52 protein-coding genes and 5 pseudogenes are annotated in these 57,250 nt (G+C 57.6%); 36 read left to right on the top strand and 21 right to left on the bottom strand.

The window, feature by feature from the left end:
* Positions 1-5: 5 nt before the first annotated feature.
* On the top strand, positions 6-776 hold the full coding sequence (locus HJB83_RS31300; protein ID WP_221159761.1) for an enoyl-CoA hydratase: 771 nt from the start codon (positions 6-8) through the stop codon (positions 774-776).
* Between the two features lie 20 nt (positions 777-796).
* On the opposite strand, the pseudogene HJB83_RS31295 reads toward HJB83_RS31300, so the two are convergent.
* The 13 genes and pseudogenes from HJB83_RS31295 to HJB83_RS31235 form a co-directional block, all read right to left on the bottom strand.
* A pseudogene (locus tag HJB83_RS31295) lies at positions 797-1,293 on the bottom strand (ACT domain-containing protein); the annotation flags it as partial.
* Between the two features lie 65 nt (positions 1,294-1,358).
* Positions 1,359-2,582: an NAD(P)/FAD-dependent oxidoreductase gene (locus HJB83_RS31290; protein WP_221159760.1), complete on the bottom strand. Its 1,224-nt coding sequence runs from the start codon at positions 2,580-2,582 to the stop codon at positions 1,359-1,361.
* A gap of 52 nt (positions 2,583-2,634) precedes the next feature.
* Entirely contained in the window at positions 2,635-2,952 is a 318-nt protein-coding gene (locus tag HJB83_RS31285; protein WP_221159759.1) for a MocE family 2Fe-2S type ferredoxin, read from the bottom strand.
* A gap of 10 nt (positions 2,953-2,962) precedes the next feature.
* The gene (locus tag HJB83_RS31280; protein ID WP_221159758.1) at positions 2,963-3,976 is read right to left on the bottom strand and encodes a sterol desaturase family protein; all 1,014 of its coding nucleotides are present in this window, start codon (positions 3,974-3,976) and stop codon (positions 2,963-2,965) included.
* An 11-nt stretch (positions 3,977-3,987) separates the two neighbouring features.
* A complete protein-coding gene (locus HJB83_RS31275; RefSeq protein ID WP_221159757.1) occupies positions 3,988-4,779 on the bottom strand; it encodes a 3-methyl-2-oxobutanoate hydroxymethyltransferase in 792 nt (263 codons plus the stop codon).
* 91 nt (positions 4,780-4,870) lie between these two features.
* Positions 4,871-5,873: pseudogene (locus tag HJB83_RS31270) on the bottom strand (LacI family DNA-binding transcriptional regulator).
* 512 nt (positions 5,874-6,385) lie between these two features.
* Complete coding sequence (locus tag HJB83_RS31265; RefSeq protein WP_221159756.1) at positions 6,386-6,742, bottom strand: MmcQ/YjbR family DNA-binding protein; 357 nt, start codon at positions 6,740-6,742, stop codon at positions 6,386-6,388.
* Positions 6,743-6,899: 157 nt separating this feature from the next.
* A pseudogene (locus tag HJB83_RS31260) lies at positions 6,900-7,575 on the bottom strand (LLM class flavin-dependent oxidoreductase).
* Between the two features lie 208 nt (positions 7,576-7,783).
* A complete protein-coding gene (locus HJB83_RS31255) occupies positions 7,784-8,155 on the bottom strand; it encodes a glutathione S-transferase N-terminal domain-containing protein (RefSeq protein WP_221159755.1) in 372 nt (123 codons plus the stop codon).
* A gap of 258 nt (positions 8,156-8,413) precedes the next feature.
* A complete protein-coding gene (locus HJB83_RS31250; RefSeq protein WP_259671457.1) occupies positions 8,414-8,689 on the bottom strand; it encodes a zinc-binding dehydrogenase in 276 nt (91 codons plus the stop codon).
* Positions 8,690-8,700: 11 nt separating this feature from the next.
* On the bottom strand, positions 8,701-9,390 hold the full coding sequence (locus HJB83_RS31245) for an NADP-dependent oxidoreductase (RefSeq protein WP_221159753.1): 690 nt from the start codon (positions 9,388-9,390) through the stop codon (positions 8,701-8,703).
* Between the two features lie 105 nt (positions 9,391-9,495).
* Entirely contained in the window at positions 9,496-10,383 is an 888-nt protein-coding gene (locus HJB83_RS31240) for an SDR family oxidoreductase (protein ID WP_259671456.1), read from the bottom strand.
* Between the two features lie 73 nt (positions 10,384-10,456).
* A complete protein-coding gene (locus HJB83_RS31235) occupies positions 10,457-11,548 on the bottom strand; it encodes an alkene reductase (protein ID WP_221159751.1) in 1,092 nt (363 codons plus the stop codon).
* A gap of 96 nt (positions 11,549-11,644) precedes the next feature.
* Here HJB83_RS31235 and HJB83_RS31230 point away from each other — a divergent pair, with 96 nt between their 5' ends.
* Positions 11,645-12,514, top strand: a complete 870-nt coding sequence (locus HJB83_RS31230) for a LysR family transcriptional regulator (protein WP_221159750.1) — start codon at positions 11,645-11,647, stop codon at positions 12,512-12,514.
* An 83-nt stretch (positions 12,515-12,597) separates the two neighbouring features.
* Here the strand turns inward: HJB83_RS31230 and HJB83_RS31225 are convergent, their stop codons facing one another.
* Positions 12,598-13,119, bottom strand: a complete 522-nt coding sequence (locus tag HJB83_RS31225; protein WP_221159770.1) for a gamma carbonic anhydrase family protein — start codon at positions 13,117-13,119, stop codon at positions 12,598-12,600.
* A gap of 203 nt (positions 13,120-13,322) precedes the next feature.
* Between HJB83_RS31225 and HJB83_RS31220 the strand changes: the two genes are divergently transcribed.
* The 14 genes from HJB83_RS31220 to HJB83_RS31155 all read left to right on the top strand — a co-directional run bounded on the left by HJB83_RS31220 (position 13,323) and on the right by HJB83_RS31155 (position 27,741).
* Positions 13,323-14,702, top strand: coding sequence for an aminotransferase class III-fold pyridoxal phosphate-dependent enzyme (locus tag HJB83_RS31220; RefSeq protein WP_221159749.1), 1,380 nt, complete (start codon positions 13,323-13,325; stop codon positions 14,700-14,702).
* Positions 14,699-16,207 (top strand): NAD-dependent succinate-semialdehyde dehydrogenase, encoded by a 1,509-nt coding sequence (locus HJB83_RS31215; RefSeq protein ID WP_221159748.1) that lies wholly within the window; start codon positions 14,699-14,701, stop codon positions 16,205-16,207. Before HJB83_RS31220 ends, HJB83_RS31215 begins: the two co-directional genes overlap by 4 nt.
* Positions 16,208-16,290: 83 nt before the next feature.
* Positions 16,291-17,790, top strand: a complete 1,500-nt coding sequence (locus tag HJB83_RS31210; protein ID WP_221159747.1) for an amidase — start codon at positions 16,291-16,293, stop codon at positions 17,788-17,790.
* A 36-nt stretch (positions 17,791-17,826) separates the two neighbouring features.
* Positions 17,827-18,651, top strand: a complete 825-nt coding sequence (locus tag HJB83_RS31205; RefSeq protein WP_311044502.1) for an amino acid ABC transporter ATP-binding protein — start codon at positions 17,827-17,829, stop codon at positions 18,649-18,651.
* The gene (locus HJB83_RS31200) at positions 18,648-19,301 is read left to right on the top strand and encodes an amino acid ABC transporter permease (protein WP_221159746.1); all 654 of its coding nucleotides are present in this window, start codon (positions 18,648-18,650) and stop codon (positions 19,299-19,301) included. Before HJB83_RS31205 ends, HJB83_RS31200 begins: the two co-directional genes overlap by 4 nt.
* Entirely contained in the window at positions 19,301-19,954 is a 654-nt protein-coding gene (locus tag HJB83_RS31195) for an amino acid ABC transporter permease (RefSeq protein ID WP_221159745.1), read from the top strand. Before HJB83_RS31200 ends, HJB83_RS31195 begins: the two co-directional genes overlap by 1 nt.
* Positions 19,955-20,016: 62 nt before the next feature.
* Positions 20,017-20,865, top strand: coding sequence for an ABC transporter substrate-binding protein (locus tag HJB83_RS31190; RefSeq protein WP_259671454.1), 849 nt, complete (start codon positions 20,017-20,019; stop codon positions 20,863-20,865).
* Positions 20,866-20,960: 95 nt separating this feature from the next.
* Positions 20,961-21,317, top strand: a complete 357-nt coding sequence (locus HJB83_RS31185; RefSeq protein WP_221159744.1) for a Rieske (2Fe-2S) protein — start codon at positions 20,961-20,963, stop codon at positions 21,315-21,317.
* Between the two features lie 27 nt (positions 21,318-21,344).
* Positions 21,345-22,526, top strand: coding sequence for an amidohydrolase family protein (locus HJB83_RS31180; protein WP_221159743.1), 1,182 nt, complete (start codon positions 21,345-21,347; stop codon positions 22,524-22,526).
* Between the two features lie 23 nt (positions 22,527-22,549).
* A complete protein-coding gene (locus HJB83_RS31175) occupies positions 22,550-23,497 on the top strand; it encodes a PDR/VanB family oxidoreductase (protein WP_221159742.1) in 948 nt (315 codons plus the stop codon).
* Positions 23,498-23,516: 19 nt separating this feature from the next.
* Complete coding sequence (locus HJB83_RS31170) at positions 23,517-24,356, top strand: polysaccharide deacetylase (RefSeq protein ID WP_221159741.1); 840 nt, start codon at positions 23,517-23,519, stop codon at positions 24,354-24,356.
* A gap of 24 nt (positions 24,357-24,380) precedes the next feature.
* A complete protein-coding gene (locus tag HJB83_RS31165) occupies positions 24,381-25,190 on the top strand; it encodes an enoyl-CoA hydratase/isomerase family protein (protein ID WP_259671453.1) in 810 nt (269 codons plus the stop codon).
* Positions 25,191-25,267: 77 nt separating this feature from the next.
* Positions 25,268-26,866: a class I adenylate-forming enzyme family protein gene (locus HJB83_RS31160; RefSeq protein ID WP_221159740.1), complete on the top strand. Its 1,599-nt coding sequence runs from the start codon at positions 25,268-25,270 to the stop codon at positions 26,864-26,866.
* A 134-nt stretch (positions 26,867-27,000) separates the two neighbouring features.
* Positions 27,001-27,741 carry a GntR family transcriptional regulator gene (locus HJB83_RS31155; protein ID WP_221159739.1) on the top strand — a complete coding sequence of 247 codons (741 nt, stop codon included), beginning with the start codon at positions 27,001-27,003 and terminating at the stop codon, positions 27,739-27,741.
* A gap of 71 nt (positions 27,742-27,812) precedes the next feature.
* Here HJB83_RS31155 and HJB83_RS31150 read toward each other — a convergent pair whose 3' ends face one another.
* A complete protein-coding gene (locus HJB83_RS31150; protein ID WP_221159738.1) occupies positions 27,813-28,241 on the bottom strand; it encodes a DUF4440 domain-containing protein in 429 nt (142 codons plus the stop codon).
* 414 nt (positions 28,242-28,655) lie between these two features.
* Positions 28,656-30,011, bottom strand: coding sequence for an ABC transporter substrate-binding protein (locus tag HJB83_RS31145; RefSeq protein WP_259671452.1), 1,356 nt, complete (start codon positions 30,009-30,011; stop codon positions 28,656-28,658).
* Positions 30,012-30,356: 345 nt separating this feature from the next.
* Between HJB83_RS31145 and HJB83_RS31140 the strand changes: the two genes are divergently transcribed.
* From HJB83_RS31140 to HJB83_RS31115, 6 genes are all read left to right on the top strand, one after another.
* Entirely contained in the window at positions 30,357-31,487 is a 1,131-nt protein-coding gene (locus HJB83_RS31140) for an ABC transporter permease (protein WP_259671459.1), read from the top strand.
* Positions 31,484-32,377, top strand: a complete 894-nt coding sequence (locus HJB83_RS31135; RefSeq protein ID WP_221159736.1) for an ABC transporter permease — start codon at positions 31,484-31,486, stop codon at positions 32,375-32,377. The genes HJB83_RS31140 and HJB83_RS31135 overlap by 4 nt, the downstream gene beginning before the upstream one ends.
* Positions 32,367-34,031, top strand: coding sequence for an ABC transporter ATP-binding protein (locus tag HJB83_RS31130; RefSeq protein WP_221159735.1), 1,665 nt, complete (start codon positions 32,367-32,369; stop codon positions 34,029-34,031). Before HJB83_RS31135 ends, HJB83_RS31130 begins: the two co-directional genes overlap by 11 nt.
* A gap of 169 nt (positions 34,032-34,200) precedes the next feature.
* Entirely contained in the window at positions 34,201-35,865 is a 1,665-nt protein-coding gene (locus tag HJB83_RS31125; RefSeq protein ID WP_221159734.1) for a choline dehydrogenase, read from the top strand.
* A 61-nt stretch (positions 35,866-35,926) separates the two neighbouring features.
* Positions 35,927-37,057, top strand: coding sequence for an alcohol dehydrogenase family protein (locus HJB83_RS31120; RefSeq protein ID WP_221159733.1), 1,131 nt, complete (start codon positions 35,927-35,929; stop codon positions 37,055-37,057).
* A 51-nt stretch (positions 37,058-37,108) separates the two neighbouring features.
* A complete protein-coding gene (locus HJB83_RS31115) occupies positions 37,109-38,518 on the top strand; it encodes an FAD-binding oxidoreductase (RefSeq protein ID WP_221159732.1) in 1,410 nt (469 codons plus the stop codon).
* Positions 38,519-38,571: 53 nt separating this feature from the next.
* On the opposite strand, the gene HJB83_RS31110 is transcribed toward HJB83_RS31115, so the two are convergent.
* Entirely contained in the window at positions 38,572-39,357 is a 786-nt protein-coding gene (locus HJB83_RS31110; RefSeq protein ID WP_221159731.1) for an enoyl-CoA hydratase/isomerase family protein, read from the bottom strand.
* 158 nt (positions 39,358-39,515) lie between these two features.
* On the opposite strand from HJB83_RS31110, the gene HJB83_RS31105 reads away from it, so the two are divergent.
* From HJB83_RS31105 to HJB83_RS31090, 4 genes are all read left to right on the top strand, one after another.
* Entirely contained in the window at positions 39,516-40,682 is a 1,167-nt protein-coding gene (locus HJB83_RS31105; protein WP_221159730.1) for an ABC transporter ATP-binding protein, read from the top strand.
* 96 nt (positions 40,683-40,778) lie between these two features.
* Positions 40,779-41,849: an ABC transporter substrate-binding protein gene (locus HJB83_RS31100; RefSeq protein ID WP_221159729.1), complete on the top strand. Its 1,071-nt coding sequence runs from the start codon at positions 40,779-40,781 to the stop codon at positions 41,847-41,849.
* A 61-nt stretch (positions 41,850-41,910) separates the two neighbouring features.
* Positions 41,911-43,155, top strand: coding sequence for an ABC transporter permease (locus tag HJB83_RS31095; RefSeq protein ID WP_221159728.1), 1,245 nt, complete (start codon positions 41,911-41,913; stop codon positions 43,153-43,155).
* A 36-nt stretch (positions 43,156-43,191) separates the two neighbouring features.
* Positions 43,192-44,127, top strand: a complete 936-nt coding sequence (locus tag HJB83_RS31090; protein WP_221159727.1) for an ABC transporter permease — start codon at positions 43,192-43,194, stop codon at positions 44,125-44,127.
* Between the two features lie 62 nt (positions 44,128-44,189).
* Here the strand turns inward: HJB83_RS31090 and HJB83_RS31085 are convergent, their stop codons facing one another.
* Together HJB83_RS31085 and HJB83_RS31080 are read right to left on the bottom strand one after the other, a co-directional pair.
* Complete coding sequence (locus HJB83_RS31085) at positions 44,190-45,293, bottom strand: mandelate racemase/muconate lactonizing enzyme family protein (RefSeq protein ID WP_221159726.1); 1,104 nt, start codon at positions 45,291-45,293, stop codon at positions 44,190-44,192.
* Between the two features lie 478 nt (positions 45,294-45,771).
* On the bottom strand, positions 45,772-46,377 hold the full coding sequence (locus tag HJB83_RS31080) for a TetR/AcrR family transcriptional regulator (protein WP_221159725.1): 606 nt from the start codon (positions 46,375-46,377) through the stop codon (positions 45,772-45,774).
* Between the two features lie 572 nt (positions 46,378-46,949).
* Here HJB83_RS31080 and HJB83_RS31075 point away from each other — a divergent pair.
* Both HJB83_RS31075 and HJB83_RS31070 read left to right on the top strand, forming a co-directional pair.
* Positions 46,950-49,244 carry a molybdopterin-dependent oxidoreductase gene (locus HJB83_RS31075; protein ID WP_259671450.1) on the top strand — a complete coding sequence of 765 codons (2,295 nt, stop codon included), beginning with the start codon at positions 46,950-46,952 and terminating at the stop codon, positions 49,242-49,244.
* A gap of 103 nt (positions 49,245-49,347) precedes the next feature.
* On the top strand, positions 49,348-50,772 hold the full coding sequence (locus HJB83_RS31070) for an aldehyde dehydrogenase family protein (RefSeq protein WP_221159723.1): 1,425 nt from the start codon (positions 49,348-49,350) through the stop codon (positions 50,770-50,772).
* Between the two features lie 257 nt (positions 50,773-51,029).
* Here the strand turns inward: HJB83_RS31070 and HJB83_RS34815 are convergent.
* Together HJB83_RS34815 and HJB83_RS31060 are read right to left on the bottom strand one after the other, a co-directional pair.
* A pseudogene (locus tag HJB83_RS34815) lies at positions 51,030-51,170 on the bottom strand (MmcQ/YjbR family DNA-binding protein); the annotation flags it as partial.
* 341 nt (positions 51,171-51,511) lie between these two features.
* Positions 51,512-52,273, bottom strand: coding sequence for an enoyl-CoA hydratase/isomerase family protein (locus HJB83_RS31060; RefSeq protein ID WP_221159722.1), 762 nt, complete (start codon positions 52,271-52,273; stop codon positions 51,512-51,514).
* Positions 52,274-52,613: 340 nt separating this feature from the next.
* On the opposite strand from HJB83_RS31060, the gene HJB83_RS34640 reads away from it, so the two are divergent.
* The 8 genes and pseudogenes from HJB83_RS34640 (at position 52,614) to HJB83_RS31035 (ending at position 57,070) form a co-directional block, all read left to right on the top strand.
* A complete protein-coding gene (locus tag HJB83_RS34640; protein ID WP_311044501.1) occupies positions 52,614-53,003 on the top strand; it encodes an ABC transporter permease in 390 nt (129 codons plus the stop codon).
* Complete coding sequence (locus tag HJB83_RS34635) at positions 53,000-53,290, top strand: ABC transporter permease subunit (RefSeq protein ID WP_311044500.1); 291 nt, start codon at positions 53,000-53,002, stop codon at positions 53,288-53,290. Before HJB83_RS34640 ends, HJB83_RS34635 begins: the two co-directional genes overlap by 4 nt.
* Before the next feature lie 45 nt (positions 53,291-53,335).
* A complete protein-coding gene (locus HJB83_RS34425; protein ID WP_259671449.1) occupies positions 53,336-53,644 on the top strand; it encodes an ABC transporter permease in 309 nt (102 codons plus the stop codon).
* A gap of 2 nt (positions 53,645-53,646) precedes the next feature.
* On the top strand, positions 53,647-54,063 hold the full coding sequence (locus tag HJB83_RS34420; protein WP_259671458.1) for an ABC transporter permease: 417 nt from the start codon (positions 53,647-53,649) through the stop codon (positions 54,061-54,063).
* A 35-nt stretch (positions 54,064-54,098) separates the two neighbouring features.
* Positions 54,099-54,491, top strand: a pseudogene (locus HJB83_RS34415) (ABC transporter ATP-binding protein); the annotation flags it as partial.
* Between the two features lie 172 nt (positions 54,492-54,663).
* Positions 54,664-55,122 carry a TOBE domain-containing protein gene (locus HJB83_RS34410; protein ID WP_259671448.1) on the top strand — a complete coding sequence of 153 codons (459 nt, stop codon included), beginning with the start codon at positions 54,664-54,666 and terminating at the stop codon, positions 55,120-55,122.
* Positions 55,123-55,364: 242 nt separating this feature from the next.
* Positions 55,365-56,114, top strand: coding sequence for an electron transfer flavoprotein subunit beta/FixA family protein (locus tag HJB83_RS31040; RefSeq protein WP_221159721.1), 750 nt, complete (start codon positions 55,365-55,367; stop codon positions 56,112-56,114).
* Between the two features lie 23 nt (positions 56,115-56,137).
* Positions 56,138-57,070 carry an electron transfer flavoprotein subunit alpha/FixB family protein gene (locus HJB83_RS31035; protein WP_221159720.1) on the top strand — a complete coding sequence of 311 codons (933 nt, stop codon included), beginning with the start codon at positions 56,138-56,140 and terminating at the stop codon, positions 57,068-57,070.
* Positions 57,071-57,250: the final 180 nt, after the last annotated feature.

Raw genomic sequence — 57,250 nt, 5'->3', positions numbered from 1 at the left:
TAAACATGAACGAACCGCTGAACGTCACCCGTGAGGGTAGGGTGGTCCTCATACGGATGAACCGGTCGGAGATACTCAATGCGCTGGACTCGCAAATGATGGAGAAGCTAACCGAGACTCTTATCCCTCTCGACCGTGATCCCGACGTGGGCTGCATTGTATTGACTGGAACGGATAGGGCATTCGCTGCTGGCGCTGATATCAAGGAAATGGCCAGCAAGTCCTATATAGATATGTTCCATGAGGACTTCTTCGCCGGCTGGGAAAAGCTCTCGAGCATCCGCACGCCGAAAATTGCGGCCGTGTCCGGTTTTGCGTTGGGTGGTGGCTGCGAGCTAGCGATGATGTGCGACATAATCTATGCCAGCAGATCCGCCAAGTTCGGCCAGCCCGAAGTGAAACTGGGTGTGATCCCCGGCATGGGTGGCTCGCAACGGCTCACGCGGCTGATCGGGCGGGCCAAGGCCATGGATATAATCCTCACTGGGCGGATAATAGATGCGGAGGAGGCCGAGCGTAGCGGGCTCGTGGCAAGGGTATTCGACAATGATCGGCTTATTGACGAGGCGATGAACGCAGCCAAGACCATCGCCTCTTATGGCAGGGCAACAACCCTCGCAGCGCGCGAAGTTGTGGATCGGGCAGACGAAGTATCGCTTCGAGAAGGGTTACTATTCGAACGTCGCGTCTTCCACGCGCTCTTCGGGACTGAAGACCAAAAGGAAGGCATGGCCGCGTTCCTTGAGAAGCGCCCGCCGAATTTCCGAGGTAGGTGAGCCCGCAACGGCGACGCTCACACCAATAGCTCGGTGTCGGTCTGCTCGACGATATCAAGCAGCTGCGCTTCGGCCTGCGGCTTGTTGTCCTTCGTCACCTTGATGTGGTGGAAGGGAATGTCGTGGTTGACCACCACTTTCTGGTAATCGAAATGGTTGGAGACGACGCCGACGATGTCGATCGGCAGCGCGCCGATCTTCCAGCGATAGAGCAGGTCGTTGAGGCAATGGCCGAAGCGCGAGACCATCAACAGCACCTTCATGCGCTTCTCGGCATCGTGGATCTCGGCGTCCATGGCAAACTTCTCGGCGATCGGCTTGAAGCCTTCGGCGAGCGCCGGCCCGCCCACACCTTCCTCCGAGATGAAGGAGACGCGCATGAAGAACTTGCCGGTATCGAGATCGTCGAACTGGCTGGAATCGACGATGTTGCAGCCCTGCTCGGCGAGATAGCTTGAAATCGCCGCAACGATCCCCGCGTCGATTGGCAGGATACTGTGAGCACGTGGGTGGTCATGACAACCCTCAGTCGAACCGCCATCGAGCGGTCTATTCAAGTTGATATTGATAAGGTGAGGGAGATCAGGCGGCGAGCAGTTGTTTCAGCTTGATCGCCGGTGCGGCGAGCGCTGCCGGATCGGGATGACGTCCGGCGGCAATCAGCATCTCGGCGAGCCGGATATCGCGAGCAATCGCGTTGCCCGGTCCGATGCCGCTCGCGGCAAGCAGGCCATCGGCGCCAAGATGGAAGAGGATGAACGCCTCGGTCGACAGATCACGTCGAACCGTCGTTACAGCCTCCTCGGCAAGCCCCGCGATCTGCAGCGTCAGGTCGTACTGATCCGACCAGAACCACGGCACAGCGGCGCTGGTTTCTTGTGCGCCCATCATGTTGGCGCCGGCAAGCGCGCCCTGCTCATGCGCATTGCGCCAGGACTCTAGCCGGATGCGCCGACCACCGTAGTGACCGATTGGAAAGGAGCAACAGTCCCCGGCCGCGAAGATATCGGGATCGCTTGTTTGCAGATGCTGATCGACCGCGATGCCGTTGTCGATGACAAGGCCGGCCGCATCGGCGAGCGCCACATTCGGCACCGAGCCGATACCGAGGACCAGAAGGTTGGCCGCAATCACCCGGCCGTCTTCCAGCGAGATGCGCACGTCACTCGGCCGTTCATCGATCGCGGCTATTTTGATACCGAAGAGAAGATCCACGCCGGCGCCTCGATGGCGATTGCAGACCATCTCGGCGATTTCGGCCGGGACGCCGCGAGTAAGAACGCGCGGCAGGCCTTCGAGAAGCGTGACGCTTGCGCCGAGTTTTCGGGCGCTGGCGGCAAGCTCCAGGCCGATGAAGCCGCCGCCGATGATCGCGATATGGTTGCCTTCGGCCATGTGCGGGCGGATGGCCGAGGCATCGCCATGGGTGCGCAGGACGCGGACGCGGCCGTCCGAACACGGCGCCGTCGGCAGTTCTCGTGCACTGGCACCAGTTGCCAGAAGAAGCTTGTCATACGGAAGCCGAGAGCCGTTCGACAGCGCTACGTTTCTTCCGTTCCGGTCGATTGCGGTCACCGACACGCCGATGACTATCCGGATGCGCTCTGCCTCGAAGCGGGCGGCATCGGCAACGAAAGTTGGCCGGGCGCCCGCGACGATGGCATCCTTGGAGAGTGGTGGCCGCTCATAGGGCAAGAGGGGTTCCGTACCGATGAGAGTGACAGCGCCGTCGAAACCCCGTTCACGCAACGCAAAGGCTGCGCGTGCGCCGCACTCCCCAGCGCCTACGATGACAAAAGAGGACATGACCAAGCCTCGCGTGTGAGAGAGAAAGTAAAACGCGGTCCGACCGGATACTTCAGCCCGGCAGTTCGACCAGCACCGCCCCATCCTCGACGCGCGCCGCGTAGACGTTGAGGTTCTTGCAGGCCGGCAAGCGCTTGGCCTCGCCGGTGCGGTAATCGAAGATGCCGGAATGCTTGGGGCATTCGATCTCGTAGTCCATGACGAGTCCATCGGCGAGGTGAATCGCCTCATGCGTGCACAGCCCGTCGGTGCAGAAGACCTCGTCGTCCGGGGAACGATAGAGCGCATAGGTTCGGCCGGAGTGGTCGAAGCGGCGCGCTCCTTCCTGTTCGATATCGTCGAGGCGGCAGGCGGGAATCCAGTCGGTCATGGTGTCCTCGTTACTTTGCGGCGGTCGCCGCATTGGCGCGGGCCTTACGCTTTTCATATCGTGCCTGCATCCGCGCATCGCTTTCCTTGGTCCCGTCGTGCCAGGTACCAAACCACTTGTCGAAAGGCACAAGGCCGTCGCCGTAGTTCACCTCGAAAAACTTGTGATGCAGGTAATGGGTATAGGCATGGCTGTCGATCGCTGCCTCCACGCCCAGTTCGATCTTGTCGAAACCAAGATGGCCGACGACCGCCCCAAAGCCGGAATAGTGCAACTGATAGATCGCAAGAATGGGATTCGACGGGATGATAAGGTGGATCAGCGCGGAGGAAAAATAGAGCAGTTGCTCCACCGGATGCATCGACAGCGATGACCAGGGCGACGGATTGACCGAGTTGTGGTGGACGGAATGGATCCAGCGATAAAGCGGGGCCCAGTGAATCAGCCGATGAATCGCGAAGAAATGGGCCTCATGGAAAATCGGCATGACAAGCGCGATTCCGAACAGGTACCAGGGGTTCGCGGCGAAGGACACCCACGGCACGAGCCCATCGGCATAGGCATAGAGGATACCGACCTCCAATGCCGTCCAGATCGGAAGAGCCATTCCGAAGGTCCGGATGATGCCATCGGCATTCTGGCTGTTGAAGAGGAAGGCCGGGTTCTTGTTGTCGCCGGGAAACTTGCCATTGTACTTGAAGCGGTTTTCCTGGGCGCGAAGGATATACAGGCGCAGTTCGAAGGCACCGTAAAACAGGAAAACGGCAACGCATTTGACGAGGAAGAGTCGCAGGATCCACGTAAAGTGGAAGGTTTTAAGGACCTCCGCTTCCGGCACGATGAAATGCCAGTAGGCGACAGCAGAGGCGGCGAAGAGCACGTTCCACGGCAGGAAATAGTGTGGCAGCCATTTCAGGAAAGCAAGCGGCTTCGGAGGTAGTGTGAAGACGGGTGCGGTCTCGATCCGTCCGTCGGGAGCCCAATCGCCCCGCTTGTTGCGTTTGCCAAAGGTCAGGTCATCCATCGGGATCTCCGTCAGATCGATTGGGCGAGAGTGGAGAAGCGTTCGAAGGCGGCGTCATCCATGTCCACCTGATGCTTCGTTTCGGGGTAGGCGCCGCTGGCGACATCGGCAGCAAATGCGCGGAAGGCTTCAACGCGTTTCGTCTGCAGCTCGGCCATGAGGGCGACGAAATCGGAGTATCGTTTGGCATGGCGGGGATAGTGGTCAGCATGCGTGCCAAGCACGTCCGACGAGAAGAGATATTGCGTGTCGCAGCCCGAACCGCAGCCCATTCCCATGGTGATCATCGGCGTGTTGCGGGTGATGTAGTCGGCGAGGCGCACGGGCACCACTTCGACCTCGACCGCTGCTGCACCCGCGTTCTCGAGATCCCTCACGGCGCGCAGCACACGGAGCGCTTCCTCCGGCGTCCTGCCGATCGCTCGGAAATTTGTCCATGTGGCACGGTTCGGCACGAACCCGACATGACCGGTCACCGGTACGCCTTCCCTCGCCATTGCCTCGATGAAATAGGGTGAATGAGAACAATAGATCGAGTCGGCGCCACGCTTCAGCATCTGAAAACCGAGACGGATTGCTTCTTGCTGCGATGAAACGGCACCGTGAGGCATGCCCACCGACAGGAAGGCAAACGGCACGGCCGAGCGAATAGTTTCAAGATTGTGGTCCGGTTCGCAGGACAGGATGGTGATCCCGCACTCCACCGCTGCCGCGGCTTCCTCAGCGTTGTCAACATGCAGCTGGAGCCACTTGCGTGTGCCTTTTTGGCTCTGCAGGTCATGGACCGTGGTGCGTCTTGTCATCAATCTCCCCCTCGATTTATGGGGCGATCGTAGTCTCCAGGTGGAGCATCCGCTCCTAGTTTGTTGATCAAATCAGATCAAGCGCTCGGTGTCAGAGATTTTCCCGAGTGATTGTAACCAAGCGGATCGGATCGTTAGCGATCGGCTCGCTGACAAGGCCGAGGCGGGCGAGCATCAGATCAAGCCCGCGGCGCGCCTGGGCCTCTGGCGCCTGGTCCAGGACGACGGACATGACACCGTCCCGTAAGGCGGCTGCACTTCGCTCGGTAAGTTCATGGCCGACGAAGAAGATGTCCCGGCCGCGTGGGTGCTTGCGTAGGACCGATGCGAGCGAGGAATTGGCGCCGCCTGCATTGTAGAAGCCCACCAGATCCGGCCACGCCTTGAGCGCCTCTACCAGCATTTCCGCGCTGCGGATGGCCTGGTCCTGCCCAAAAAGAACAGCGGCGAATTCCATTCAGTTGCGCGGGCGCTCCGCGAAATAGTCGGAAAAACCGCGAATACGATCGCGGTGAACCTGGTAAATCTGGCTGTGACAGAGTGCGACGACCGTCCCGTCATGTGGCTGCATGCTCGAGATAAACAGGCCGGCGCTTCGCCCGGCGGCGTAGTTGTCGATCCCGACGTAGCTCGCCTCGACGCTTTCTGCCCGCGTGACGATCTGGATGATCGGAACGCCTTCAGCCTCGACCGAACGAAGCGCGGCGCGGACCTCCGGTTGGTCCGGTGCAGCGACGATCAGGCCGGCACGCTTTCCCTTAGGTCTTGCGATCCACTCCGCGATCATGAGTGGCTCTTGCTCATCCAGGAAGGTGCGATGCACCGCGATCGTTGAATCGAGCAAAGCGGCGCCTCGCCCGAAGGCCTCCGCGAGCCGGGAGTAGAACGTCGTCCGGTCGCATGAGAAGGACATCGATACGCACGATACCGCGATGGATATCCGGCAGCCGCTTCGGATAGTCGAGTGCGCGTGCTGCGGCCGTGACCTTCTCCACAAGGGCGGGACGCACACCTCCGCGGCCGTTCAGCACCCGCTCGACGGTTGCCGTCCCGACGCCCGCAAGGCGTGCGATCTTCTGGAATGTTGGCTTTATCTTTTGTATTCAACCTCAGCGGCCGTCTCGCGGATTGATCCAGGATAACGAATGAGTGATACAGCAAAGTGAGTTAACGATCTCGCGCTTTACACTTTGCTGTTCTGACATGGGCCGTGGGTTATATCGGCGGCCACGTATTGCTCGATCCGGCCAGCGGCGCGCTGCTGGCCGATGTGCTGCCGCCTTGGATTCACGTGCGGGGAGTCTTCCCCAATTGCCCTTCCGCTGGCTGCTCGATCGCCTGGCGGAGCGCGTATCGGAGTTGCCTGGTGCCCAATTCGCATCCGCGCAATTGGCGCAACTAATGAGCACGGCCTGGAATGACCTCCGAGGTCGCCAGGAGCTGTTCTCGTTTGCCAAAAGCCTATGTGAGCGACATCCGGGGTTCCTCAGACATCTACCGATATTCCCACCCGCCTCTAGAATCTCGCTACCTGCTGCTCGTGATCTCGCTAAGGTCAATGCTTGAAATTCGTCCAAAGCAGGGGAGATCGATTTAGGAGACCTTCTCACTTCGTCAGCTCGTAACTCTCCCGTAAAAGCGCAAATATTTCCTGCTTGCTTAGGGAGCCATCCAGTCGTCCAGTGAGCCAATGTTCCTTATTCATATGATAGGCGGGATGAAAACCATCTTGGTTGCTGAGGTCGCTGACTTTCTCGACCGTGCACTTAAGGTCGATAATGTCTATTTCGTCATCGCCTTGAAGCCCGATCTTGTTCTTGGAGACGTTCATCACAAGTCCAAACCATTTGTTGTCGTCGGAATGTCGAAGGACCGCGTAGTGGGGAAATTTTTTAAAAGGGTAATCCGGTTTCACCCCGAACTCTTTTTGCGCGTAATCGAAGATTTCTGAACGATTGACCATTACTGAGATCCTATTTCAAATTCATGATTCTGCTTGCAACAGACGAAAGGCCCGTCAGTTAACGCAAAGCGGAGGGTTTGGTTCTCGCCATAGCGAACGAGTGAGCAGCCTAGCCGACTGTTTCCTGGTTTAGCGGAGGGGCAGCTATTCTTGTTTCTTAGACCGCCTCCTCAAAGTCCCGATCGGGTCCTACTGGAACGATACCGCTTGGGTTGAGATTGGCATGGCTGCCGTAGTGGTGCGAGTGTCCGGCGGCCTGCCACGCGCGCCTGTAGAGATCCACAAGTGGTCGGAAACGCTCGAAACTACCACCGATGATCGCAACCATGAGCGGCATGCCGAGGGACCCGGCGCGAGCGAAGGATTCCGGCGTGCCGCCGACGCCAAGCCACACCGGCAGTCGATCCTGATGCGGCCGCGGATAAACACACTGGCCAGCGATGGGCGGAAACGTCCCTGCCACGTTATATGGGGCGCTTCGTTGAGCTTCAAAAGCAGATCCAGTTTCTCGACAAACAAGGCGTCGTAATCCCGAAGATCGTAGCCGAACAGCGGATAGGCTTCGATGAACGAGCCCCGGCCAACCACCAATTCTGCACGACCCCTTGATATAAGATCCAGCGTTGCGAAGTTCTGGAAACACGCACTGGATCCGCCGCGCTTATAACGGCGACGGCGCTCGTCAGCCTAATGGCTTTCGTTCGGGCAGCCGCAGCGGCCAGTATAACTGCCGGCGACGAATCCAGCGCATTCTCGCGATGGTGCTCACCCATTCCAAAGACGTCGAGGCCACCCTGGTCTGCCAGTTCCACCTCAGCCAGCACGCTCTCCATACGGTCGACGGCGGACTGCAGACGACCAGTACTAGGCTCTGGCGCAAGCATGGCAAAACTATCAATCCCGATTTCCAATGCCTGTTCCTTTCTTGGATAAACCAGTGCTCGCTCGTGACTGATTTGGCGAATGGTTCTGTGAAGGCTGGGGCCAGCTCGTACTCGAACACCAAAATCCGAGACATAAGCAAATGCCGTAAAACTGGACTCAGGTGTCCTGCTGCTTGAGCTGCATGTTCTCACGGTACATCCCGAGATACCGATCGAAGATACCGCTGACAAAATCCTGGAAGGTCGGCAACGTTTCGATATCGATCCCCGCGCGCTTTGTGAACCAAGCGATGATGTCGTCGGATTCGGCCATATACTGTTCGGGGGTTAGTTCGACCGTAGGAAAACCGACCTTGGGCAGATGCACGGCGAGCTTCTCTTTGACATGACGTAATTCTTCGCTGCCGCTTTTGACCAACTGAATGTCGACCTTATCTATCAGGTTCGCCTCAAGCAGGAACAAGCGGAGCTTCATGCAGAAGGGGCAGCCATGCAGCAGGTAGACTGATGGTTTGACGGTGTCGCTCATAAAAGGTCTTTCATTTAGATTGTGTCGCCTCGGTCGGGATTGAGCGCGAGCGTGGAGATGAACGGGAGAACAATACTTGGGGTCCACAATATTGCTTCGCAAAGCCGGCACACAAACCGCGCGCCTCTTGCCGCTATGAAACGCAATTGGTCAGCGAGGCGCTGGTCTCGTGCGCAGCGGTGAAATCGCCCTCCGGTCCATCCGGCCCTTGGGGCCGGGTCCTGATCCTCATCACCATCACCGCGTAAGACGTGGTGATCAGCGGGTGAGATCTGCGACGATCTTGCCGGGAGCGTGACCCGTGCGATTGCGCTCGATGGCCGCCGACAGATCATCGAAGGCGACCACTTCGGCGATAGTCGACTGTAAAGTGCCAGCGGCGACCTGCTGGGCAATTGCAGCCAGACGCGCGGTGTCGGGCTTGTTTGATAAAAAGACCCCGCGTCGACCCTCTGGCGCGCGCGATACCACGTCCGGAGCGGCGATGCTCACCAGGAGGCCGCCAGGGGACAGAAGTGTCCAGGACTGGTCCAAGGCGTTGCCACCTACCAAGTCGACGACGAAGTCAATCTCGCCCGTGAGATGCCCCAGGTTTGATGGCGGTAATCTATTACCTCGTCGGCACCCAGCGCCCGTACGTGCTGAAGGCTGGTGGTCGAGGCAGTGGCATAAACTACTGCTCCGGCCGCCTTGGCGAACTGGACGGCGAAGCCGCCCACGCCACCGGCGGCGCCCTGAATCAAGAGCCGCCGTCCAGACAGGTCGAAACCCGCGGCCTGGATAACATGCCAAGCCGTCATGGAAGCTACCGGGATAGCTGCAGCCTGGACGTCAGACAGGGCTTTCGGGGTCTGGATGAGTTTGCCCGCATCGATGACAAGATGGTCGGCGTAGGCTCCGACACCACCGAGGGCGGCCATAACCCGATCCCCGGCCTTCACGCCTTTGACGCCGGGGCCGGTCCGAAGCACGACGCCGGCCATCTCGATGCCAAGCGTCGCCGGCAGGATCAGCTTGAAGCGCTCGCGGAGGTGGCCTTCCCGGATTTTCCAATCGATGCCGTTTACCGCAGCGGCCTTGACCGACACCAAGACCTCACCCGGGCCCGGCTCGGACGCGGTTTCTCGATCAACGGTGAGGGCTTCCGGTCCGCCATAAGCCTGCAGCCGTAAGGCACGACCAGTGGCAGGCGGTTCGTTAGAATTTTCCCTCTCAGGGTTTGCAGAATTGTTCATACCTGTATCCTCTTGGCGAGGCGCCGCCGCAGGGGGCTCGCGCTCTTTCACGTCGATTTTCTAGAATGACGGCGCATCGTCGCGCCATTGTCGACCTCTTGCGTCTCAGGGAATGAGCCGCTGATCGCGTGCCCATCGCGTGATTGCGTCACGCGTTGTTGGAGCAGGCCCGAAGAAGCGCTCGTGCTTGGCGATGTCCGAGACATAGAGCCCCGTCCTGAAGAACAGGAACATCTGGATCAGATCGTAACCCAGTTCTGAAAACAGCCTGACCGGCCGCGCAGCCACTCGAAGAAGCCACCAGGGAATGATCTGGGTCTTCAGGCGCCTGTCGACGACATCGGACATGATGTCGGCCAGCTCCTGTTGGTTCTTAGGACCGTCGCTCCAACCGACATCTATCGTCTGGTTGACGATCTCGGTACCGCGATACGTTGCCGCCTTGGCAAGATAGAAGGCAAGGTCATCGGTCAGCACATAGGACCACTTGGTGGTCTTGTCGCCCATACCCTGGAACTTGCCAGCTTTCACGGCCTTCGCATTATAGTCCGTGCTCTGGTCGAGGAATGCGGGAGCCCGAATGAAGACATAGGGTACGCCGGATTGCTTGATCAAATCCTCAGCCACCTTCTTGGCGTGGAAGTGAGGGACCTTCGAGGCCGCTTCACAGCTCACGATGCTGAGAAAGACAAATCTGGCAACCTTTGCCCGTGCCGCTGCCTCGATGAGGTTCTTGTTCCCCTGGAAGTCGGTGTCGAGGCTGCCCTTCATGTAGCTGTTTGCCGAGCTAACGACGACGTCGACGCCCTGCAAGGCGCGATCCAGCGATGCCGGGTCCATCATGTCGCCGCGAACCCATTCGACGCCCACGGCGTCGGCTGCAGGAGCGCCTTTACGTGACATGGCAAAGACGTTCGCGCTCTCGTCACCCGCAATATTGCGCAGGATCTTTGCTCCGAGAAAGCCCGTCGCACCGACAACCAGGACCTTCAATTTTGCCTCTACATTTGAGCCGACTGATGCGTCCCCTGCTGCAAAGCGTGATGGCGTTTGTGATTGGGTCATATCAAACCTCCATGCCTGAACGGGCATCAATCGAGGTGTCGAGGGCAGGGTAATCCGTGTAGCCCTCTGCTCCGCCACCATAGTAGGTTTTGGGGTCTGCCACGTTCATCGCGGCATTCGTCTTCAACCGCTCTACAAAGTCGGGATTGGCCAGGACCATCTGGCCATAGGCTTCCAGGTCGGCCAGCCCGGACGCCACGTCAGTGCCGATCTGGTCACGCGGACGACCTGGACGGTTGACGATCAGGGATTGGTGCCAGAGCTTGCGGATGTCTAATGCCAACGTCTCGTTACCCAGGTGCATGAGGTGCAGGTAGGCAAGCCCGAGCTTGTCGAGTTCGGGAACGAGGTAGCGGTAAAGGTCCGGTCCCTCTGCGCCTTCGTCGATGCCCCATATCGTCGTGCCGGGGGACAGGCGGATCGCTGTGCGGTCTGCACCGATTTCGTCGGCGATCGCCGAAACCACTTCGATGGCAAAGCGAGCGCGATTCTCTAGGGAGCCACCGTACTTATCCGTGCGGGTGTTGGCGCTCGGCGCGAAGAACTGCTGGACAAGGTAGGCGTTCGCACCATGGATCTCGATGCCGTCGGCACCCGCGTCAATCGCCGAGCGGGCCGCGTTGCGGAAATCATCCACGGTCTGGCGCACCTCTTCGGTGTTCAACGCTCGTGGCGTGGGGATGTCCTTCATCCCCACCATTGTGAACATGCCCGTTCCTGGGGCGACTGCGGACGGTGCAACGCCCTGGCGATGATGCGGTGTGTTGTCCGGGTGGTTCATGCGCCCTGCATGCATAAGCTGGATGAAGATTTTTCCGCCCTTGTCGTGGACGGCGGATATGATTTTCTTCCAGCCGGCGATGTGGGCAGGCGTGTAGATACCCGGTGTCATCAGATAGCCCTGGCCATCATCGGAGGGCTGGGTGCCTTCGGTGACGATCAGGCCAAGGCTGGCGCGCTGGGCATAATAGTCTGTGGCCAGTTCGCCGGGTGTGCCGTCGAAGGCGGCACGGCTTCGGGTCATTGGAGCCATCACGAGGCTGTTAGAAAGGGTGTTGCGGCCGACATGGACGGGTGTGAATAGTGGGGTCATCTGGCATCTCCATTTGCTGATATCACTATCCTCCGTTCTGATTTCGGGATAAATCCGGAGTATCCGGAATCATAATTCCATTTATGGGGCAATCGGGTGAACCATCTGAACGACATGGCGCTGTTTGTAGAGGTCGCTAAAGCCAAAAGTTTCCGTAAGGCAGCGGAGGCTGCGCGCATCCCGAACTCCACGCTGTCACGCCGGATTAGTGAATTGGAAAAGGCAATTGGTCTAAGGCTCCTGCATCGCACGACACGCAAGATCGAGCTTACGGAGGCGGGGCAACTTTACTACGCACGGTGCAAGCGGATCGTCGACGAGGCACGGCTGGCGCATGAGCAGCTCGGCGAGATGCTGGAGCAGCCCACCGGTACCCTCCGCGTTTCGTTGCCGGTCGATCTGGGCGCTGTCTACCTCACGCCGATCATCGCTGATTTTGCGCGGAACTATCCCAGCATCACATTCGAGTTCGACTTGACCCCGCGCCGGGTCGATCTCGTGACGGAGCCGTTCGATGTCGCAATCCGCATTGGCAAGCTGGAGGATTCCGGTCTGATCGCCCGCCTGATCGGGAAGCATTCCCGCCACCTCTATGCGTCCCCCGCCTATATCAGAGCGTCGCGCGAACCCACCACGCCGGCGAATCTGACGGAGCATAAATGCATCTGCATGCCGCGTAGCCCGAACTGGACACTGCAACGTGGCACTGAAACCGTTGATGTCGACGTGCATGGCCGATTCACGCTAAACAACGTCGGGATGATCAGCGCGCTTGCGGTGAATCATCAGGGAATTGCCCTGCTTCCCGAGAAGATTGTTGCCGATGATCTGGCTTCCGGGCGGCTCCAGCGCGTTCTGCCGGAATGGCAGGGTTCCTCGGTCAGCATCTACGCTGTCACCGAAACACGACTTATTCCGGCAAAGACGCAGCGCTTTATAGAATTTCTGACATCAAAACTTTCGTAACTTTTGGACCATCCCGCGGCTGAACATCAGCCGTGCCGCAATGTCGGCGCGGCGCTTCAGAGCGCCGTTCCGGGCGATAACATTCAACGGAAAGCCAATCGAAACCGCTTGCCGTTTTTGACATAGTGCGCCGCCGCGGCTCTATTTTTCTCAATCTCTTCATCGGTAAGCCCTCGGACGACCGTCGCTGGGCTCCCAAGGATTAGGGAACGCTCCGGAAAAACCTTACCCTCGGTCACCAAGGCACCGGCTCCTACGAGCGAGTTCTTACCGATCCTTGCGCCGTTGAGTACAATTGCTCCCATTCCTATAAGGCAGTTCTCCTGGATTACGCATCCATGAAGTAGAGCGCGGTGGCCAATCGTGCACCCGCTTGCGATCTCCACAGGAAAGCTGGGGTCGGCATGAATTACCGTATGCTCCTGGATGTTTGTCCCCGATCCAATGGAGATTTTTTCGATGTCAGCGCGGATAGCGCAACCGAACCACACTGTCACATCCCCGCCAATGTCCACGTCACCCACGATGACCGCATCAGGTGCGATCCATACTGTCGCCTCGTCTTGAAATTGTGGCTTCAAATCGCCGATTGCGTGGGTTGGCACCGCATCCTCCGTCATTGCGCACTTTTGAGAATGAAAAGATACCTTGCAGAATAATTTAAGCGTGGCAAGTTAGTTATTGTCCTTTTGAGAACTGAACCTGCCAAGCGAAAGGCTGGAGCACCGAGCCAAATGCGTTCTCGCTTGACATAAATCCCGAAAATGGCTCTACATTACAACTGTAGTACAGTTTAGATGGTGGAAAGTTGATGGTTGATGATCTCGTCGCATTAGATAAACGCCATATGATCCACCCCGTGGTGTCTTGGCGAAGACATGAGGCACGAGGCGTGCGCGTGCTGAAATCAGGCCAAGGGGCATACGTGACGGATGCGTCGGGCGAGACGTTGATCGATGCTTTCTCCGGCCTCTGGTGCGTGAATGCGGGATATGGACAGCAGTCGATTATCGACGCCGTTCAACGCCAGCTGACGGAGATCCCCTACGCAACCAATTATTTTCACTACGGCAACGAGCCTGCCATAAGGCTCGCCCAGCGCCTCGCGGAGCTCGCACCCGGCAATCTCAACCGGGTATTTTTCACGCTCGGCGGCTCCGATGCGATCGACAGCACGATTCGAATGATCCGGTACTACTACAATGTCACCGGGCGACCCAAGAAGAAGCACATGATTGCGCTGCAGCGCGGCTTTCACGGCTCATCGAGCCTCGGGTCGGGTCTGACGGCGCTCAAGAATTTCCACGAGGATTTCGACTCTCCGACCCCCTGGCAGCACCACATTTCGTCACCCTATCCGTACCGCAATCCGGTTGGCCAAAACCCGCGGGACATTATCGATGCGTCCGTGCGGGAATTGAAAGACAAGGTCGCCGAGATTGGTGACGAAAACGTCGCAGCACTGTTCGCAGAACCCGTGCAAGGCTCCGGTGGGGTTCTGGTGCCGCCAGACGGCTGGTTCAAGGCGATGCGGGATGCCGCGCATGAACTAGATATCCTCTTCGTCGCCGACGAAGTGATCACGGGCTTCGGTCGAACCGGACCAATGTTCGGCTGTGAACATGATGGGGTCGTCCCCGATCTGATGACGCTCGCCAAGGGGCTTACCTCGGCCTACCAACCGATGGGCGCGCTGATGATGAGCGACGACATGTACGCGACGATTGCCGATGGCAGCCCACAGGATCGCGCCATCGGACACGGCTTTACCTATTCCGGGCATCCAGCCAGCGCAGCTGCGGGGCTAGAAGCGATCCATCTTTATACTGAGGGTGGGCTGCTCGCGAACGGCCAGAAAATCGCTCCGCGCTTCGCGGAAGGCCTAAAGAGCCTTTATCATCATCCGTTGGTTGGCGACGTCCGCGTCAGGGGTCTCCTTGCTGCCGTGGAACTGGTTACCGACAAGCACCGAAAGACCAAACCTGCAGCCGATCTCAACATCAGCCAACATCTGGCACGGCTGTCTTACGAGAAGCGCGTAATTTTCCGAGCGTTTTCGGATGACATGGCGGGCTTTGCGCCGCCTCTTTGCTGCAGCGAGGAGGACATCGATACGATCATCCAGCGCTTCCGTGAGGTCCTAGACGAACTTCTTTTGGTCAACGAAATTCGCATGGCGGCAGCATGAACACCTTTGTCAGCCCAAAGGCAGTTTCTCCGACGTCACTTCATCAAAAACTGCGGGATCCATCGCTTTTCAAAGAGCAGGCATGTGTCGGGGGCAGGTGGGTCGATGCGGATAACGGCGAAACGATCCCCGTATACGATCCGGCGACGGGATCACAGATTGGCACGGTGCCCTCGACGGGTGCACCCGAGGCGATCCGTGCGATCGAGATCGCCAATTCGGCATATCGTGCCTGGGCCAACCAATCAGCTCTCACCCGCGCGCAGATTATGGAAAAGTGGTTCGACCTTGTCATCGAAAACTCCGATGACTTGGCGACGATCATCACTGTCGAGCAGGGAAAGCCGATTGGGGAATCGCGGACCGAGATCAGTTACGGCGCCGGGTTCATCAAATGGTTCTCCGAAGAAGCCCGTCGTACTTATGGCCAGGTGATCCCGGCGAATGAAACGGATCGCCGCATCCTGGCTGTGAAGCAGCCCGTGGGTGTATCTGCCGCTATCACGCCGTGGAATTTCCCTGTCGCGATGATCGCCCGCAAGTGCGCGCCAGCGATTGCAGCGGGTTGTCCGGTTATCGTGAAGCCTTCGGAGTTTACGCCATTCTCGGCGATGGCCCTGGCGCTGCTGGCCCAGAGGGCGGGCCTGCCTGATGGGATTCTGAGTGTCCTGACGGGACCGCCCGAGGGTATCGGTAGTGTGCTGACCGGGCATCCGACGGTCAGGAAGCTGTCGTTCACGGGCTCGACCCGGGTTGGAAAAATCTTGATGCGGCAATGTTCGGAAACGGTAAAGCGCGTCAGCTTCGAGCTTGGGGGCAATGCTCCGTTCCTAATCCTGGACGACGCGGACATCGACCTCGCAGTCTCCGGGGTTATTGCCAGCAAATTCCGCAATGCCGGGCAGACCTGCGTATGTGCCAACCGCATTCTCGTTCAGGACGGCATCTACGACCGTTTCGCTGACAAGCTGGCCCAGGCAGTCTCGGAGATGAAAGTCGGTAACGGCCTGGAGCCTGGTGTTGCGATCGGACCCTTGATCAATCTTCCAGCTGTCGAGAAGGTTAACCGCCATATCGAGAATGCGCTTGGAGAGGGTGCCAAGGCCTTGCTCGGTGGCGTTTCGTCTGGAACAGGCCAGTTCTGCGGTCCCACGATCCTCACCGGGGCGACCGCCTCTATGCTAGTCGCCCGTGAAGAAACATTTGGTCCGGTCGCTCCATTGTTCCGCTTCAAGGAGATCGATGACGCCATCGATTTTGCCAATGATACGCCCTTCGGGCTCGCGGCCTACGCCTTTTCGGAGAGCATGCATCGCGCTCTGTACGTTGGGGAGCGGCTGGAATTCGGAATGATCGGAATCAATAGTGGAAGTGTGTCCTCTGAGGTCGCGCCTTTCGGCGGGATGAAGGAGTCCGGGATCGGCCGCGAAGGCGCCGGCCATGGAATAGACGAGTATCTGGAACTCAAGACCATGCATATCGGTGGCATGAACCGACCGGTTTGACGCTCTGCCTTCGTGCGGCGGGATGAGCCCGCCGCACCTGTTGTTCGTTTCATGCGGATTGGCTTTAACCACGGGACGCCGCAATGCCTTTTTTCGACAACCAGTACGCCAAGCGGGACGGTCTCGAACTCGCTCACCTGCTATATTCCGGCCAGGTTTCGGCGCTTGAATTGATGACGGAAGCAATTGAGGCGGCAAACACGGTCGACCCGTTGCTCAATGCATTTTGCTTTCCCCGCCATGAGGCCGCGCTGAACGAGGCTCGAACCGCGACCTTACGCGGGACTTTCGGTGCACTGCCGTTCGTCTTCAAAGACTCCGGACTTGCCGCCAGAAGCCATGGTGGCAGTATAGGATCGCGGCTATTTTCAGGCACTGTTTCACCCGAAGATTCGACCCTGGCAGATCGTTTCCGGAATGACGGGTTCATCAGTTTCGGCCGGACAACCGTGCCGGAGCTGTGCATGGCTCCAACGACTGAAGCCTTACAAAACGGAGGTCCGACCCGTAACCCGTGGGATCCAACGCGGTCGGCAGGCGGATCAAGCGGTGGTGCCGCGGTCGCTGTCGCCACCGGAGTGGTCCCGATCGCACACGGTAGCGATGGCGGCGGCTCCATCCGCATCCCCGCGGCTTGCTGTGGAATTTACGGACTGAAGACGTCACGTGGGCTCGTACCACATGGGCCAAGGAAAGGTGAGGGGTGGGGGGGGCTAGCCGTTCACGGGGTGCTCACTCGCACCGTGCGCGATAGTGCCGCGGCGCTTGATGGCATTGCAGGCATGGAGGCGGGTGCTCCTTATGCCGCTCCCGCAAGGCCGCGCTCTTACCTGAGCGAGCTGGAAAAGGCGTTCGATCGCCCTCTCCGGATCGCAAAATGGGCCAAGGGTTGGGATGATGTCCCGATAGACCTGGACTGCATCGAAGCGCTCAACGCTGCCGAGCGTGCATTGATCTCTCTCGGTCACGAGGTTGTCGAAGTAGCGCTTCCGCCGCTCGACTATTCCGGCTTCGTCGAAGCACTAATCGACGTGCTGTGCGCCAACGCAGCCATGTCCGTAAAAGATTTTCTGGCGACCAGTCCTAAGGCCGGGTGGAAGCGACTGCTTGAACCCGCCATTCGGGATGCCGTTCTGATTGGCAATGATTTGTCGGCGTTGCGGTACGTTGCCGCTATCAACACGTTTCATCGCGTTGGCCGCGCGTTGGACGCCCAAATGGTGTCCTACGATTTTGTGATTTCTCCCACTCTCACCCGCTCTCCGCTGCCATTGGGCGAGCTGTCGATGGAAACCGATTTTCGGTCCTTCCGGCGACAGGCGGCGCGCTACACGATGTTTCTGGCTTTAATGAACGCATCGGGTCAACCGGCAGCAAATCTTCCACTCTTCCGCAATTCGGACGGCCTGCCGGTTGGTGTTCAATTGATCGGGCGCCTCGGCGCGGACGCTGAAGTTCTGAAGCTCTCGGCGCACCTGGAGCGTGAGACGCGTTGGGCGGATCTTAAGTTTGATTCCACCAGAGCAAATGCGCCTTGGCAACGCCGATCGCTGAATGTGGCGACATCGCAGCCCTGTCGGTGAGCTGACTTGAAAGCTTGAACGCAAGAAGGGGAACATATGAAAAACCGCAACGGTGTAGTCACTCCGTTAAAGAGAGCGGAAGCCGAAGTCACCGCTGGTGGCAAGGGTGAAACGGTTTTGGCGGACGCGAAAGCAATGAGCGTCTCGTTTGGCAATCTTGAAGTGGTCAAGCAAGTCGACTTGTCGGTGCGGAAGGGCGAGGTCGTTGCGATCATCGGGCCGAGCGGCTCGGGCAAAAGCACCTTTCTGCGTTGCTTCAACTACCTTCAGCCCCCAACATCGGGCACGTTGACGATCAATGGCGAGGTGGTCGTCAACGCGGGAAAGACACCCACCAATTCGGATCTGTTGAAGCTCCGTCGCAAGATCGGAATGTGCTTCCAGTCTTTCAACCTGTTTCCGCACCTAACAGCGGTCGAAAACATCGACCTGGCACAGGTGTCGGCTCTCGGCAGATCGAAACGCGATGCGCGAGCGAGAAGTATGGAGCTGCTGAAGCGGGTTGGCCTGGAATCCAAGGCCGATACAAAGCCAGCGCGTTGTTCGGGCGGGCAACAGCAGCGGATCGCGATCGCCCGCGCGCTTGCCCTGGATCCTGAAATGATGCTCTTCGACGAGCCGACTTCGGCTCTTGATCCGGAGCTTGGCCATGAGGTCCTGGCAGTCATGCGGGAACTCGCCAACTCAGGCATGACCATGATCGTCGTGACGCACGAAATGCGGTTCGCAGAGAACGTTGCCGATCGCATTATGTTCATGGCGGATGGGAAGGCCGTGGAGCTCGGAGAGCCGCGGCAGGTATTGCGCTCGCCCGTGAACGAGCGGACCCAGAAATTCCTGAGCATGGTGTTCGACCGATGACGGGGATGGTGGTTTATTTCCCCCTTATCGGCCAAGGCCTGTCGATGACGTTTCTCGTCGCGCTGACCTGTTTTACGCTTGGGGCATTTCTAGCGCTGCCAGTCTCTATGGCACGCCTATCGGAAAACAGGTTCGTTCGAGGAATAGCGTCGAGCTATATCTCGGTCGTGCGGGGCGTGCCGCCGATTACGTGGCTTTTCCTAATATTCTATGGGCTTCCCCAAATCGGCTTTCGTTTCTCCAGTTTTTCAGCTGCGGTCTTCGGTCTGACAATGGTCTGCTCGGCCTATATCGCGGAATTCTACCGATCCGGCTGGCTAGCGATGCCGGCTGGGCAGATCGAAGCTGGCAAAGCGCTTGGTCTTTCCCGGTTCGAGGCATTCCGCAACGTCATTGCGCCGCAGGTTTTCGTCATCGTGCTTCCGATGGCGATCACCTACTTCATCGCCCTGCTCAAGAACTCGGCGGTGGTCTCGGTCATCGGTGTAAGCGATGTTACCGAGCGCGCCCTCAGCCTCAGCAGAACGGCACCCGACCCGTTCAATGTCTTTATCGCAGCCGGCCTCGTCTACATGTCCGTTAGCGTGCCGATCGGCCTTCTTGGTCGCTTTACGAGCCCTTGGGTGGCTCGACGTTTCGGGATGGCATAATGGAACTTTTCCTTCTTTTCCTCAGCAAGGCGTTGCCGGGCTTACTTGTCAGCCTTGAGGTCACCATCGGGGTCGTGGCGATCGGTATCCCGTTGGGCCTGACGTTAGCCCTTGGGCTCCTCAATACCAGCATTCCGGTCAGGGTATTCGCCCTCGTCGCGGTGGAGATATGCCGGGGCATTCCCGCTCTTGTCATGCTCTACATCGTGTATTTCGGCCTGCCGCAGTTCGAAGTTCTCGTGGATGCCATTCCGTCTGCATCGATCGCACTTGGCATAAGTATGGGCGGCTTCCTCGCCGACGTCTTCAAAGCAGGATTGCTCGCGGTCCCAATGGGTCAGAGGGAGGCTTCAGTCGCACTTGGACTGAGCAAGCCGAGCGCTTTCGTCCGTGTGATCCTGCCGCAAACTATTCGGATCGTGACGCCTCCTGTGCTTGGCTATGTCATCAGCTACTTCCAGGGTACCGCGCTCGCCTACACGATTGCGGTGCCCGAATTGATGAGCCGATCATACTCGGTTGCCGCGGATAATTTCCGCTTCCTGGAGGTGCTGACGATGGCGGGCCTTCTTTACGCGATCATCTGCATTCCTTCCGCCCGCCTGGTGAACCGATTGAGCAGCGGCGGAGAGTTCAAATCCAAACAACCCTAAAGACCATCCCCGGAGCCAACCGGGACCGATGACAAATCCGTTAAACCAACTGGGAGTACATCATGAAGCGCATTATTCAAGAGAATGCCAATTCGCTGAGCTTTGCCGTCGCCGGGCTTGCCTTTCTCGTAGCCGCAGGCACTGCCGCGGCGCAAGCAAACTGTGAGCCGGTCTCGACGTTCAAAACCATCGAGCCAGGAGTATTGAAGATCGCGGCACCGGACATGCCTCCATTTTTCACCTACAAGGATGGCGTGATGGGCGGCTTTGAAGGACTCTTCTTCAATCGGTTCGCCAAGGACAATTGCCTGAAGCCCGAGGTTACGGTTTTGCCGCTCGGCGGGATCGTCGAGTCCGTCCGAAACGGCCTGGCCGACGTTGGGGGAGCGGGTTTGAACCCGACGCCAGAGCGAGGCAAGGTGGTTGGCCTCACCCACCCGATTTACTACAGCCCCGCCGTTTTCGTCGGCAAAAATCCGAGCGGGGACCTCGATAGTTACGACGGTAAGACGCTCGGGACGGTGACGGGCTTCAATTTCAATAAAGAGCTGGAAACGTGGGGCAAAGCGAACCTCAAGGTTTACGACAGCGCGGACGCGGCGTTCGCCGACGTGAAAAGCGGGCGTCTTCCGGTGATGCTCCTCGGGGGGCTCAATGCCTACTATCGGATCTCGCTGACACCTGACAGCGGCCTCAGTGCCGTAGAGGCAAAACCGCATCCGATTGTCCAGAGTTTCAACACTAAAGGCCGCACCAACGTGGTGCACACCAAGGATAATCCGGAGCTCACGCAAGCACTGAACACGGCGATCGCGACGATGCGCAAGGATGGAACGCTGGCGAAAATCCTCGAGGAGACGAAATTGCCGGCCGACGTTTTGATCCCGGCGTCAGAAGCGGGTGAAAACTAATCGCTGAAAATCAAAGCGGCAACCTGTTTTTTTGTTGACCTACATTACAACTGTACTACAGTTGCCGCAGTCTTCTAAAACAAGGGTACGGGGTTATGGCCTTGCAGCAGATTTGTTCGTCCGAGGAACTGAGGGAGGGCCAGCATAGGCTGGTCAGTCATCACAAAGGGGATATCGGCGTGGTCCGCTACAACGGTCGCCTGGTGGCCATCCGCAACCGGTGCCCGCATGCGGGTGCTCAACTGCTTCTTCAGCCAGTTAAGCCGACGACGGTTGCCTCACGTCCCCACCAGATCGAGCTCGGCTATCAGGACGGGGTATTTACATGCCCCTGGCATCACTGGGAATTCGATCTGCGGGATGGCTCCTGCCTGGCTGATCCCCGCCTCAAGCTCGAGAAATTTCCAGTTCAGGAAACCGACGGGAAAATCCTGGTTGAGATTCCGGACTGAGACGCCTGTTAGTTATGGGAGAACGAAATGAACGTGCTGAATAATGCTCAGGTCGAAAGCGGGACCCTGATGACCAGTTGGGCCATCGACTCTGATGTTCACCCCAACGTGGCGGATGGACTTCGCAGCCTCAAACCCTACCTTTCAAGTGCCTGGATCCGCCGTCTCGGGTTGGACACGATGTCGGACTGGGGCTCCCGGGTAAACGGAAACCAAGTTACCATACCGACGCAGCCATACATCAATCCGCACGGCACTATGCGGCCCGAAACTATGCCCCCCGGCGGTGGAGTTCCAGGTTCGGCCCCGGAAATGATGAACCGCGACTTCCTCGATGTGAACGATCTTGCAGGTGCCGTCATCACACCGGGGCCCGCTCTTCAGCTTGGCGGCTTCCCTGACGCGGACATGGCGACCGCTATTGCAGGGGCCATCAACGAGTGGCAGGCACAAGAATGGTTCGCAAGCGATCCGCGTTGGATCGGTTCGATCGTCGTTAGTCCGAGAGACCCGCTCGGCGCTGCGAAAGAGATCCACAAGTGGGGCAAGGATCCCCGCATGGTACAGGTCTTCATTCCGTCGATCTCCGGTATTTCGATGGGCAAGCGCCACTTCTACCCTATTTATGAAGCTGCGAACGAGTATGGGCTTGTCGTCGCCAATCATCCAGGCAGCGAGGGGGCAGGCGCCAACGACAACATGTTCGCGGTGGGGGCTCCCTCCTACTATTTCGAGTATCACGCTCTTTTCGGCCAGTCCGCACAGACAAATCTCGTCAGTCTCGTCGCTGAAGGTGTCTTCGATCGTTTCCCGAACATCAACGTTCTGTTCCAGGAGCAGGGTTATGCCTGGCTGGTCGAGATCCTCTGGCGGATGGATCAGAAGTGGAAGGGGGTTCGGGCCGAGATCCCATGGGTTACCAAACTTCCAAGTGAATACGTGATGGAGCGTGTCCGACTGGCGAGCCAGCCGATGTATGAACCTCGTCGCGGATCGCATCTTGAGAAGCTGTTCGAAATCATCAACGCCGAGCAGCTGCTGGTGTTCAGCAGCGACTATCCGCACTGGGACACCGATGATCCGCTGACCGCATACTCAAAACTGCCGGAACGTCTGCGTACGAAAATGTTCGTCGACAATCCGTACGCGTTTTTCAAGCTGAAGCGCAACGGAAGCACCCCGCGCGAAGGCGTCTCACGCATCGTCTAGCATTGACGGAAAGGAAGCCGCTGATGAGCGAAGCCGTTTCGTTCGATCTACGCGTCGTCGCGACCCGGGTGATGGCGGATGACGTGGTCGAAATTATCCTCGCCAGATCGGACGGAGCGCCACTGCCGAAATGGTTTCCGGGCTCCCACATCTCGCTGGAGCTGCAAAAGGGGCTTGAACGGCAGTATTCGCTTTGCGGTCGCGTGGATGACGACGCGACCTGGCGAATCGCCGTCCTCAAGGCGCGGCAAAGCCGGGGAGGATCCAGGCACATCCATGACGACGTAAAGCCCGGGTCGGTCCTGCGCTCGACAGGTTTACGCAATCACTTTCCCCTCGAGAACGCCAATGGCTACATCTTCATAGCGGGAGGCATTGGCATCACACCGATGCTGCCGATGATCACCGAGGCAGAAGCCCAAGGAAAGCCGTGGACCCTTTACTACGGAGGCCGTAGCCGCACCTCGATGGCATACCTGGTCGACCTGGCGGCCTACGGTGATCGAATCACTGTCGTACCCGAAGACGAGGCGGGAATGCTCGATCTGCGGGCAATCACCGGCGAGATAAAACCGGGCTATCATGTTTACGCGTGCGGCCCGGAGGGACTGCTCAACGCGCTTATTGGCCTGTCGGACGGTTGGCAGGCCGGCACCCTCCATCTGGAACGTTTCAGTCCTGTCGAAATAGACGCCAGCGCGAACAAACCGTTTACGGTCCACCTGCGCGATAGCGGCAAGTCAATTCTTGTCGCTGCAAACGAGACAATCCTCGACGCAATGGCGCGTGAAGGGATGCAGCCGCCGTCATCCTGTCGTGAAGGCACCTGCGGGACATGTGAGACACGCGTGCTCCGCGGCAGGGTCGATCACCGTGATGCGGTCCTGAGCGCCTCCGAGCGGGAAGCGGGCGATTACATGATGATCTGTGTCTCCCGGGCAGCCGACGACGAAATCGAAATCGACGCATGAACGTCGGGTAGGTAAAAAAATGCCAATCGTTCATCAGCCAGGCACGCGTATCGCCGTCAGTCTCGGCGTTGACTTCGACGCCCACACGGTGTGGGAGGGATCCTTTGGGTTTTCCTCTCCGTCCTACCTTTCCCGAGGCGAGTTCTGCGCAGACGTCGCAACGCCACGCTTGCTGAACCTGTTCCGCAGGAACGATATCCAGACCACGTGGTGCACGCCGACCCACACTATGGAAACCTTTCCGGGCAGCATTGAGCAGATACTTTCCGACGGCCACGAGATCGCGGCCCACGGCTGCCGGCATGAACGCATCGGTGCGCTTGAGGTGGCGGAAGAACGACGCCTCTTGGATCAGCAGATGAAGCTCCACAAACAGTTCATAGGGCGCGAACCGCGGGGATATCGATCCCCCTCCTGGGATTTCAGTCCGAATACACTGGCTTTGCTGGAAGAGTACGGGTTCGACTGGGACTCCTCACTGATGGGGCGGGATTTTGAGGCTTACCGGCCGCGGCCGCTGAACAGGAGCGAAGACGGGCCTCATGTGTTTGGCGAGCCCAGTCCGATCATCGAGATCCCCGTGTCCTGGTATTTGGATGACTTCCCGGCTCTTGAATACGTGTCCCGGATCAACCCCGGTCTCGCGAGCACCGAGGTCACATATCAGCGCTGGAAGGATCACTTTGATTTCGCCTACGAAGAGGTTCCTAACGCAATCATGGCGTTGACGGTCCACCCCCAGACGATCGGACGCGCCTCGAACTTCCTCATGTTCCGCCGGTTGATCGACTACATGAAATCGAAGGATGGCGTCGCCTTCATGACGCTGAGCGAGATCTGCGACACCTGGCGGGATTGACGCAAAATACGGCAATCGCCTGCAATGAAGTTGGACGGATTCAAGATGCATATTCAGAAACATATCGACGACGGCGCGCTCTGGCTGACCTTGAGCAATCCGGAAAAGATGAACTGCCTTGGACTTGCTGAATACAACGGGCTTGCAGATGCGATTATCGAGGCAAGCGCTGATGACACTCTCGACGTGATTGCGATCACCGGATCAGGACGTGCGTTCTGCACCGGAGGGAATCTCAAGGAAATTCAGACCGAGCAGGCGAAGGGCGCATTGCCGGGCAGGCTCGTCATCCAGAGGTTCGCGGATGCGTCGCTGCGGCTTTTTCAAGCAATGGAGAGCACGCCCAAGACTGTCGTCGCGGTGGTGAACGGATACTGCCATGCGGGTGGCCTCAGTATCGTGCTGAGCGCAGATATTTCGATCGCGAGTGACCGTGCGGACTTCTGTGTTCCGGAGGGGAAGGTGGGTCTTGCCGATCCTTACGCGCCGCTCCGGCTCGCCCGGGCTGTGGGGTTACCGACCGCACGGTGGATGATGTACACGGCCGAGAGGCTGTCTGCGGTAGGCGCGCTCGATATCTCGCTCGTCAACAGGGTCGTCCCCCATGATCTCATCACGCAGGAGGCGCAATCTTTGGTGCGGCAGATTCAAAAAACCGCGCCCACCAGCCGCGCGATCTACAAGAACTGCCTCAACAGCGACCTCCCAGCCTTCAGCCGCGACGCGATGATAAGTGCGAATGCGTCGCCCGACGCGGTGGAGGGATTGAAGGCTTTCGTCGAGCGCCGCAATCCTGTGTGGCCATCACTTCGAGGTCACGCTGAGACCAGCTAGCGACGCCGCATTGCACCGCCCTTCGAGAAAAGTTCAATCGTTGCCGACATTGAGGACTACCGGGAAAGGAAGAGGCCATGTTTACCGATGATACGAAAAAGCTGCTCGCCCAGGGTTCAGCTATCAGCCTTGGGGACGTGCTTGAAACACGGGTTATGGTAACGCCGCAATGGACGGCGCTGGAATATCTCGGGCATGATTTTGCCTACGGGGAACTCAACGCGTTAGCCAACCAGTGCGCATGGTCGCTCCTCGATCTCGGCATCGAATACGGGGAGGCGATCGTCGTCCTGTCGGAAAACACACTGGATTACCTTTCGTTGATCTACGGTGCGGCAAAGACAGGCGTAGCTGTTGCGGGCTGCAACTATCGCTTGGCCGCGCCAGAGGTAGCGAGGTCGATTTCTGTCATCGCGCCGCGCTTTGTCTTTGTTTCTGCATCGCTCGAACCGCTGCTGCGCGAAGCCATGCCGCATTATCCGGCCGAGATGAGGAAGCCCGAAATCATCGTATGGGAGCGTAATGATTTCGGCGGAGCGAAGCCACAGCTTAGCGGCTCGCTCCGGAACGTCAAAAAACACGATCCCCGTATCGATGTCGATCCCGAGCAAGTCCTGGTGATCGTGTATACGAGTGGCACGACGGGTGCGCCGAAGGGCGCTGCGCTTTCTCATCGTGCCATCATGGCCCGTGCGGGAATTATGTGTGCCGAACTCCACCTGACGGAACACGATCACTACGTGGCGTGGCATCCGCTCTTCCACATGTCGTGCTCTGACTACGTGTTGATCACGCATGTCCGTGGCGGCAAGGTCTTCATGACCCCGCGCTTCGACGCCGGCGCCATTGCGGACTTCTGCGTACGCGAGAAGATTGGCTGGCTCTTTCTGGTCCCCGGGGTCCTCGACGACGTCGCCGAAGCGATCAAAGCCACAGGCAAACCTGTCGCGGGCGTCAAATACGTCGGCTGCATGGCTGACCTGTCTCCTGTCCACTCCTTGCAGAACATTACCGAGGTGACCGGCGCTGGCTACTTCAATACGTTCGGGACGACGGAAGTCGGAACCGTTCCGAGCGCATTCGGGACGCTCGACCTCTCCAAGACGCGGGTGTCCTTCCGCAAAGTGCAGTCCACGTTTTCCCGCATGCGGATTGTCGACGCCGAAGGCAAGGATTGCCCGTGCGGCACTCCCGGCGAAATCCTTTACCGAACACCGACGTTGTTCAGCGGCTACTGGAACAACGATAAGGCGACAAATGAAACAATGCGCGACGGCTGGTATCATTCCGGCGACGTCTGCGTGCTTTATGAAGACGGCACATACGACTTCCTCGGCCGCAGCAAGTACATGATCAAATCCGGCGGAGAAAGCATCTACCCGGCAGAAGTTGAGCATGTGCTGCTCAGGCATCCGAACATCTCGGAGGTTCAGGTGATCCGTGTACCCGACGAAAAGTGGTCGGAGGTTCCAGCGGCATACATCGCGACGCATGACGGGGAGGCGATCTCAGTGCAGGAACTCAATGAGTTCTGCACCCGGCAGATTACGAAATGGAAGGTTCCAAAGTACTACAGGTTCATCTCGACCGATGAATTTCCGAGGAACGTGACGGGGAAGATAGAACGCCCCCTCCTGGAGAAAATGTTTGCCGCGGGGCAACTCGACCTGGCTTGAACCCCGTTCCGGCAGGTGTTGGGAGGCACCCGCCACTTGCTGTCGCACTTGTGGTGGTTTACAGCTGGATGCTCTATTGTAATACAGTCGGTCGGGTCGCGACCGGTGCGAGCACAGCTCGCGAGGAAAGCTTCATGAACGGCCCCACTCAGGCGGGCGACCTTAGTGTCGCGGACATTGTTATCCGGAAGACGACCGCTGCGCAGCAGGTTGCCGATGGCCTGTCGGACCTCATCCTTTCGGGAAAGGTCATGCCGGGTCAACGCCTAAGGGAGGCGGCGATTGCTTCTGAACTGGGCGTGGCACGGAATACCATCCGAGAAGCGATACGTTTGCTGGAATTTGCCGGCCTCGTGAAGCTCGAGATAAATCGAGGTGTCGTGGCGATCTCTCCGACCCGCGAGAGTCTCTCCAGTCTGTACAGCGCGCGGCTCGTCCTCGAAAGTAGTGCTGTTGAGCACCTTGCCGATAAGGCGAGTATCGCGAAGGTCCGCCAAGCATATGACACCTTCATCGATTCCGTCGCGACACAGGATGTCGGCACGATCGTGCGCAATGATCTTGAGTTCCACTCGTCTATCGTTTCGCTGCTTAACAGCCCGCGCATTGGCCAGTTTTATGCGCAGCTGTGCCGGGAGTTGCGCTTCTACCTTGTCTTTTTGTCACTCAAGGACAGCCAGTTCGTTCGCATTTCGGGTGTTCGTGACGAACACAAACCGATCATGGAGGCTATAGAGGCGGGAGATGTCGCGCGTGCCAAACAGGCCGTGATCGACCACGTCCGCAAGAATGAAGAGCGTGTTGCGTCGCTAATTTTCAGACACCTTCCGCGCGACATGGCTGACACGGGAGCCAAGTCAGGCCATTTGAGCTGAAACGGTTGAAAGCAAACGGCCGCCGCTTGACTTGCGATGGGCTGTCGTAAGGAGTCCTCCGTGTCGACCGGCTAGGAGGCGGACGCGGAGTTCAACGAATGGGTCAACGCCCAGTTCGAATGTACGATGCGCCACCGAGCATCGATGAAGCGGTACACTTCCGTCGAATTCCACGCACGAAGTAGCTTTTCGCCACCGTTTCCGTCCGCAACAAAAGTCCTGAGATTGTAGGCAAGTACGGCAAGATCGTCGTTGTCGCTAACCGTGACGTGCTCGTTGAGATATTCGCTGCGAACGATATTCGGGTTCTTGTAGAGACCCGTAATGTGAGCGACCACCGCGTCCCGACCGACGATCAGGTTTTCTACGATTGGATCAAAGTAAGTGATGCTCTGATGGTAGTTATCGAGATACCCCCTTGCATCTCCTGTGCTCCAGCGTTCATTCAATGAGCGTTCCAGCTCAACAATTGCTTTGCTGACTTCGTCCGAGTCCGACATCGACTTTTCACCTTCAGAAAGATTGGTGGTGATTATTGCCCTGCTTCACGTCAGGGCCTTACCCACATGACCTCGAAATTATCCGTTGCTGATTTGAGGCAAAATGCAGATGAGCGGACGTCCCTTTGGACCTACAGCTACGGCTTTCTACATCCGATGGCCTTCTCGTCATCAGATCCAGCTCTTGAGGCGCGCGGCGTGCGGACACGCGGCGACCGTAGCGTCCAGAAGTACCGCTCGATGGTGAAGACATTCTCTTATTCATCGCCTTCGCCTATATCCTTTCCGACCATCGCGGTGTAAGCCCTTCTGGATTGAAGCCCTTTTATCTGCAATCGCCATCGAGACGTTTTGACGTGCACCCGAAAAGGTTGCTGAAAAAAGCGGGCAACCGGTTCTCATTTCCGTTTCAGATCACACAAACCACCAGCGTTCAATGCAACGGAAGCCGTCCAGGTCGCCCTTCGTAGAAAGCGTTTCCTGGTGCGCGACATTTGCCCTGGTAGCCCAAACATAGTTCGCGAACATGGGGATCACGGCCCCGCTCTCCTCGTGGATCAGCTGTTGCATCTCGCTGTACACCTCCGAGCGCTTTCCTTCGTCCAAGGTCGCGCGCGCTTCTACCAGCAAGTCGTTGAAGCGCTTATTGTTGAAATGCGTCTCGTTGAACGGGGAGTCTGGGAAATAGCCTTGCGTGAACTGCGCATCCGCCGAAGCCTGTTTCGTCCAATAGTCGGCCGTGAACGGTTTTTTCATCCAGACGTTCTCGAAATATCCGTCGTCGGGTTCTCTGGTGACGTCCATTGTGATGCCCGCGCCCGCAGCCGATGCCGCGTAGAGTGAGCCGGCAGCGACAGCTCCCGGAAACGCAGCCTCCGCGACGCTGAGCGATACTTTTAGCTCGCTCAATCCCGCCTGCTTGAGCAAAAATCGCGCCTTGTCGGGGTCGTATTCACGCTGAACGAGGCTCTTGTCGAAATACTTGTGTGTGGTGTCGATCGGCTGGTCGTTACCGAGCGTGCCGTGACCAAGAAGAATTTTGTCGACCATCTCCTTGCGGTTGATCGCAAATTTGAGGGCCTGCCTGACATTCTTGTCCTTGTACGGGTCGGCGTCCGACATCATGCCGAAGATGTAAAAGCGCCCGCTGGGCACGTCCTCGATTTTAATTCCCGGTACACGCTTGAGCATGTTCAGAGTTGTCAGGTCTGCCAGATTGATCACATCGACTTGACCGGACCTCAGAGCGTTCATACGCGCCGCCGCGTCGGTGATCACGATAACTTCAGCGGTATCGAAGAAACCCGAATTCTCTGAATTCCAATAACTGGGATTTCTCTTGAATCGGATCTTTTGACCTGGCTCGAAACTCTCGATGACATACGCTCCCGTGCCGTCCATTGTCTGTCTGTCGGCTTTCCCGTCTTTCGCGGGAACGATCACCAGCCGGAGGTCAGTGAGAACCGCGGGGAAATCAACGTTCGGTCCGTCGAGAGTTATGACAATCTTATTGGGACCGTCGCTGGAGATATCCTTGACCGGTTCAAGGAGTGACTTTGCCGGAGAAGTTGTATCTTTGCCACGATGCAAGTTGAGGGAGGCAATGATGTCGTCTGCCTCCAGCTTCTTGCCGCTGTGGAAGGTAACACCCTCCCGGATCTCGAATGTCCACTGCTTGATATCCGCAGATGGCTCCCACTTTACCGCGAGTGCGGGAGTGAGATCGCCGTTCGGTTCAACGTTTACAAGCGTGTTCCGGGCTGTAGCCATCGTAAGATAGGCTGTATCGTAAACGACACTAGCGGGGTCCAGGTTGTCCTGGGAGGACCCACCCGCGAGCCCTATACGGAGATGCCCCCCGCGTTTCGGTGCGGCCTTCGCCGTCCTATAGGTCGAGGAGGCTAGCGCGGCAGCCGCCACGCCTTGCATGAATGTTCTACGAGTTAGGTCTAGCATTCAAAAATCCCCTTGTACGGATGAGTTAATTTTTATACTGTGGAGTACATCATAGATCCTGAGTGTGTTGAGTCAAGCGGTCTGTGGGGATGACAACACTGTCTCAGCAGCGTCTTTCGGGTCCTCATATGGCTGTGAAATATGGAAAGGTGGATGACAATGGACCAGCATAGGGCAGGGGCGTTCGAGGACGCCTATCCTCCCCCGCCGGCCGCCTCACGAGCTGAGCGGGCGAACGGCGTATACCGCCGCCTGGTAGAGATCGTAGCTCGCCGTCTTGTTTTGGCGGTGGCGTCGCTTTTCGTTGTCTCTGTGATCATTTTCGGCTCGGTGGCACTATTGCCCGGCAATTACGCGACGGCTGTGCTCGGCCAGTCTGCCACGCCTGAAACTGTCGCAGCTTTTGAACGGGACCTTGGCCTCGACCGTCCGGCCGTCGAACGCTACACGACCTGGATCAGCGGGGCGGTCCGCGGCAATTTTGGCGCTTCGTTCACAAGTAGGGGCGACAATAAGCGGTACGTATCAGCAATGATCGCACCGCGTTTATTCAACACGATGTTCCTTGCCAGCTTCGTCGCCATCGTGGCGGTGCCCCTGGCCATCTTCCTCGGTGTGCTATGCGCCTACTATCGGAATGGCTGGGTTGACCGGGTTTTAAATAGTACGACCCTTACAGCGATCTCCGTGCCGGAGTTCTTCGTGGCCTATATTCTCACCTATTTAGTGATAATGCGTGACAGTTTCGCGATGACCGGCTGGGCTCAGGCTCTTCCAGCTTGGCTGTCGGAATGGTTCGGACGGGCTTTTGCCATCGTTCCTGCTTTTCCCATACTCGCCGACGTATCTCCCAGCATGGCCTTGAGCGATCGCCTTTGGATGTGTGCGCTTCCGGCGTTGACGCTCGGACTGGTGACTGTCGCCTACATGATGCGTATGACCCGCGCCGCGATCATAAACCTTTTGGCTACCCCCTACATTGAGATGGCTCATCTCAAAGGGATCAGTCCTTTTTCGATTATCGTTAGACACGCACTGCCAAACGCTTGGGGGCCGATCGCCTACGTCGTAACGGTGAATTTGGCATACCTCATCACAGGCGTCGTTGTCGTGGAGGTGGTATTTGTCTATCCCGGGGCCGGACAGCTCCTAGTTGATGCCGTGCGCTCCCGCGACATCCCGGTGGTTCAGGCATGTACGCTCATTTTCGCGAGCGCCTACATTCTTCTCAATCTCGTCACAGATCTCATCACGATCTTGACCAATCCCAGGCTGCTGCACCCAAGATGAGCACTATTCAGAACACAACTTCGCAAGGGAAGCGCTTCAAACCGGGCCGCAGCCGTCGAGGCCGTGCCTGGAAAGCGCTCAGCCGCGCGCCACTGAGTGCCTGGTTTGGCATTGTCGTAGTCCTGGCATACGCTGGAACCGCGCTCTTCGCTCCCCAGCTCGCGCCCTACGGCGAAGCGCAGGTATTTCCGGAACCCTTCGCACCTTGGAGCTCCGATTTCGTTCTTGGCACTGACCAACTGGGCAGGGACGTCCTCACGCGCCTCATTTACGGTGCGCGGAACACACTCGGGATCGCGGTAATAACCACGGCATTGTCGTTCTTTTTCGGCGTCTCGCTCGGCGTAACAGCTGCGCTGCTCAAGGGATGGGTCGATCAGGCTCTTTCCCGATCTGTAGACATTGTCTTGTCCATTCCAGGGCTGATCTTCTCGCTCATGCTCCTTGCGATTTTCGGCTCGAACGTGTGGAGCCTCATTCTTATCATCGCGGTTCTCGATTCGACGAACTTCTACCGCCTGGCACGCACGAGCGGCCTGTCAATTGCCTCCTTGGAATTTATCGAAGCCGCACGCCTGCGCGGCGAACGGTCTACATGGATTGTCTTCCGCGAAATCCTACCCAACATCCTTCCTCCCTTGATCGCGGAAGCAGGCCTTCGCTTCTGTTTCGTTTTCCTGACCATTTCCGCTCTCTCTTTCCTGGGGGTAGGAATACAGCCGCCTACCGCCGACTGGGGCTCGATGGTCCGGGAGAACGCAACGCTGATCACTTACGGCGATATCACACCGCTTCTACCGGCAGCAGCGATCGGTCTCCTAACGGTTGCCGTGAACTTCGTTGTCGACTGGTTTCTAACTAATCTGAGCGGAATTAAAGATGGGCACTGAAACACGCGGCATCGACGCCCGCCGCAAGGGCGGCAATCTTCTCGAGATGAGAGATCTGAAAATCAATGGTTTCAGCAACGACGTCTGGCATGAGATCGTCAAAGGCGTCGATCTTGTCGTCAAGCGCGGTGAGATCGTTGGCCTGATCGGGGAGTCCGGCGCGGGAAAGTCCTCGCTAGGTCTGGCCGCTATGGGCTACGCAAAGCCCGGCTGTAAAATCGTCGGCGGCGAGGTCCTATTCGATGGTGAAGATCTGGCTAGCTGTTCCGATAGACGTCTTCGAGAACTGCGGGGCAATCGTATTGCCTACGTCGCTCAAAGCGCCGCGGCTGCCTTCAACCCCGCCAAGCGGCTCATCGATCAAACGGTCGAAGCTGCGGTCCGAAAAGGTATAAAATCGCGACGCGAAGCCGAGGCAGATGCCATTGAGCTGTATCGCGAACTTCAGCTCCCGGACCCCGAGCATATAGGCTATCGGTATCCCCATCAGGTCTCCGGTGGCCAGCTGCAGCGGATCATGACCGCTATGTCGATGATCTGCAAACCGGACCTAATAATCTTCGATGAACCGACGACGGCGCTCGACGTAACAACGCAGGTCGAGGTATTGGCTTCAATACGATCGCTGGTTGAGCGGCACCATACGGCGGCACTCTATATCACGCACGATCTTGCCGTGGTCGCGCAAATGGCGGACCGCATCAAGGTACTGCGCTATGGCAAGACCGTCGAGGAAGCGGCGACCGAAAAGATGATCAGCGAGCCTAAAGAAGAATACACCAAGTCCTTGTGGGCCGTCCGAAACCTTTACAAAGAGCCCCAGGGAAGTGACGAGGTTTTGCTGCGGGTGGAAGGCCTCTCCGCCGCTTACGGCACGCACAAAGTGTTAAGCGATATCAACGTCGAACTGCCGCGAGGGCGCACGATATGCGTCGTGGGCGAGTCTGGTTCAGGTAAATCGACTCTCGCTCGTTCTATCGCCGGGTTGCTGCCTCCGACCAGCGGTTCTGTGATTTATAACGGCAAACAACTCCCGGAAAGTCTGCGCAATCGGGACAAGAGCATCCTGAAGAAGATCCAGCTCGTTCATCAGATCCCCGATACGGCGTTGAACCCACGCCACACGGTCGGAGAGATCGTCTCGCGTGCGGTACGCTTGTTCAAGAATCTCAAGGGCGACGCGCTTGTTGCTGAAACAGTCCGCCTCCTCGAGCTGATCGAACTGAACGAGACCTTCTACGATCGACTACCCTCGGAGTTGTCGGGTGGGCAGAAGCAGCGCATCTGCATTGCGCGAGCGCTCGCCGCCGAACCGGAGCTCATTATTTGTGACGAGGTTACGTCAGCACTCGATCAGGTTGTTCAAGAGGGTATTCTGAAGCTTCTAGCCGATCTGCAGGCGCGGCTCGGAGTCACCTACATGTTCATCACGCACGACATCAATACCGTGCGCGCGATTGCCGACGACGTTGTTGTCATGAAGTCGGGCAGGATTGTAGATCAGGGACTGAAGACGAAGGTGCTAGCGCCGCCCTGTCATCCCTATACGGAGCTTCTGCTCTCATCCGTCCCCAAGATGGAGATCGGTTGGCTGTCGGGCATCTTGAAGCAGCGCTCCGCCTCAAAGGCAGTCACACATCAACTGGCACCCTAAAGGGACAAAGGTGCTGCCGCAGGCGAGTTTAGGCGTTGAGCGGACCACAGATCGCTTGACGCGCCCGGCCGGACTATACTAGATGGGCTAATTACATACTCATCGGTTTTTTCTGCGTCTTGACTGCGCTTCTGGTGGGAGGATTTATTTTGTTAGGAGTGGCGGTGCTATGGATCGGGAGTTCGATTTCATCGTAGTTGGGGGTGGATCTGCTGGTTGCGCCCTCGCGGCCAGATTGAGCGAGGATAGAGCCTCAACAGTCCTCCTGATTGAAGCCGGCCCGGACGCGAACCCTTGGCAGGTAAGGATGCCTTTGGCGATTGACGGGCTCTTGACATCGACGAAGTATAACTGGGCATTCGAATCCGCGGCGGAGGCGGGGCTCGGGGGGCGCTCAATCGCCCATCCCCGCGGACGCGTGCTGGGTGGTTCCTCCGCGATCAACGGGATGGTCTATACCCGCGGAAACCCTCAGGATTATGACGAATGGCGCGATGAGCATGGCTGTAGCGGTTGGGGATACGCCGATGTTCTGCCGTACTTCATGCGCATGGAAAAAGCAGAGAGTGGCGACGATCGCTATCGTGGAAGGAAGGGCCCCTTAAAGGTCACGAGGCCGCAATCACGAAACCCGCTGAACCTCGCTTTTCTGGCTGCTGGTAAGGAGATCGGGTATCCTATATCGGACGACTCAAACGGACCGCAGCATGAAGGCTTCGCAATCGCGGAACAAACGATTGTAGACGGGCAGCGCAACTCGGCGGCTGCAGCATTTCTTTCTCCGGCGGTGCGCGAGCGTCCCAACCTTACCATTGCGTCAAAAACACTCGTCGAAAGAATTATACTCGAAGGACGTCGAGCGACGGCGGTCAAATGCCAAACCTCGGACAAGACGATCGTATATCATTCGCGGCGGGAAATCATACTTTCGGCTGGAGGTGTTGGTAGTCCCCACATCCTCAAGCTTTCCGGCGTTGGCCCGGCCGACGAACTACGGAGGCATGGGATTTCTGTCGTCCATGACCTGAAGGGTGTCGGCGCGAATCTCCAGGATCATCTCGATCTGCCGATCCAGTTCTCGTGCAAGAAACCAGTTAGTTTGAAGCGCAGCACCGAGTGGCCGCGAAAGGCTTTTGTCGGCATGAATTGGTTTCTCTTTAAGGGGGGCGTGGCGGCCAGCAACCAATTCGAGGTCACTGCATATCTGCGCAGCCGGAAGGGTATATCAAAGCCGAACCTCAAGTTCGAATTCTTCCCGCTGAGTATCTCGCACGGCAACTTCAAGCCATACCCCGTCGAGGCATTTCAAATCCACTGCACCGCAGAAACCTCATATGCTCGCGGGGATGTCCTTCTCCGTTCTGCGGATCCGGGGGCTGCGCCGTCGTTGCACTTCAACTATCTGACCGACGAACGGGACATGCAGACATTCCGCGAGGGGATCGCGCTGGTCCGCGAACTTGTTGCCTCCCGGGCGTTCGATCCATACCGGGGTGTTGAAATTGATCCAGGCGAGGCTGTAACGAGTAAGGAAGCACTCGACGAGTGGATCCGCCGGAGGGCCACCACCGCCTATCACATTTCGGGGACCTGCAAGATGGGCCGGGTGGACGACCCAAGCGCAGTCATCGGTCCGGACCTTAAAGTGCGTGGGATAGAAGGTCTACGCGTTGCAGATGCGTCGATTATGCCCGTGGTGGTGACCTCAAATCTGAATGCCTCAGCAATCATGATCGGTGATCGCGCTGCCGATTTTTGCCTCGGGCGACCACCGCTTAGCCCGTCAAACGAGCCGTACTGGGTTCATCCCCGCTGGCAGCAAAGCCAGCGATAATACGCCTGCGTTTTAAAATTACATAGCGCCAATGGCGCACTCACGTACCAGGAGATCGACAATGGACACAAAACAGGCTGTTCCGGACAAAATGCGAGCTGTCCTCCTCACCGGCTTCGGCGGGATCGATAAACTTTGTTACCGGGATGACGTTTCGGTGCCTACGCCACGGGATGGCGAAGTGCTCGTTCGGGTCGGCGCTTGCGGGATGAACAACACGGACATCAATCTCAGGACTCGCTGGTACGACCGCGATGTCAACGAAAGCCTTTCTGAGGATGTCGGATTGAAGGGCGCTGGCGACCCTAACAAGAAAGACGCCGAGACGAGCGGGACATGGAAAGAGGAAACCATCGTTTTTCCGCGGATTCAGGGTGCAGCTGTTGTTGGCATGATAGCTGCGGTCGGCGGAGCCGTCGACAGATCGCGCATCGGCCAGAGGGTGATCGTCGATCCCCAAGTCCGGGACCTCTCGCTACCCGAGCGGGCGCAGCTGGTAGCGTATCTCGGCGGCGAGCGCGACGGCGGTTTCGCGGAATACACGGTGGTTCCCGCGGAAAACGCGTATACCATTCAGTCGAGTCTGACCGACGCCGAACTCGCGACATTTCCGACATCCTATGACACCGCCGAGGAAATGCTCGTCCGCGCGCGTCTAGGAGATGGCGAGACCGTGGTTGTCACGGGTGCTGCAGGCGGTGTGGGGACCGCGTTGGTGCAACTATCGCTGATCCGCGGAGCCACCGTGATCGCGATTGCCGGAGCGGCGAAGGAGGAACGCCTGAAGGCTCTTGGCGCACACCACTTCGTTGCACGCGAAAACCCCAACCCGCGAGAAGCGATCGAAAAGCTCGTAGGCGAGAGGGCTGTCCATGTTGTTGCTGACGTCGTGGGCGGCCCGTTCTTCACGGATAGTCTGAAGCTGCTATGCCGAGGCGGTAGATATTCGACCGCGGGCGCTATCGCAGGGCCGATCCAGTCTATCGACCTCCGCGACTTGATATACAAGGATCTGGAGCTGTTCGGGATCACATGCCCGACGCCGGAGACCTTCAAATCAGTGATCGATCATGTGGCCGCCGGTCGACTGAAGCCGCTCATCGAAAGGACTTATCAATTGAAGGATCTGGCACAGGCCCAGACCGAATTGGTCAAGCGTAACCACGTGGGCAAGCTCGTCGTCGTGCCCTGAGTGGTGCGCCGTTAATGTCGAAACCGACGCATAACCTCCGAGTGAGCACCGATGACCTCCGCCGAAAAAGCCCTTTCCAACCTTCCGGCCGACATTGTTGTCTGGGATCAGGACATCGTTTCGAAGTATACGACTGATTTCCGCCACCTATATGTCGGCCGTACGTTGGCTGTGCTGCGTCCGAGGTCAGTGGCGGAGGTGCAGCTTGTCGTTCGAACTCTTGCTGCACACGGTGTTCCTGTCGTACCGCAAGGCGGCAACACCAGCTACTGTACCGCCGCCACGCCGAACCGTGACGGCAGCGAAGTCGTCGTCAGTCTTGAACGCCTCAACAAGATTCGGGAGGTCGATGCCGGGAACCTCTCGATGACCGTCGACGCGGGCTGCATCCTCAGCGACCTACATGATGTCGCCTCGGAAAATGACCTTATGTTGCCGCTCAGTCTCGGGTCACAGCACTCTTGCCAGATTGGAGGCAACCTTTCGACCAATGCGGGCGGGATAGCCGTCGTAAAATACGGCATGGCCCGGGAACTCGTTCTTGGGTTGGAGGCCGTGTTGCCGGACGGCAGCCTTCTGAGTGATCTGAACCCGCTGCGTAAGAACAATGCCGGCTATGACGTGAAGCAATTGTTCATTGGGGGCGAGGGGACGCTCGGGATCATCACAGGAGCTTCACTGAAGCTTGTTCGCAAGCCGAGAGCCGTGGTCACCGCTTTCCTGGCAATTAGCGAAATTTCGGTTCTTTCGACGCTCCTAGATCGCGCGCAGCGCTTTACCGGAGACGCGGTGACATCGTTCGAATACGTTTCGAACAGCTCGCTCGATTTGCTTCTCAGCAAGCGGCCAAGCCTCCGTAGGCCTCTTGAGGAGCCTAGCGATCACTACGTACTGCTCGAAGCTGCCACATCGTCGCATCTGCTCGACCTCCAGGGTGCGGCTGAAGCCTTGCTGGAGGAAGCGATTTCCGATGGACTGGTCATCGACGGCGCGGTTGCGGCAAATGAGGAGCATCGTAGCCATTTTTGGCATCTGAGGGAGAACATACCGGAAGGCGAGGTCCTGAATGGCGGATCGGTGAAGCACGATGTTTCCGTGCGCACCTCGCGGCTGGCTGCTTTCATCACCGAGGCGTCCGACATTGTCAAATCGCGTTGCAGTCAGGCGATCCTGTCCGTGTATGGGCACGTCGGCGACGGCAACGTCCACTTCAATGTGGTCCCGCCTCATAGCGCGCAGCCGGCGGAGTTTAAGGAAAACTTCGAGCAATCGGTCTCGCCGCTGATCTACAGCCTCGCTGCGCGGATGGGCGGCTCTTTTAGCGCTGAATACGGCATCGGACGGTCCAAGCTTGAGCTGCTTGCCGAATTTGGGGACCCGGGCAAGATCGCGTTGATGAGAAAATTGAAGACAGCGCTTGATCCGAAGGGCAGCATGAACCCAGGGAAAGTCATCCCGTAGAGTAGAATTTGGTTTGCAAGGTGCGAGTGCAACCCAGCTTCCACTGCATGGGGCTATTCGAAGTTCGGCTCGCGCTTTTCCATAAACGCCCTAGCACCCTCCACGATGTCAGGACCTCGGAAGAGTTCCGAGTAGGTCGGCCTCAGGTTGTCGCAAACTGCCATGTCAGGCTCGACAAGGGCGTTCACTATCTTCTTTATCGCCCTCAGTGAAGCTCTCGAGCGCGTAGCGAGTGTGCCCGCGTAGTCCCTGACCCCGGCCTCGAGATCATCCTTTGAGAAAACGCGGTCCACGAGATTCCACGTGAGCGCCTCTTCGGCGCCGATGGTCCTCGCGGAGAATAGCATGTCCTTCGCTCGCACAGGGCCGATCTTCTCGATAACACGCGCAGTATCTTCCGCGCTATACGCGATCCCCAGCTTGGAGGCGGTCACCGCAAACATCGCGGAGCGGTCACAGAACCGGAAATCGGCCGAAAGTGCCAGTCCCAGGCCGCCGCCGAAGCAAGCTCCCCGTATTTCCCCGATCACAGGAACCCCGAGATGGCGCAAGGCCGTTTCGACCGCTCTGTAGTCGCGATTATAGCTTTCGGCCGACGCGTCCGTTCCGTACGCATCGGAAAATTCCGAAATGTCTGCACCACTACAGAAATGATGACCGCGTCCTTTGAGGAGAAGAACTTTCATTTCGGGATTTCTGGCGATCCGATCACAGGCCGCCAATAGGGATTTCCACATCGCCGCATTCACGGCGTTTCGCTTCTCCGGCCGATTGATTTCAAGAGTGGTTACCTTGCCCATCGCTAAAGCGATATGCGGGTTTTCAAAACTCTCGCCCATTACATCCTCCATTTTCAATGTTCCCAAGCGCAGGTAAGCGGCTGAAAACTCCGCGGCGCCCTCGCGGAAAAATTCTTATACGAATTAAATTATACTAGAAAGGCCATTGATAAAACCCTCAAGTAATGCAAGCATACTAATGGGTAGGAGAATTTCGAATGGGTGTGCATTCCACGTCATCGGTGTCGGTGGGGATTAAGGGAATTGGTGCGAGCCCACAAATCGGTCGCGAGCCAAACCATGACGGTTATGTCGTCTTCGATCGAGTGCAAAAGAGCTATGATGGTACGTCACTGGTCGTGAAGGACCTGAACCTTTCAATTTCGAAAGGCGAATTCCTCACGATGCTTGGCCCGTCCGGCTCGGGCAAGACAACGTGCCTAATGATGCTGGCTGGGTTCGAGACGGCTACGAGTGGGCAAATCATGCTCTCGGGCCGGGACATCAACGCAGTCGCCCCACACAAGCGCGGAATTGGAATGGTGTTCCAGAGTTATGCGCTCTTTCCGCACATGACAGTCGCAGAGAACCTGTCATTTCCTCTGGAGGTGAGGGGAATGACTAAATCTCTTCGCGAAACGCAAGTCAGGCACGCTCTCGACATGGTCAAGATGGGCGCGTTCGGCGATCGCCGCCCCGCCCAACTCTCCGGCGGGCAGCAACAGCGTATCGCCCTTGCCCGCGCGCTAGTGTTCGATCCGGCCCTTGTCCTCATGGACGAACCGCTTGGCGCGCTCGACAAGCATCTGCGCGAACATATGCAGCTCGAAATCAAGAGCCTCCACGAAAGGATCGGGATCACTGTAGTCTACGTGACCCATGACCAGGTCGAGGCGTTGACGATGTCTGACCGCATCGCGGTCTTCAACGACGGCAAGATCCAACAGCTCGCCAAGCCTTCGGAAATCTACGAGCGACCGTTGAACAGCTTCGTCGCCCAGTTCATCGGCGCGAACAACAGTCTTCCGGGTATCATCGAGGACGTCGAGAACGGTCAGGCGGTCATTCGTCTCGTCAGCGGTGAACGGATCAGCGCGGCTACGGTCGGTGTCAGCAAAAGAGGGGAAGCGACCTCTGTCTCCATCCGTCCCGAGCGGGTCGAATTCAAACCCGAACTCATGCCGCGCGGTGCGCTCGCGCTCGACGCCGAAGTGATAACGACTGTTTACATGGGCGACATTCTACATTGCCGCCTCAGAGCGGCCGGCAGCGACAACTTTATCATGAAGATGCGCAACACGCTTGGGCAGACAAAGCTCTCTCCCGGCGATCGCATCAAGATTGGATGGCATCCGGAGGATGCGCGGGCGCTGGACCCCGTCTAATCGCGCGCGTGCCAGGCTGATGCAGACGACACACAAGGAAGCGCCAAGAAGGCGTCCGCAAACAGGAACCGCGATCTCAAAACTGGAGGACTGAGCATGAAGAAATACCTACTTGCCACCACGATGATCATGTCGATCGCGACCGCGGCGCGAGCCGATGTCGTTGTGATGTCATGGGGCGGCGACTACGGTGCCGGACAGGTCGCTGCGTTCAACAAGCCCTTCACGGAGCAGACCGGGATCAAATCCAGCATGGTCGATTCCGATAACCCGACAGCGCTGATCAAGTCGATGGTCGAAGCCAAAAACGTGACCGTCGACGTCGTCGAAGTCGAGTATCCCGATGCGATCCGCGGATGCGACGAGGGCCTGCTCGAACCCGTCGATCCCGCCATTCTCCCGGCGGGCTCAGACGGAACGGCTGCCAAGGACGACTTCATGAAAGGCGCTGTCACCGAGTGCGGGGTAGCGACAGTCGTCTATTCCTGGGTCTTTGCCTACGACAACAAGAAATTCGCTGACGGTCCGAAGACCGTGGCGGACTTCTTCGACACTAAGAAATTTCCGGGAAAACGCGCTCTTCGGAAACAGCCGAAATTCGCACTCGAAATGGCGCTCATCGCCGACGGAGTTCCCGCGGCGGACGTCTACAAGGTCCTCAATACCAAAGAAGGCGTTGACCGTGCATTCGCAAAGCTCGGCACAGTGAAAGGCGACTTGATCTGGTACCAGGCGAACGCCGAGGCAGCACGCTTGCTGGCAGATGGAGAGGTCGTGATGTCCTCAGGCTCCGCAAATCGCTTCTTCAACGCCGCAGTCTCCGAAGGGAAGCCCTTCACCACGGTGTGGGACGGGCAGATCTACGACTTCGCCATGTTCGTAATTCCCAAAGGAGCTCCGCATCTCGAAGAAGCTAAGAAGTATCTGGCCTTCGCAACTGACACGAAACAGCTTGCCGCGATGGCAACGGAACTTCCATTCGGTCCAGCAAGAATGTCTGCTGTCCCGCTCGTCCATTTCTTCAAAGACGGAAAGACCGACATTCGCCCGCATATGCCGACCAACCCCGACAACCTTAAGAACGGTCTCGCTGTATCTTCGGATTTCTGGGCCGATCACGAAGCCGAGTTGACGGAGCGCTTTAACGCGTGGCTCGCCGCCAATTGACGTAGCGCCCGGCGGACCGCTCGCGCGGTCCGCCGGATCACATTCACGACTGGAATGACTGATGGTCGCGATCACGGAACTTACAACGGCGGATGGCCGCTTGCTTCGCACTGCTTTGACGGACGCTCGGAGCAGGGCGAGGCGAAGAGCGCTGTTACTCGTCTTGCCGCTTTTATTGTTCATCATAATCACATTCGTGGTCCCGATCGGGCAGGTCCTGTATAGGTCGTTTTACAATGACGGATTTGCCGCGAGCGCCCCGCAGCTAAAAGCATGGTTCGAAGCAACAACGGAAGGCGCAGCCCCAGACGAGGCTGCTTATAGCGCACTCGCCGCGGATCTTGACCGGATGCGACGCGAGCGGACTGCCGGTGCCGCAGGCACGAGAATAAACGATGTCCTTCCCGGCTCGAGATCGCTGTTCACTTCGGCGGCCAGAGGTGCTGACGCGCTGAAGCCACCTTATAGGGAAGCGCTCGTTGAAAAAGACGCGCGCTGGGAAGATCCGCGTCTCTGGAACGCCATGCGCGCCGCTGCAAATCCGAAAACGGCGGATTACTACATCATCGCCCTGGATCGACAGCGAAGCATTGACGGCGGCTGGGAGCGGGCTCCGGAGGAGCGCCGGCTGTATGTCGCTCTGTTCATTAAGACCTTCTGGCAGTCCGGCCTGGTTACCTTAATCTGCCTCGTCCTGGCATTCCCCGTCGCTCACCTCATCGCGAACGTGCGCCCGTCGATCGCGAACGTGCTCCTTATCCTTGTGCTTCTGCCGTTCTGGACCTCGCTTCTCGTGCGGACCTCAAGCTGGATAGTGCTGCTTCAGGGGCAGGGTGTCGTGAACAATATCTTGGTAGCGATAGGTCTGGTTAAGACAGATCGAAGGCTCGAACTGATTTACAACAACGTCGGGACGATCATCGTGATGGTGCACGTGTCGCTTCCTTTGATGATCCTTCCACTGTACTCCGTGATGCGGATGATAAACCCCGCTTACGTACGTGCCGCCCGCAGCCTCGGGGCGACCAGCTGGACGGCTTTTAGACGGGTCTACCTGCCCCTGACGATGCCAGGCATCGCCGCGGGTTGTCTGCTCGTCTTCATACTCGCAGTCGGCTATTACATCACGCCAGCGCTCGTAGGTGGGGCTGACGGGCAGTTGATCTCGAACATGATCCAATACCATCTCGGAGCATCAAACTGGTCTCTTGCAGCGGCCTTGGCATTCATACTCCTCGTCAGCGTCTTGATCCTATACTGGCTCTACGACCGCCTGGTGGGGATAGAGAAACTCAAGCTCGGCTGATCGCCTGCGGGCCGGCCTCTACCGGGAGAAACGAAAATGAAGACTTCGCCGCACGCCGATGCCTTGGAGAGGACTTGGCGTTGGACATATCTGGCGATGTGCATCGCCATCTTCTTCTTCCTGGTGGCCCCAGTGCTGGTCGTAGTTCCGCTGAGCTTCAACGCGGAACCGTACTTCTCTTTCACGCAGAAGATGCTCGCGCTCGATCCCGCCGGTTTCTCGCTTCGATGGTATGAGCTTCTCGCTGAATTCGGGATGGCGCGCCCCGACGCCCCGTTCAGCTGGGACTGGCTGAACGATTTCTGGAATAACTCGACGTGGTTGAACGCCGCGAAGAATTCCTTTTTTGTGGGATTATGTGCGACGGTCCTTTCCACCGTTCTGGGCACGTTGGCGTCGCTCGGCATGGCGCGACAGGAAATGCCTTTCAGGCGCACGATCACTGCCATCCTGCTTGCTCCGATGATCGTACCGGTCGTCATCGTAGCGACGGGACTTTTTTTCTTCTACTCCAATCCCTGCGGGATACTCGGCTTTGAGTGTGGGCGGCTCACGTCCACGTATACGGGGCTCATACTGGCACACACAGCGCTTGGCGTTCCGTTTGTGGTGATAACCGTCAAGGCGACACTCACCGGGTTTGACGACACCCTTGCCCGCGCGGCAGCAGGTCTGGGAGCCTCACCGCTTCGGACTTTCTTCAAAGTGGTCATGCCCTTGATCCTCCCCGGCGTCGTCTCTGGGGCCTTGTTCGCGTTCGCCACGTCATTTGACGAAGTCGTGACGGTGCTGTTCGTAGGCGGTCCTCAGCAAGTGACCGTCCCCCGCCAGATGTGGGGAGGTCTGCGCGAACAGGTTAGCCCCGCTATTCTCGCTGCCGCCACCATTCTCGTGCTCATTTCGGTCGCATTGCTCACGACCGTGGAGCTTCTACGCAGACGCTCAGAACGCCTCCGCGGAATCCGTGCGTAGCGATTTCAGGATTGAAGGCGCGAGCGGCGTGCGGGTTACCGCCAGCCGCTCTCGTAGTTTACCTAGCTGTATACGGCAATTGGTCGGCCGAGCAGTTCGAGATCCGGCTCGACCCCGAGACCCGGTAGATCCGGTGGCGGCATCTTACCCTGTTTCGTCCTTGCACCGAGTTGGGGGGCGGGGTCAACGGTTATGTAGTCCTGGCATGACCATGCGCCGCAGAAGCGATTTGCGGGGATTGTCTGGGCGAAATGGGCAGCCACCGTATCGTTCACCACGGTACCAGCCATGCACATCATGAAGAGGTTGATGTCGTAGGAAAGGCAGAGGTCGCGAATTGCCCGTGCCTTGGTGAGTCCGCCAACGCGAGCTAGCTTAATACTTACGAGTTCGCATCCGCGATCAGAGAGCGCACGTACGAAATCTTTGAGTTCGACCATACATTCATCGAGCGAGATTGGCTGGCGCGTCCTGGTTCGGACATCTAGGCATTCTTCGTACGTCAAACAGGGTTGCTCGAACGTCGTGTCGAGATTGCTGACCGCGTTCATGACGCGGGTGGCTTCGTGCGGACTCCATCCACCGTTGGAATCGAATATGAAGAGTTCGCCACTTTTCCTGTTCTCCATGACTGCACGAATTGTCTCGATATCGCTTTCGATGCCTTGGCCCATCTTGACCGAGAAATTCCGGAATCCCGCCGTTCGCTTCCGCTCGATTTCCGAGTTCATCTCGTCAAAAGAGCCGAGGTGGACGGATGCCAAACGCGGTACCGCATTTTCCTCCTTCCCCCCGAGGAGCTCATATATCGGCCGCCCTGTGGCTTTGCCCAGGATGTCGTAGATCGCAAAATCGACTGCCGCCTTGGCGTATATGTGGCCCGCAAGAATACGATCCATAAACCGCACGATCACGTCCGGCCGGGTTGGGTCGAGCCCGATGAGCTGTGGGGCCATCTCCATCAGAGCGGTACGGACACCCCCGGGGAATGCGGGAAGGTACGAGGAGCCCCAAGGGCAAACCTCGCCCCAACCTGAGATCCCCTCGTCGGTATCGATCCGGACAAAAGTTGAGTGAAACCTGTCGAAAACCCTTCCGCGCGAGAGCACCTGCGGCGTCTCGAGAGGCAGTTCCAATCCGTAAAGTGATATTCCAGTGATTTTCATTTCATACCTCCGATAGTTCGATCCCTGTATGGCGCGGCGCGCCGTGCACGCGGGACGACACGCTGCCTGCTGCACGTGTGCGCGCCCTTGGGTCATTCATCGGTTTTATCACTGTTGAATGACCGCGCCCGGCGCTTCTTGCCAGTCGAGGACCGTCGGTCGGTCCCATCCTATTTTAAACTAGCAGGTTGCCAGCGGCGACAGATTGTGCGCCAGACGTACTCTCGTCAAGAAAAACATACTGTCTAAGCTAAATATAAACGTATGCCGATAAAAAACGACCGCCCCGAATAATCCGCACGAGAATGCAGGCCGCGGACTCGCTCTGAGGCGCAACCCGCCGAGCGCGCTGCAAATCGAATGCCGCGTACCTTTTGATGCCACGGTCGATGTTCAAGCTGGCCTGCAAAGGACGCTCGAAGCTTAGACCTCAACTCACTAAGGGGGATAGCTAACTATTTGGCTGCACCGGGCTGGTCTATCGCGATTTATCGAGCCGAACTTTCACGTGCGCTCTGTCGAAGATTGCTTCTGCCATTTCGTAGCTCAAAGCCTTTGCGCCCGAACCCGCGGGATCGTTGAAATACTGAAAACTGCAACCGTCCACGATAACCAGCAGGGATCGTGCGATTGTTATTAGATCCCAATCGCAGGTTTCACGCGCAGCCTGCTGCGCCTCGTTCAGCACCAAGTCAATGGCGGACAGGTAAAGAGGATACATCGACTGGCCAACCCTGCTGCCAGTTCGAACCGCCCAAAGAAACAGCTCAAACTGTGCCTGGGCATTTTGAGGTACTTTTTCCAGACCTTCCCACCAAGCGTCCAAAATGTCCCTGACAGCGGCTCGCACTCCGACGCTGCCCGCCGACCTTATTGAGTCCGGCACCATTTCATGGATCCACCGCTCAACCGCGGCATGAACCAGTTCGTCCTTGTCCCGGAAACAATAATGCACCGCTGCGAGAGACGATTTTGCCCGTTTGGCGACCTCGCGCATGGTGACGGACTGCACGCCCGTCTCCTGCATGATTTCCATGGTGGCATCTACAAGTTGCTCACGACGGAGTGCCGACGAAATACGCACTGAGCTTCCTTTTTCTCCGAAACGTCCTACGCCTACGACAAGTCGTCGCATGCTGCTGATGCAGCATTCAATTCGCACAAACCTTCAGACTAGGCAATTGGCTGTGGGATGGATGCATTCACCTGCAAGAAGACGATATTCCGCCCTCGCTGTTCGGGGGCGGGCTTCATGCGCGGCGCAGCTCACGATCCGGATCAACGCTGATCGTACGTGTTCGGCGACTAGCGTCGAGCGCTTTCGGGGTTGACCCCTGTGTCCTGTCGATGACTTCTCAGGCGAACACATAGGTTCGGAGTTTGCTCGCATAAACGGTTTTTTTGAAAAGGAAATCCCTCCACAAACATGACGCGGCCGATTGACTGAGACTAACGTCCATGTAAGGTGTCGTACTGGGCGGTATAATCATCGTCTGGAGAGTACCTGTAATGCGCTGCCCGGTGTGGGCGCCGCTCTGTCCGCTTTTTGGTGCTCGCTGTCGGTACCTCAGGCACCTAACTCTTGGAATGCATATGTCGAAGCAAAATTCTCACTCGGGCTCACAAGCGCCCGAGTTCGCTCTCGGACACTGGGGCATGCACCGGATTTCCAGGGATGCAGCAGGGAAACCTAGCCTGATAGCCTGGGAAGGCGATGGCAATCCCAGTCCGATCGGACTCGATCAGCTGTCGGAGGAAGTCCAAGCGCTTCGAGTGCGCCGTCCGTCGTTTCGGGAAAGCTGGCTACGCGAGGGAGCTGGAGCGAGACGCGAGCGGCGCGGTAGCGATCGGTTCGTCGAGGTGCCATGGGATGAAGCGTTCGAGCTGGTAGCCGGGGAACTGAACCGCGTCATAACTACACACGGTAACAATTCCATATTTGGCGGGTCGTACGGATGGGGAAGCGCGGGCCGCTTCCACCACGCTCAAAGCCAGATTCATCGCTTTCTAAACGCTATTGGCGGCTACGTTAAAGGCAGGGATTCCTACAGCTTCGGCGCAGGTTCCGTGATCATGCCGCACATTGCGGCACCCATGGAGGAATTGCTGGATCAGCACACGGACTGGAACACTCTTGCGGCACATAACGAACTATTTGTTGCCTTCGGGGGGATTCCTCTTCGAAACACACAGATGACAGCTGGCGGCCCGAGTCGGCATAGGGTCCGGGAAGCGCTAGACCAAATGAGAGCCAGGGGAGTTCGCTTTGTCAACATTTCTCCGCTGAAGCAGGACATAGATGGCGCGGCGGAATGGCTGCCGATCCGCCCGGGCAGCGACGTCGCGTTGATACTGGCCCTTCTCCATGTCTTGATTTCGGAAAATTTGGACGACCGGAAATTTCTCTCTCGCTACTGTGTGGGAGGTGAGCAGGTAAAGCGCTACGTCCTGGGCGAAAAGGACGGCCAGTCCAAGACGCCGGAATGGGCATCGGCGATCACAGGCGTGCCCGCCCACAGGATCATCGAGCTTGCCCGCGACATGGGTCGTTCCTTAACGATGATCAATGCATCCTGGTCCCTTCAACGCCAGAGCCACGGTGAACAAGCCTACTGGGCGATCGTGACGCTTGCCTCCCATATCGGTCAGATTGGTCAGCCCGGCGGCGGATTCGGCATAGGATACGGTACCTTGAATTCGGTCGGATCCAGCGAGCTGAGGCTATCGGGACCGAGATTGTCCCAGGGTTCGAACCCGGTCGAACAGTTCATCCCGGTGGCGCGGATTGCCGACGCGCTGTTGGAACCCGGAGCTCGTTTCGACTACGATGGCGGAACGTACGAGTATCCGGATATCCGGCTCGTCTACTGGGCCGGGGGAAACCCCTACCACCACCACCAGGATCTCAATCGATTCATCTCCGCCTGGCGAAAGCCGGAAACGATCATCGTACACGAACAGTTTTGGACAAGCAGCGCGAAAGCAGCGGACATTGTTCTGCCGGCCAGTACGACGCTTGAGCGAAATGACATCGGTTTCGCGTCCCGTGAGGGGCAAATGGTCGCCATGCGAAAGCTGCAGGAGCCACTGGCGGACGCAAAATCCGATTTCGACATCTTCGGTGGCATAACCCGGTGCATGGGAAAGGAGGGCGAGTTTACGGAAGGACGCACGGCCGAAGAGTGGCTGGAGAATATCTACGAGGATTTTCGGCAGAGAAACACCACCCTGGTCGCGCTGCCGGGCTTTTGCGAATTCTGGGAAGCAGGGCGGCTAGAAATTCAAACTCCCAACAAGCCTACGATCATGTTTGAACGGTTCAGGGCGGATCCTGAACGGCATCCCCTTAAGACGCCTTCGGGACGAATCGAACTATATTCCGAGCGGATCGCCAGCTTCGGCTACGACGACTGCCCAGGGCAAGCTACATGGCTGGAGCCGCTGGAGTGGCTCGGATCGCAGAAGACCGCCCGCTTTCCTCTGCACCTGCTGAGCCAAGAGCCAAGTCGACGGCTTCATAGCCAGCTCGACCACTCCCCGCACAGTCGGTCAGGCAAGGTAATGGGCCGGGAACCTATCCTTCTCAATCCAAAAGACGCGATTGCCCGCGGTATAGCCGACGGCGATGTCGTCAGGGTGTTCAATGATCGTGGCGCGTGCCTGGCATCCGCTCAGCTAAGTGGCGACCTTTTGGATGGGGTAGCGATAATCGCGACAGGTGCATGGTTCGATCCCACGGACTGGGCGCTCACTAACAGTCTCGAGAAGCACGGCAACCCGAATGTGGTGACCATCGACGCGCCTGCCTCGAAGCTTTCGCAGGCCACGGTCGCACAATCCTGTCTGGTGGACGTGGAGTTGTTCGTCGGTGAGCTTCCGGCGGTGACGGCCTTCGACCTACCGAAATTCGCCGCGGAAGATACCGCGCGTTCTAAATCGCCGCGGGTCTAGACATTCTACTCACGAGAATATACTAATACGCAGCAGTATATTGAGGCTGCCCGTAGGTCGGGAGTGCGGCGAGCGCAGATCGCCAATGGGCAAGAGGAAAAACATGGAACACTCGAGCAAATTCTACATCGACGGCAAGTGGGTCGAGCCCGCTTCTAAAAACACCTGCGATTTGATCGATCCCGCCACCGAAAAGGTCTACGCGACGGTCGCGATGGGTTGCACGGAAGATATCGACCGGGCTGTGAAGGCAGCACGACGGGCCTTCTCGACATATTCGAAGACGACAGTCGAAGACCGTATCGAACTACTCCAGAAGATACATGCTGTGTTCGTCAAGCGCGAAGCCGATATCTCCTCGACGGTTACGCAGGAAGTCGGAATGCCGATCTCCGTAAGTTCAGGCTTCCTCCTGGACTGGTGTAAGCTGCATACTCGCGAGACAATCGAGATCCTCCGGAGCTACTCTTTTGCCGAAAAGCTGGGAACGACCACGATTTACAAGGAGCCGATCGGTGTCGTTGGGATGATCACTCCCTGGAATTTTCCGATCGGTCAGATCTTCACGAAAATCCTACCGGCTTTGGCAACAGGCTGCACAATGGTGCTCAAGCCCAGCCAGCTTACGCCGCTCGACGCCATCATTGCCGCTGAGATCCTTGACGAGGCCGGAGTTCCACCCGGCGTGTTCAACCTTGTCAACGGAGATGGCCGCGTTGTGGGCGAAGCGATTTCTCAGCATCCCGACATCGATATGGTCTCTTTCACCGGGTCGACTCGGGCGGGTATCCAAATCGCCAAATCGGCCGCCGACACGATCAAGCGCGTGGTCAACGAGCTTGGCGGCAAATCGGCGAATATCCTCTTGGAAGACGCCGATTTCAATACTGCGGTTGAAAACGCCGTCGGCAACTGCTTCTTCCTGAACGGTCAGGCATGCGACGCGGGAACGCGACTGCTGGTACCTCGCAGCCGCCTTGAAGAGGCGACGAACATCGCAGCAAAGGTTGCCAACGGATATGTTTCGGGACCGCCTAGCGATCCGAAGACAACGCTCGGCCCCGTCATGAACGCGGGCCAATTCAAGAGCGTGCAGGCTTACATCCAGTCTGGTATCGACCAAGGTGCAAAGCTCGCAGCCGGAGGTGTCGGACGGCCTGATGGTATTGATGCCGGCTACTTCGTCAAGCCTACGATTTTCTCCGATGTAAAGTCGGACACGAAGATCTATCGCGAGGAAATATTTGGCCCGGTTCTGACAATCAGCGGCTACGAGGACCTCGAAGACGCCGCGCGGATGGCCAATGACACCGTTTATGGCTTGGCAGCTCACGTCACAGGTAAGGATATGGACAAAGTCTGCCAGCTTTCGCGCGAACTGCGTGCTGGTTCGGTTTTCGTGAATTCCCCTGACTTCGATCCTAAGGCTCCGTTCGGCGGCTATCGCCAATCGGGTAACGGTCGCGAATGCGGTGAACACGGCTTCACAGAGTTTCTCGAAATTAAAGCCGTGGTTGGCCACGGCTGATCTGCATGGTTATGCAATAATCAGGGCTGCTCGACAGATGCAGTCCTTTTTCTGTTCACTCGCTCCAGGCTCAACCTTTGGGAGTGATTTGCGCGCCGCTTTTGTTGTACGGATTGAATGCCCCACGGTCGCTTCGCTCGGGAAAGATTTGGTACGACGAGCTTGTAAGCTTCCTTGACGACGTTCTGGACGAGATCGCAGTCGATCCCTTTCCCCTCGGCGATCCAATCTAGTTCATGTGTTAACCAGGTGTGACACTAGGAAAAACGTTCGCGGAGCATCCTGGAACGCTCAGGATCGCACTTTGCAGTCACGATTTTGTCACGGGGCACGTCGGTCGCCATCATGAAGACTTTGCCCGCAACCTTGAAAGCATCATATTCCGGTCCAAAGTTGTGTCTTCGTTGCGCCGAGCATCTCGGAAGCGACTTTGCTCGCGGCGTCTTGGATTTGGGCTCCGTTCATCCAGATTCTCCAGCTCAACAAAAATGAATTGGATCGGGTGGTTCGAATTATTTGCCGCGCTGTCTCACGTTCATTCCGCATTTCGGAATGCGCTCGACGCGAGCGCCATCGATTACCGCGTTAGGGTGGCCAGCGACTGTGTACCGCTCATTTTGATTACCTATTCATGTATCGTGACAATATTTGACCGGCGTGCAAGCTTGCCGATCCAAGCGTATTGCCGCGCGTCAATCGCACCGCCGAGAGCCTCTTGTCGCGCGACGCAGTGAGGGCGTCATCGATTGAAAACCGGCGGACGCTTTTCCAGGAACGCGGCCACCCCTTCAATTCCGTCGGGTGAGGTGCTCAGTTTAGCAAGCTCTGCTCCTTCCTTGGCCAATCCGTCCTCGAGGGGCAGTTCGGAATAGCCGCCAGCTGTGATTATCCCGGAGATCGCGGTACGGCTGAAACGCACCCAGAGTGCGGCGAACGCCAATGCTTCATCAACGGGTTGCTCTACGATCCGGTCGACCAAACCTATCTGGAGCGCCTCCTTAGCGCCGACTTTTCGTGCGGTAAGCATCATATCCAATGCGCGCGAAAGACCGACGAGACGGGGCAGTCTTTGCGTGGCTCCGGCACCTGGCAAAAGACCGAGCTTAATTTCCGGCATTGAAAATTCCGCGCTATTGGTGGCAAGGCGGAATGTGCAAGCCAGCGCCAGCTCGACGCCCCCGCCCATCGCAAGTCCGTCCACAACCGCAATCGAGGGTATCCTTGCAACGCTGATGTTGTGAAACACGCCGCGGCGGTAGGTCGCACGCTCTGTGGCTTCTTCCGGTGTCATTCCGCAGAGGTCATTGATATCCGCACCTGCGCTGAATGCCCGCCCGGGGGCCGCGGCAAAAATCAAGCCTCGACATAGCAGCTCCTCGTTGGCTCGCCTAACGATCTCGTCGATTTGTCGAAACGCGCCGATATCGAGCGCGTTCAGCTTGCCTGGCCTATCAAGCGTTACTATTCCGATAGAGTTTTTCAACTCGAAGTGAACGCTCATTACGTCGATTTCTCCATGTCCGAAGTGGGTTCCCTCGACATTCTCAATACGCCAAAACGCGGTACGCGCTAGTTCTCAAAGATACCTATTGGTATTATTTGTAGCATCGAACGAGCTTAAAGCAAGCATCGAAAGCGATCGAACCCGCGTTCTCTCCGCGGGCCGCGCCGGATTGCTACTTGAATGCCGCACCTTGGGCACCTCAAAAAGTGTTGACATTCCGGCTTTCCCAACTAATCTGCCTGGCGCGTCCGAAAAAGCTTCTCGCCAGTATAAAAACGGTCTGGCAGCGTACGCAGGGGACTAAACGGATCGATTCCGGCGGAATGCCGCCGCCCGGATGGAGATATTTCTCAGGTCAGCTCGCATTGCGCTCGAGGCATCGATTTTTGCGTTGTTGATCGGATACCCCGCTGCGGTGGCAATTTCGCGGACAAAGAAAAGATGGCAGATGCCGCTTTTGTTTATGGTGATCCTTCCTTTCTGGAGCAATTACTTGATCCGGACCTACGCATGGATCGTGATGTTGAATCGCACAGGCATCATCAACCAGGGATTGCTGTCCTCCGGACTGATCGATCAGCCACTAAATATGCTGTACACCGAGGGCGCAATTATCGTTGGCCTTGTCTACAGCTATCTCCCATTCGTCATCCTGACGATTTACGCTTCCATCCAACGTCTCAATCCGGAGTTGACCGAAGCCAGTGAGGATCTCGGTGCCTCTTGAAGACGCTCACCCGAATTACCTTGCCATTGACGATGCCGGGGATCGTGGCTGGCGGAGTGTTCGTATTCGTTTTGTCCATCGGGAATTTCGTCACCCCCCAGCTCTTGGGCGGTGGGCGCATGAAGATGGTAGGAAACCTAATCCAGGACCAGTTCACCGCGGCTCGGGACTGGCCCTTCGGATCGGCCCTAGCCCTTGTCCTGATCACCATCATGCTAGCCCTGCTAGCCATTCAGGGTCGGATCCAGCAGCGCGTTCGAAACATCGAGGAGGAAGGCGTTGCGTAAGCGGAACACTCTTCTGAAACTACATTTTCTGTGCACGCTGTTTTTTTGTACGTGCCGATCCTCGTGCTTGTTGTGTTGAGCTTCAATGCTTCCGGGCTTCCCACCGCGTGGGGTGGCGTCACTTTGAAATGGTATGTGAAACTCGCGGGTGATCAAAACATTATCCGGCCGTTGATCAACACGTTGATAGTCGGCGGCACCACGGCTGTTCTTTCGACTGTCATCGGTACGATGCTTGCTCTCGGGGTCGAGCGAATGAAACCGTCGTCGTTGCTTGATGGCTTGTTGCTCACTCCGATGGTCATCCCCGATATAGTCCTTGCGATCTCGCTCCTAAGTTTTTTGTCTTGCTGAATATGGCGCTAGGGTTGCACACAATCATCATTTCGCATGTAGTTTTCTGCATCGCATTCGTGACTTCGGTCGTAAGGGCGCGGCTGGATGGCTTCGACAATTCCTTGCTGGAAGCGTCTACCGATCTTGGCGCTGACAAACTGACAACCTTCCGACGGATCAGGCTACCGCTAATCCTGCCGGGCGTCGTCGCAGGCGCGCTGCTTTCGTTCACGCTTTCATTCGACGAATACATGATCGCCTCGTTTACGGCTGGCTCTTCGGGAGCCTCGGAAACGTTACCGATGCATATTTACTCGATGCTGCGTTTCGGCATCAAGCCAGACATCAACGCACTCGCTGCCGTCACATTGGTCATCAGCTTCCTGCTGGTTTTCCTCGCCCAACGCTTCAATAAGGGGGCCTTCGAAGAACCATAACCGTTCCTACTGTCATTCAGCTCAACAACAACGTCTTGAAGTACGGCACCTATACAGCAATCGACCATGTCTCAGTCGATTTCAGAGAAGGCGAGTTTTTCGCGCTTCTAGGACCTTCCGGGTGTGGAAAGTCGTCCCTGCTGCGCGTCATCGCGGGCTTCGTAGACCCCACTTCCGGCGAAGTCCTCCTCGATGGGCGGGACATGACGAAGGTTGCCGCTAGGCATCGGCCGGTCAACATGATGTTTCAGAGCTACGCGCTCTTTCCGCACATGAGCGTCGAGCAGAACGTGCGCTACGGGCTGGAGATGGCCAAGATTCCCGAGAGAGAGATAAAAGATCGGGTAGGGGCCATCTTGGAGACGACACATCTCACGCCAATGGCTCGCCGGAAACCGAACCAGCTGTCTGGGGGGCAAAGACAGCGTGTTGCACTGGCTCGTGCTTTGGTCATGCGGCCCCGCGTTCTCTTGTTGGACGAGCCTCTGGTGCCCTTGATAAGAAACTTCGTGAGGCAATGCAGCTTGAGCTCAAACGCCTTCAGCATGAGATGGGCCTTACTTTCGTGGTGGTCACTCACGATCAAAAGAAGCCTTGGTCATGGCAGATCGTATCGCGCTTATGCGAGCAGGCAAGATCGAGCAAATTGGCTCCGCCAGCGATCTCTACGAGCGCCCAGCGTCACGGTTCGTTGCGGACTTCATTGGCCGAACGAACTTTCTTGAAGGAGTGGCGAAAGGCGGAAAGGTCGCGATCCAGCACCTGGGCGATTTTTTCGGCAATGGAGAATTCGACGGCAACGTTACTTACTCCATACGCCCGGAATGGATCCGACTGTTCGACAGCAGGCCTGTAGACTACGAGAATTCGATTGAGGGGTTGGTGGAAGAAATAAACTACCACGGACAAGGCGAGAACATCATGGTGCGCCTGCCTGGCCAGTCAAACCTCATCAGTGTGTTGAAGCCAGTAAACGAAGCTTCACCCGCTCACGTTTCCGGTGGCGGTAAGGTCTGGTTGGCGTGGAACGGTAGGGACGCCCGCGTTCTGCCTCGATAGATAGATCGGGCGGCGGCCACGCAATAGAACTCGCCTTTTTTATTTTTGGGGTGATGGCGAGGCCGTAGGATGGGACCCGGCGTTCACTGCCGCGTACGCTTAAATGCGAATTCCTACCCCGCACATAAAAAAACTTTGAAACTGTATTGTACTCATCGGAATGTCTTTGTACTAATTAGTATCGCTTGCTCGTCTCGAGCGCGCAGTCGGCAACAGGCCGAGCTTTTGGCATGGAGACATACATGAAAGTTCTCGTTCCGGTGAAACGGGTGGTCGATTACAACGTGAAGATCCGCGTTAGGCCGGATGGTACAGGTGTTGAGCTTTCGAACGTCAAGATGTCGATGAACCCGTTCGACGAGATCTCGGTGGAAGAGGCGCTGCGGCTGAAGGAAGCCGGCAAGGCCGAGGAAGTGGTGGTCGTCTCGATCGGTCCGGCCAAGGCCGAAGAGACGCTGAGGACCGCCCTTGCCATGGGTGCCGACCGGGCGATCCTAGTCGAGACAGATGATCAGGTCGAGCCGCTCACCGTTGCCAAGATCTTGAAGGCTGTCGCCGATGCCGAACAGCCGGGGCTGATCATCGTCGGCAAGCAGGCGATCGATGACGACAGCAACCAAACCGGCCAGATGGTGGCGGCATTGATGGGAATTGCCCAAGCGACCTTCGCCTCGAAGATCGAGATCGGTGATGGCAAAGCGACCGTCACCCGCGAGGTCGACGGCGGCCTGCAGACGATCGAGATAAAGCTGCCGGCGGTCATCACCTCGGACCTTCGGCTCAACGAACCGCGTTATGCCTCGCTGCCGAACATTATGAAGGCGAAGAAGAAGCCGCTCGACAAGAAGAGCCCGGCTGATTTCGGCGTCGACACCACGCCGCGGCTAAAGGTTCTAAAGACCGAGGAGCCATTGGCCCGCAAGGCCGGCGTCAAAGTTAAGTCGGTCGCCGAACTGGTCGACAAGCTCAGACACGAAGCCGGCGTACTTTAAGGTTCGAGAAAGGAATTACGACAATGGCCATTCTTCTTCTAGCTGATCACGACAATGTCAGCCTTTCCGACCAGACCTCAAAGGCGCTGACGGCAGCTTCTAAAATCGCTAAGGAAATACACGTCCTTGTCGCCGGGAAGGCGGCATCGCCGGTCGCTGATGCCGCTTCCAGGCTCAGCGGCGTGTCCAAGGTTCTGCTCGCCGAAAGCGAGGAGTTCGTCGACAATCTCGCGGAACCTCTCGCCGACCTTATTGTCTCGCTAGCTGGCAGCTACGACACGATCATTGCCGCTGCGACCTCGACCGGCAAGAACGTCCTGCCGCGCGTCGCAGCTCTCCTCGACGTCCAACAGATCTCGGAAATCATCGAAATCGTCTCCGCCGACACCTTCAAGCGACCTATCTATGCCGGTAACGCCATCCAGACGGTTCAGTCAACCGACGCCAAAAAGGTGATCACGGTTCGAAGCTCCTCTTTTTCCCCGGCCTCCCAGGGCCCAGCTGCTGCCGTCGAATCTGTTTCGACGGCAGCCTTTTCTTCCGATCTTTCAAGCTCGGTATCCACGTCGATCGCCACATCGGACCGACCCGACCTCAACACCGCTAAAGTCGTTATCGCAGGCGGCCGAGCCCTTGGTTCCGCCGAAAAATTCAAGGACGTTATCCTACCTGTTGCCGACAAACTCGGCGCGGCAGTCGGTGCGTCCCGCGCTGCCGTCGATGCAGGTTACGCTCCGAACGACTGGCAGGTCGGACAGACTGGCAAAGTCGTCGCTCCCCAGCTCTACGTCGCGGTCGGTATCTCGGGTGCCATCCAGCATCTTGCTGGCATGAAGGATTCCAAAGTGATCGTCGCAATAAACAAGGACGAGGAAGCACCGATCTTCCAAGTTGCCGACTACGGACTTGTGGGTGACTTGTTCGAGATTCTGCCGGAACTACAAAAAGCCCTTTAAAGGGAACAAGTTCCTTGGCACGGCGTGTCGTCATGAAGCCGCATGCGGATCTCCGTAACGGGTGTTCCGTCCCCACATTGCCCTCTGCCGCCTGATCTGTGATCGAGGTTTCCATGGATGAAGAACGGGAGTTTCTCCATGGAGACTACATTGGAGTTTCTCACAACCAGGAAGCCTGAA

It is taken from the genome of Rhizobium sp. NZLR11, assembly GCF_019685115.1.
In the GTDB taxonomy this organism is placed as follows: domain Bacteria; phylum Pseudomonadota; class Alphaproteobacteria; order Rhizobiales; family Rhizobiaceae; genus Rhizobium.
Note: the sequence above shows the minus strand (reverse complement) of the source record. Positions and strands in the feature narration are given on the sequence as shown.

Coding starts and splice junctions, on each gene's coding strand:
- HJB83_RS31300 (WP_221159761.1), top strand. CDS start 6: ATGAACGAACCGCTGAACGTCACCCGTGAGGGTAGGGTGGTCCTCATA.
- HJB83_RS31290 (WP_221159760.1), bottom strand. CDS start 2,582: ATGTCCTCTTTTGTCATCGTAGGCGCTGGGGAGTGCGGCGCACGCGCA.
- HJB83_RS31285 (WP_221159759.1), bottom strand. CDS start 2,952: ATGACCGACTGGATTCCCGCCTGCCGCCTCGACGATATCGAACAGGAA.
- HJB83_RS31280 (WP_221159758.1), bottom strand. CDS start 3,976: ATGGATGACCTGACCTTTGGCAAACGCAACAAGCGGGGCGATTGGGCT.
- HJB83_RS31275 (WP_221159757.1), bottom strand. CDS start 4,779: ATGACAAGACGCACCACGGTCCATGACCTGCAGAGCCAAAAAGGCACA.
- HJB83_RS31265 (WP_221159756.1), bottom strand. CDS start 6,742: ATGGTCAATCGTTCAGAAATCTTCGATTACGCGCAAAAAGAGTTCGGG.
- HJB83_RS31255 (WP_221159755.1), bottom strand. CDS start 8,155: ATGAGCGACACCGTCAAACCATCAGTCTACCTGCTGCATGGCTGCCCC.
- HJB83_RS31245 (WP_221159753.1), bottom strand. CDS start 9,390: ATGAACAATTCTGCAAACCCTGAGAGGGAAAATTCTAACGAACCGCCT.
- HJB83_RS31235 (WP_221159751.1), bottom strand. CDS start 11,548: ATGACCCCACTATTCACACCCGTCCATGTCGGCCGCAACACCCTTTCT.
- HJB83_RS31215 (WP_221159748.1), top strand. CDS start 14,699: ATGAACACCTTTGTCAGCCCAAAGGCAGTTTCTCCGACGTCACTTCAT.
- HJB83_RS31210 (WP_221159747.1), top strand. CDS start 16,291: ATGCCTTTTTTCGACAACCAGTACGCCAAGCGGGACGGTCTCGAACTC.
- HJB83_RS31205 (WP_311044502.1), top strand. CDS start 17,827: ATGAAAAACCGCAACGGTGTAGTCACTCCGTTAAAGAGAGCGGAAGCC.
- HJB83_RS31200 (WP_221159746.1), top strand. CDS start 18,648: ATGACGGGGATGGTGGTTTATTTCCCCCTTATCGGCCAAGGCCTGTCG.
- HJB83_RS31195 (WP_221159745.1), top strand. CDS start 19,301: ATGGAACTTTTCCTTCTTTTCCTCAGCAAGGCGTTGCCGGGCTTACTT.
- HJB83_RS31190 (WP_259671454.1), top strand. CDS start 20,017: ATGAAGCGCATTATTCAAGAGAATGCCAATTCGCTGAGCTTTGCCGTC.
- HJB83_RS31185 (WP_221159744.1), top strand. CDS start 20,961: ATGGCCTTGCAGCAGATTTGTTCGTCCGAGGAACTGAGGGAGGGCCAG.
- HJB83_RS31180 (WP_221159743.1), top strand. CDS start 21,345: ATGAACGTGCTGAATAATGCTCAGGTCGAAAGCGGGACCCTGATGACC.
- HJB83_RS31175 (WP_221159742.1), top strand. CDS start 22,550: ATGAGCGAAGCCGTTTCGTTCGATCTACGCGTCGTCGCGACCCGGGTG.
- HJB83_RS31170 (WP_221159741.1), top strand. CDS start 23,517: ATGCCAATCGTTCATCAGCCAGGCACGCGTATCGCCGTCAGTCTCGGC.
- HJB83_RS31165 (WP_259671453.1), top strand. CDS start 24,381: ATGAAGTTGGACGGATTCAAGATGCATATTCAGAAACATATCGACGAC.
- HJB83_RS31160 (WP_221159740.1), top strand. CDS start 25,268: ATGTTTACCGATGATACGAAAAAGCTGCTCGCCCAGGGTTCAGCTATC.
- HJB83_RS31155 (WP_221159739.1), top strand. CDS start 27,001: ATGAACGGCCCCACTCAGGCGGGCGACCTTAGTGTCGCGGACATTGTT.
- HJB83_RS31150 (WP_221159738.1), bottom strand. CDS start 28,241: ATGTCGGACTCGGACGAAGTCAGCAAAGCAATTGTTGAGCTGGAACGC.
- HJB83_RS31145 (WP_259671452.1), bottom strand. CDS start 30,011: ATGGCTACAGCCCGGAACACGCTTGTAAACGTTGAACCGAACGGCGAT.
- HJB83_RS31140 (WP_259671459.1), top strand. CDS start 30,357: ATGGACCAGCATAGGGCAGGGGCGTTCGAGGACGCCTATCCTCCCCCG.
- HJB83_RS31135 (WP_221159736.1), top strand. CDS start 31,484: ATGAGCACTATTCAGAACACAACTTCGCAAGGGAAGCGCTTCAAACCG.
- HJB83_RS31130 (WP_221159735.1), top strand. CDS start 32,367: ATGGGCACTGAAACACGCGGCATCGACGCCCGCCGCAAGGGCGGCAAT.
- HJB83_RS31125 (WP_221159734.1), top strand. CDS start 34,201: ATGGATCGGGAGTTCGATTTCATCGTAGTTGGGGGTGGATCTGCTGGT.
- HJB83_RS31120 (WP_221159733.1), top strand. CDS start 35,927: ATGGACACAAAACAGGCTGTTCCGGACAAAATGCGAGCTGTCCTCCTC.
- HJB83_RS31115 (WP_221159732.1), top strand. CDS start 37,109: ATGACCTCCGCCGAAAAAGCCCTTTCCAACCTTCCGGCCGACATTGTT.
- HJB83_RS31110 (WP_221159731.1), bottom strand. CDS start 39,357: ATGGGCGAGAGTTTTGAAAACCCGCATATCGCTTTAGCGATGGGCAAG.
- HJB83_RS31105 (WP_221159730.1), top strand. CDS start 39,516: ATGGGTGTGCATTCCACGTCATCGGTGTCGGTGGGGATTAAGGGAATT.
- HJB83_RS31100 (WP_221159729.1), top strand. CDS start 40,779: ATGAAGAAATACCTACTTGCCACCACGATGATCATGTCGATCGCGACC.
- HJB83_RS31095 (WP_221159728.1), top strand. CDS start 41,911: ATGGTCGCGATCACGGAACTTACAACGGCGGATGGCCGCTTGCTTCGC.
- HJB83_RS31090 (WP_221159727.1), top strand. CDS start 43,192: ATGAAGACTTCGCCGCACGCCGATGCCTTGGAGAGGACTTGGCGTTGG.
- HJB83_RS31085 (WP_221159726.1), bottom strand. CDS start 45,293: ATGAAAATCACTGGAATATCACTTTACGGATTGGAACTGCCTCTCGAG.
- HJB83_RS31075 (WP_259671450.1), top strand. CDS start 46,950: ATGCACCGGATTTCCAGGGATGCAGCAGGGAAACCTAGCCTGATAGCC.
- HJB83_RS31070 (WP_221159723.1), top strand. CDS start 49,348: ATGGAACACTCGAGCAAATTCTACATCGACGGCAAGTGGGTCGAGCCC.
- HJB83_RS31060 (WP_221159722.1), bottom strand. CDS start 52,273: ATGAGCGTTCACTTCGAGTTGAAAAACTCTATCGGAATAGTAACGCTT.
- HJB83_RS34640 (WP_311044501.1), top strand. CDS start 52,614: ATGGAGATATTTCTCAGGTCAGCTCGCATTGCGCTCGAGGCATCGATT.
- HJB83_RS34420 (WP_259671458.1), top strand. CDS start 53,647: ATGGCGCTAGGGTTGCACACAATCATCATTTCGCATGTAGTTTTCTGC.
- HJB83_RS34410 (WP_259671448.1), top strand. CDS start 54,664: ATGGCAGATCGTATCGCGCTTATGCGAGCAGGCAAGATCGAGCAAATT.
- HJB83_RS31040 (WP_221159721.1), top strand. CDS start 55,365: ATGAAAGTTCTCGTTCCGGTGAAACGGGTGGTCGATTACAACGTGAAG.
- HJB83_RS31035 (WP_221159720.1), top strand. CDS start 56,138: ATGGCCATTCTTCTTCTAGCTGATCACGACAATGTCAGCCTTTCCGAC.